Annotated in this window: 48 protein-coding genes and 1 riboswitch (2 of these 49 only partly in view); of the genes, 29 read left to right on the top strand and 19 right to left on the bottom strand. The window is 70.2% G+C overall.

Translation table 11 applies throughout. From position 1 onward, the window contains the following. On the top strand, positions 1–473 hold the 3' portion of the coding sequence (locus JAV51_RS08315; protein WP_197320071.1) for an FKBP-type peptidyl-prolyl cis-trans isomerase. Its footprint begins 136 nt before the window's first position; 473 of the gene's 609 nt are visible here — the last part of the coding sequence; the start codon falls outside the window, past its left edge; it ends in the stop codon at positions 471–473. Between the two features lie 56 nt (positions 474–529). Here JAV51_RS08315 and JAV51_RS08310 read toward each other — a convergent pair whose 3' ends face one another. Further along, a complete protein-coding gene (locus JAV51_RS08310) occupies positions 530–1,501 on the bottom strand; it encodes a quinone oxidoreductase (protein WP_197320070.1) in 972 nt (323 codons plus the stop codon). A gap of 160 nt (positions 1,502–1,661) precedes the next feature. Here JAV51_RS08310 and JAV51_RS08305 point away from each other — a divergent pair, with 160 nt between their 5' ends. The 4 genes from JAV51_RS08305 to JAV51_RS08290 all read left to right on the top strand — a co-directional run bounded on the left by JAV51_RS08305 (position 1,662) and on the right by JAV51_RS08290 (position 5,506). Next, a complete protein-coding gene (locus JAV51_RS08305) occupies positions 1,662–2,588 on the top strand; it encodes a DMT family transporter (protein ID WP_307845775.1) in 927 nt (308 codons plus the stop codon). A gap of 100 nt (positions 2,589–2,688) precedes the next feature. Beyond that, the gene (locus tag JAV51_RS08300; RefSeq protein WP_197320069.1) at positions 2,689–3,390 is read left to right on the top strand and encodes a hypothetical protein; all 702 of its coding nucleotides are present in this window, start codon (positions 2,689–2,691) and stop codon (positions 3,388–3,390) included. A gap of 86 nt (positions 3,391–3,476) precedes the next feature. Next, positions 3,477–4,646 (top strand): phosphatase PAP2 family protein, encoded by a 1,170-nt coding sequence (locus tag JAV51_RS08295; RefSeq protein ID WP_197320068.1) that lies wholly within the window; start codon positions 3,477–3,479, stop codon positions 4,644–4,646. Further along, positions 4,643–5,506 carry a hypothetical protein gene (locus tag JAV51_RS08290; RefSeq protein WP_197320067.1) on the top strand — a complete coding sequence of 288 codons (864 nt, stop codon included), beginning with the start codon at positions 4,643–4,645 and terminating at the stop codon, positions 5,504–5,506. Before JAV51_RS08295 ends, JAV51_RS08290 begins: the two co-directional genes overlap by 4 nt. 12 nt (positions 5,507–5,518) lie before the next feature. On the opposite strand, the gene JAV51_RS08285 is transcribed toward JAV51_RS08290, so the two are convergent. The 5 genes from JAV51_RS08285 to mptB form a co-directional block, all read right to left on the bottom strand. After that, positions 5,519–6,466 (bottom strand): acyl-CoA desaturase, encoded by a 948-nt coding sequence (locus JAV51_RS08285; RefSeq protein ID WP_197320066.1) that lies wholly within the window; start codon positions 6,464–6,466, stop codon positions 5,519–5,521. 146 nt (positions 6,467–6,612) lie between these two features. Continuing rightward, the gene (locus JAV51_RS08280; RefSeq protein WP_197320065.1) at positions 6,613–7,584 is read right to left on the bottom strand and encodes a heme A synthase; all 972 of its coding nucleotides are present in this window, start codon (positions 7,582–7,584) and stop codon (positions 6,613–6,615) included. A 216-nt stretch (positions 7,585–7,800) separates the two neighbouring features. Next, the gene (locus JAV51_RS08275) at positions 7,801–8,607 is read right to left on the bottom strand and encodes an ABC transporter permease (RefSeq protein ID WP_197320064.1); all 807 of its coding nucleotides are present in this window, start codon (positions 8,605–8,607) and stop codon (positions 7,801–7,803) included. Further along, entirely contained in the window at positions 8,604–9,530 is a 927-nt protein-coding gene (locus tag JAV51_RS08270; RefSeq protein ID WP_197320063.1) for an ABC transporter ATP-binding protein, read from the bottom strand. The genes JAV51_RS08275 and JAV51_RS08270 overlap by 4 nt, the downstream gene beginning before the upstream one ends. 25 nt (positions 9,531–9,555) lie before the next feature. Beyond that, entirely contained in the window at positions 9,556–11,172 is a 1,617-nt protein-coding gene (gene mptB / locus JAV51_RS08265; protein ID WP_197320130.1) for a polyprenol phosphomannose-dependent alpha 1,6 mannosyltransferase MptB, read from the bottom strand. 119 nt (positions 11,173–11,291) lie between these two features. Here mptB and JAV51_RS08260 point away from each other — a divergent pair, with 119 nt between their 5' ends. The 11 genes from JAV51_RS08260 to JAV51_RS08210 all read left to right on the top strand — a co-directional run bounded on the left by JAV51_RS08260 (position 11,292) and on the right by JAV51_RS08210 (position 22,586). Beyond that, positions 11,292–12,128 (top strand): metalloregulator ArsR/SmtB family transcription factor, encoded by an 837-nt coding sequence (locus JAV51_RS08260; RefSeq protein WP_197320062.1) that lies wholly within the window; start codon positions 11,292–11,294, stop codon positions 12,126–12,128. Then, positions 12,125–13,573, top strand: coding sequence for a Fe-S cluster assembly protein SufB (gene sufB, locus JAV51_RS08255; protein ID WP_197320061.1), 1,449 nt, complete (start codon positions 12,125–12,127; stop codon positions 13,571–13,573). Before JAV51_RS08260 ends, sufB begins: the two co-directional genes overlap by 4 nt. Before the next feature lies 1 nt (position 13,574). Next, positions 13,575–14,753 (top strand): Fe-S cluster assembly protein SufD, encoded by a 1,179-nt coding sequence (gene sufD, locus JAV51_RS08250; RefSeq protein ID WP_197320060.1) that lies wholly within the window; start codon positions 13,575–13,577, stop codon positions 14,751–14,753. A gap of 61 nt (positions 14,754–14,814) precedes the next feature. Beyond that, positions 14,815–15,579 carry a Fe-S cluster assembly ATPase SufC gene (gene sufC, locus JAV51_RS08245; RefSeq protein WP_197320059.1) on the top strand — a complete coding sequence of 255 codons (765 nt, stop codon included), beginning with the start codon at positions 14,815–14,817 and terminating at the stop codon, positions 15,577–15,579. A gap of 37 nt (positions 15,580–15,616) precedes the next feature. Beyond that, positions 15,617–16,906: a cysteine desulfurase gene (locus JAV51_RS08240; RefSeq protein ID WP_197320058.1), complete on the top strand. Its 1,290-nt coding sequence runs from the start codon at positions 15,617–15,619 to the stop codon at positions 16,904–16,906. Continuing rightward, the gene (gene sufU, locus JAV51_RS08235; protein ID WP_197320057.1) at positions 16,906–17,355 is read left to right on the top strand and encodes a Fe-S cluster assembly sulfur transfer protein SufU; all 450 of its coding nucleotides are present in this window, start codon (positions 16,906–16,908) and stop codon (positions 17,353–17,355) included. The genes JAV51_RS08240 and sufU overlap by 1 nt, the downstream gene beginning before the upstream one ends. Continuing rightward, positions 17,352–17,756 (top strand): metal-sulfur cluster assembly factor, encoded by a 405-nt coding sequence (locus tag JAV51_RS08230; protein ID WP_197320056.1) that lies wholly within the window; start codon positions 17,352–17,354, stop codon positions 17,754–17,756. Before sufU ends, JAV51_RS08230 begins: the two co-directional genes overlap by 4 nt. A gap of 159 nt (positions 17,757–17,915) precedes the next feature. Continuing rightward, positions 17,916–19,490 (top strand): deoxyguanosinetriphosphate triphosphohydrolase family protein, encoded by a 1,575-nt coding sequence (locus JAV51_RS08225; protein WP_197320055.1) that lies wholly within the window; start codon positions 17,916–17,918, stop codon positions 19,488–19,490. Positions 19,491–19,572: 82 nt separating this feature from the next. Continuing rightward, positions 19,573–20,241: an acVLRF1 family peptidyl-tRNA hydrolase gene (locus JAV51_RS08220; protein WP_197320054.1), complete on the top strand. Its 669-nt coding sequence runs from the start codon at positions 19,573–19,575 to the stop codon at positions 20,239–20,241. 137 nt (positions 20,242–20,378) lie between these two features. Further along, positions 20,379–22,007: an ABC-F family ATP-binding cassette domain-containing protein gene (locus JAV51_RS08215; RefSeq protein ID WP_197320053.1), complete on the top strand. Its 1,629-nt coding sequence runs from the start codon at positions 20,379–20,381 to the stop codon at positions 22,005–22,007. 369 nt (positions 22,008–22,376) lie between these two features. Beyond that, entirely contained in the window at positions 22,377–22,586 is a 210-nt protein-coding gene (locus JAV51_RS08210) for a helix-turn-helix domain-containing protein (protein WP_005437638.1), read from the top strand. Here JAV51_RS08210 and JAV51_RS08205 read toward each other — a convergent pair. Further along, the gene (locus tag JAV51_RS08205; protein ID WP_197320052.1) at positions 22,573–23,928 is read right to left on the bottom strand and encodes a glycosyltransferase 87 family protein; all 1,356 of its coding nucleotides are present in this window, start codon (positions 23,926–23,928) and stop codon (positions 22,573–22,575) included. The two genes, JAV51_RS08210 and JAV51_RS08205, sit on opposite strands and share 14 nt — an antisense overlap. A 123-nt stretch (positions 23,929–24,051) precedes the next feature. On the opposite strand from JAV51_RS08205, the gene JAV51_RS08200 reads away from it, so the two are divergent. The 3 genes from JAV51_RS08200 to JAV51_RS08190 all read left to right on the top strand — a co-directional run bounded on the left by JAV51_RS08200 (position 24,052) and on the right by JAV51_RS08190 (position 27,944). Further along, complete coding sequence (locus JAV51_RS08200) at positions 24,052–25,920, top strand: ABC transporter ATP-binding protein (protein ID WP_197320051.1); 1,869 nt, start codon at positions 24,052–24,054, stop codon at positions 25,918–25,920. Then, positions 25,917–26,624: an alpha/beta family hydrolase gene (locus tag JAV51_RS08195; RefSeq protein ID WP_197320050.1), complete on the top strand. Its 708-nt coding sequence runs from the start codon at positions 25,917–25,919 to the stop codon at positions 26,622–26,624. The genes JAV51_RS08200 and JAV51_RS08195 overlap by 4 nt, the downstream gene beginning before the upstream one ends. Before the next feature lie 135 nt (positions 26,625–26,759). Beyond that, the gene (locus tag JAV51_RS08190; RefSeq protein ID WP_231641585.1) at positions 26,760–27,944 is read left to right on the top strand and encodes an LCP family protein; all 1,185 of its coding nucleotides are present in this window, start codon (positions 26,760–26,762) and stop codon (positions 27,942–27,944) included. A gap of 14 nt (positions 27,945–27,958) precedes the next feature. Here the strand turns inward: JAV51_RS08190 and JAV51_RS08185 are convergent, their stop codons facing one another. The 8 genes from JAV51_RS08185 to JAV51_RS08150 form a co-directional block, all read right to left on the bottom strand. Next, positions 27,959–28,387, bottom strand: a complete 429-nt coding sequence (locus JAV51_RS08185; RefSeq protein ID WP_197320049.1) for an acyl-CoA thioesterase — start codon at positions 28,385–28,387, stop codon at positions 27,959–27,961. 39 nt (positions 28,388–28,426) lie between these two features. Then, positions 28,427–28,652, bottom strand: a riboswitch (cobalamin riboswitch). Between the two features lie 23 nt (positions 28,653–28,675). Continuing rightward, positions 28,676–31,576, bottom strand: a complete 2,901-nt coding sequence (locus tag JAV51_RS08180) for a BTAD domain-containing putative transcriptional regulator (protein ID WP_197320048.1) — start codon at positions 31,574–31,576, stop codon at positions 28,676–28,678. 18 nt (positions 31,577–31,594) lie between these two features. Continuing rightward, positions 31,595–32,053 carry a peroxiredoxin gene (locus JAV51_RS08175; protein ID WP_197320047.1) on the bottom strand — a complete coding sequence of 153 codons (459 nt, stop codon included), beginning with the start codon at positions 32,051–32,053 and terminating at the stop codon, positions 31,595–31,597. A gap of 5 nt (positions 32,054–32,058) precedes the next feature. Continuing rightward, a complete protein-coding gene (locus tag JAV51_RS08170) occupies positions 32,059–33,954 on the bottom strand; it encodes a diguanylate cyclase domain-containing protein (protein ID WP_197320046.1) in 1,896 nt (631 codons plus the stop codon). A gap of 306 nt (positions 33,955–34,260) precedes the next feature. Further along, entirely contained in the window at positions 34,261–35,379 is a 1,119-nt protein-coding gene (locus JAV51_RS08165) for a ribonucleotide-diphosphate reductase subunit beta (protein ID WP_374058997.1), read from the bottom strand. Further along, on the bottom strand, positions 35,340–37,802 hold the full coding sequence (locus tag JAV51_RS08160; protein WP_197320044.1) for a ribonucleoside-diphosphate reductase subunit alpha: 2,463 nt from the start codon (positions 37,800–37,802) through the stop codon (positions 35,340–35,342). Before JAV51_RS08160 ends, JAV51_RS08165 begins: the two co-directional genes overlap by 40 nt. A 550-nt stretch (positions 37,803–38,352) precedes the next feature. Further along, entirely contained in the window at positions 38,353–39,855 is a 1,503-nt protein-coding gene (lysX, locus tag JAV51_RS08155; RefSeq protein ID WP_197320043.1) for a bifunctional lysylphosphatidylglycerol synthetase/lysine--tRNA ligase LysX, read from the bottom strand. Between the two features lie 71 nt (positions 39,856–39,926). After that, positions 39,927–41,012 carry a BTAD domain-containing putative transcriptional regulator gene (locus JAV51_RS08150; RefSeq protein WP_197320042.1) on the bottom strand — a complete coding sequence of 362 codons (1,086 nt, stop codon included), beginning with the start codon at positions 41,010–41,012 and terminating at the stop codon, positions 39,927–39,929. A gap of 138 nt (positions 41,013–41,150) precedes the next feature. Between JAV51_RS08150 and JAV51_RS08145 the strand changes: the two genes are divergently transcribed. Continuing rightward, on the top strand, positions 41,151–43,646 hold the full coding sequence (locus JAV51_RS08145) for a helix-turn-helix domain-containing protein (RefSeq protein ID WP_197320041.1): 2,496 nt from the start codon (positions 41,151–41,153) through the stop codon (positions 43,644–43,646). Between the two features lie 264 nt (positions 43,647–43,910). Continuing rightward, the gene (locus JAV51_RS08140; protein ID WP_197320040.1) at positions 43,911–44,177 is read left to right on the top strand and encodes a hypothetical protein; all 267 of its coding nucleotides are present in this window, start codon (positions 43,911–43,913) and stop codon (positions 44,175–44,177) included. Positions 44,178–44,184: 7 nt separating this feature from the next. Here the strand turns inward: JAV51_RS08140 and JAV51_RS08135 are convergent, their stop codons facing one another. Then, positions 44,185–44,799: an acetoacetate decarboxylase family protein gene (locus JAV51_RS08135; protein WP_197320039.1), complete on the bottom strand. Its 615-nt coding sequence runs from the start codon at positions 44,797–44,799 to the stop codon at positions 44,185–44,187. Further along, positions 44,796–45,650 (bottom strand): enoyl-CoA hydratase-related protein, encoded by an 855-nt coding sequence (locus JAV51_RS08130; RefSeq protein WP_197320038.1) that lies wholly within the window; start codon positions 45,648–45,650, stop codon positions 44,796–44,798. Before JAV51_RS08130 ends, JAV51_RS08135 begins: the two co-directional genes overlap by 4 nt. Before the next feature lie 166 nt (positions 45,651–45,816). On the opposite strand from JAV51_RS08130, the gene JAV51_RS08125 reads away from it, so the two are divergent. From JAV51_RS08125 to JAV51_RS08090, 8 genes are read left to right on the top strand one after another with little or no spacing between them, the layout of a single operon-like run. After that, positions 45,817–46,617 (top strand): TIGR03084 family metal-binding protein, encoded by an 801-nt coding sequence (locus tag JAV51_RS08125; RefSeq protein ID WP_197320037.1) that lies wholly within the window; start codon positions 45,817–45,819, stop codon positions 46,615–46,617. Beyond that, entirely contained in the window at positions 46,614–48,299 is a 1,686-nt protein-coding gene (locus JAV51_RS08120) for an acyclic terpene utilization AtuA family protein (RefSeq protein ID WP_197320036.1), read from the top strand. The genes JAV51_RS08125 and JAV51_RS08120 overlap by 4 nt, the downstream gene beginning before the upstream one ends. Continuing rightward, positions 48,296–49,444 carry an acyl-CoA dehydrogenase family protein gene (locus JAV51_RS08115; protein WP_197320035.1) on the top strand — a complete coding sequence of 383 codons (1,149 nt, stop codon included), beginning with the start codon at positions 48,296–48,298 and terminating at the stop codon, positions 49,442–49,444. Before JAV51_RS08120 ends, JAV51_RS08115 begins: the two co-directional genes overlap by 4 nt. Then, complete coding sequence (locus JAV51_RS08110) at positions 49,441–51,048, top strand: acyl-CoA carboxylase subunit beta (protein WP_197320034.1); 1,608 nt, start codon at positions 49,441–49,443, stop codon at positions 51,046–51,048. Before JAV51_RS08115 ends, JAV51_RS08110 begins: the two co-directional genes overlap by 4 nt. 7 nt (positions 51,049–51,055) lie before the next feature. Then, a complete protein-coding gene (locus JAV51_RS08105; protein WP_197320033.1) occupies positions 51,056–53,044 on the top strand; it encodes a biotin carboxylase N-terminal domain-containing protein in 1,989 nt (662 codons plus the stop codon). Further along, entirely contained in the window at positions 53,041–54,198 is a 1,158-nt protein-coding gene (locus JAV51_RS08100; RefSeq protein WP_197320032.1) for an acyl-CoA dehydrogenase family protein, read from the top strand. The genes JAV51_RS08105 and JAV51_RS08100 overlap by 4 nt, the downstream gene beginning before the upstream one ends. 20 nt (positions 54,199–54,218) lie before the next feature. Next, the gene (locus JAV51_RS08095; protein WP_197320031.1) at positions 54,219–55,061 is read left to right on the top strand and encodes an NAD(P)-dependent oxidoreductase; all 843 of its coding nucleotides are present in this window, start codon (positions 54,219–54,221) and stop codon (positions 55,059–55,061) included. Further along, positions 55,051–55,644 (top strand): TetR/AcrR family transcriptional regulator, encoded by a 594-nt coding sequence (locus JAV51_RS08090; protein ID WP_197320030.1) that lies wholly within the window; start codon positions 55,051–55,053, stop codon positions 55,642–55,644. Before JAV51_RS08095 ends, JAV51_RS08090 begins: the two co-directional genes overlap by 11 nt. 114 nt (positions 55,645–55,758) lie before the next feature. On the opposite strand, the gene JAV51_RS08085 is transcribed toward JAV51_RS08090, so the two are convergent. Both JAV51_RS08085 and JAV51_RS08080 read right to left on the bottom strand, forming a co-directional pair. Beyond that, positions 55,759–57,117, bottom strand: a complete 1,359-nt coding sequence (locus JAV51_RS08085; protein ID WP_197320029.1) for an LLM class flavin-dependent oxidoreductase — start codon at positions 57,115–57,117, stop codon at positions 55,759–55,761. Next, positions 57,117–57,671 carry the 3' portion of an ABC transporter ATP-binding protein gene (locus JAV51_RS08080; RefSeq protein WP_231641582.1) on the bottom strand. It continues 276 nt past the right edge of the window, so the window shows 555 of its 831 coding nt (coding positions 277–831); its start codon lies off the right edge, out of view — the gene reads right to left on this strand; its stop codon occupies positions 57,117–57,119. Before JAV51_RS08080 ends, JAV51_RS08085 begins: the two co-directional genes overlap by 1 nt.

Below are 57,671 nucleotides of genomic sequence, written 5' to 3'. Positions count from 1 at the left end.
CGCAGGGCACGCAGCAGCCCCCGACGCAGGGTGAGCAGGACGGTCAGGGTGAGCCCTGCACGGCCGAGGACATCGAGGTCACGCAGTCCGCCGAGGGCGAGGGCTACGAGGTCACCATCCCGAAGGACTGCGCCGAGCCGACCGAGCTGCTGACCCGCGACCTGCAGCCCGGCTCCGGTCCGGCCGCCGCCGAGGGCGACCAGCTCGACCTCGACTACTCGATCGTCGCGTGGTCCGACGGCGAGGTGAAGGAGAGCTCCTTCGGCACGCTCGGCACGCTGAGCGTCCAGCTCGGCGAGCAGCAGGCGGGCTTCGAGGGCTGGAACGAGGCGTTGCAGGGAGCCAAGCAGGGCACGCAACGGTTGATCGTCGTGCCCGAGACCATGGGCTTCGCCCAGGACAGCGACAACCCGCTCAACGGCGAGACCCTCGTGGTGGTCGCCGAGGTCGTGGACATCGCACCGCAGCAGTGACGAGCCGGCGTCGTGAGTGGACGTGGCGCGACGCCCGTCCACTCACGACCCGGGTGTCAGGGGAGCAGCAGTAGCTTGCCCGCGGTGCGCCGGCCCTGGAGGTCCTCGTGCGCCGCGCGCACGTCCGACAGCGCGTACCGGCCGCCGACCCGGACCGTCAGCGTGCCCTTGGCCAACCCGTCGAGCAGCTCACCGACCCGCCATTCCAGCTCCTGACGCGTCCGCGTGTAGTCCCCGCTCGTCGGCCGGGTGAGGAACAGCGACCCACCTCGGTTGAGCCGCTGCGGGTCGATCGGCGGAACGGGTCCGCTCGCCGCGCCGAACAGGGCCAGCAGCCCCCGCGGACGCAGACACGTCAGACTTCCCTCGTACGTCGAGGCGCCGACGCCGTCGTAGACCACGTCCACGCCCTCACCGTCGGTGAGTTCGCGCACGGCTTCCACGAAGTCCTGCTCGGTGTAGCGGATCACCTCGTCGGCGCCCGTTTCACGGGCGAGCGCCTCCTTCTCCGGCGTGGACACGGTCCCGATCACCCGCGCGCCACGCGCCTTCGCCAGTTGGATGAGCAGCAGCCCGACGCCTCCGGCCGCCGCGTGCACCAGCACGGTCTCGCCCTCGCGCACCGCGTGCGTCGACGACGTGAGGTAGTGCGCGGTGATGCCCTGCAGCATGACCGCGGCGGCCGTCTCGTCGCTGACCGCCTCGGGAACCCGCACGGCGACGTCCGCGGGCACCACGGCCCGCTCGGCGTAGGCACCCGGCGAACCCTGCCAGGCCACCCGGTCACCCACGGAGAACTCGGTCACGCCGGGGCCCACCGCGGTGACCCGGCCCGCGCCCTCCAGCCCGGGCGTGTAGGGCAGCGGTACCGGGTAGATCCCGCTGCGCTGATAGGTGTCGATGTAGTTCACCCCGGCGGCGGCCACCTCGACCAGCAGCTCTCCCTGGCCCGGCTCGGACTCCTCGACGTCGACGACGTCGAGCACCTCGGGGCCTCCCGTCCGCTCCATGCGGATCGCTCGCACCATGCGTGTCCTCCCTCAGTCGGTGAGCTTCCTCGACTCCACTCAACACGATGCCGTCGAGCGGGTCCGGAGGGCGGTGCGGCCGGACTACCCTGAAGCGTGCGTCGTGTCTCATCCGCTCCGATCGGGAATCCCGCGCGGCGCCGTGACGCTGACTTCCACCGTGGTACTGCCTGTCCTTCTCGGCTTCGTGGCGGCGTTCCTCTTCGCCGCCTCGGCGGCTCTGCAACGCCGTGCGGTGTTGCGGGCGGCCGATTCCGACGCCGAGCACCGGGCGAGCACCCACCGGATCCCCGTGCTGTGGTTGTTCCGGAGGCTGCTGCGGCAGCGGGTGTGGCTCGCGGGGTGGACGACGAACCTCTTGGGGTTCGCGTCGCAGGCGGCGGCCCTGTACTTCGGTTCGGTCGCCCTGGTGCAGCCGTTGCTGGTCACCCAGCTACTGTTCGCGCTGCCCATGGCGTCCGCGGCGATGCGGCAGTGGCCTCCGTTCCGGGACTGGCTGGCCGCGCTCGCCATCAGTGGTGGCGTGGCGTTGTTCCTCTCGGTGGAGGGTGCCGCGCCGCTGGAGGGCGAGGCCGACCGCAGTCGCCTCGTCGTCGCGATCATCGTGGCCGTGCTCACGATCGCGACTCTGTTGCAGATTGCCCAGCGTCGGGGGCCGATGGTGTACAGCGCGTTGGTCGCCGCCTCGGCCGGGATCTGCTACGCGATGAGCGCCGCGATGATGAAACTGACGGCCGACAGCCTCGTCGACGACGGCGTGCTCGCCACCGCCTTGGACTGGCCGGGCTACCTGCTGGCCCTCACCACGTTCTCGGGCCTCGTCCTGGGGCACCAGGCCTACGGCTCGGGCTCGTTGTCGATCGCGGTGGCCGTGATGTCGACCGTGAACCCGGTGGTGAGCTTCACGATCGGACTGCTGGTGTTCGACGCGGTGCCCTCCACCGAAGCCGGCCCGCTCGCCGCCGTCGCGCTGTCGGGCGTCCTGCTGGTCGCCGGTGCCTTCGGCCTGTCGCACTCACCGGCGGTGCGGACGGAGACGCGCAGCACGGCAACACATGGCGTTTACCCCCTTCGAGGTAACGTTTAGGACACGACGCCGTGGTGAGTCATCCTGATGGAGGACGCGCTCGCCCGGCGTGGAGCCGCTCCCCCCGGCCCTTGGACCCGACCCGAAAGACTTCCCCATCGTGCACACACCCGTATCCGTGCCGTCCCTCGAACGGCACCTGTGCATCGAGATCCCCCATCTGCGGGCCACGATCACCCGCGCCGTCGTCCTGGCACTCGAGACCGCGGTCGTGCCCACGCTGCTGTTCATGCTCCTGCTGAACGTGGCGGGCCTCGTCCCCGGCCTGGTGGCCGTCCTCGGTTGGAGTGCCTTCGTCGTGGGCCTGCGCCGGGCCATGCGAAGGCAGGTGCCTCACACGCTCGTGCTGGCCACGGGCATGCTCGTCGCGAGAGCCCTCGTCGCGCTGATCACGTCGAGTGCCGTGGTGTACGTCCTCCAACCGGTCGTCGGCTCGGTGCTCATGTGTCTGCTGTTCGTCGGCAGCGCCGTGCTCGGCAAACCCATCACCGAACGCCTGGCACGGGACTTCGTCCACCTGCCAGCCGAGTTGTTCGCTCATCGGCGGGTGAAGAAGGTGTTCGTCAACGTCGCGCTCATGTGGGGTGGCTCGCGCCTGCTCGACGCGGCCATGACGCTGGGCTTCCTGCAGTGGGGCGTCGACGCGGGCCTGTTCTCGCGCGGCGTGCTGAGCGGCCTGTTGACGGCGCTCACCATCGCGGTGTGCGCGGCCCACGGATGGCGCAGACTCCGCTCGGTCCCGGGTGTCACGTTGCGCCTGGGACGTAAACCGGAGCCCGCCGCCGAGCCCGTCCCCGTCTGACGGACGCCGCGTCACTCTCCTGTTCGCGCGTCGACGCACCGGCCCTGACCACGTGGTATACGGAATGTGTGCTCACGGCAGGGTCGGTGTCGAGCACCACCCGGCAAGCGACCGGTCGGCGATCACGCCGGCGCCCGAGGTGGTGGCTCGAACTCCTGCTCGGACTCGCGCTCTTCGGTGTCTACTCGGCGCTGGGCTCGCTGCCGTTGCCCGAGCACGAACGACGCGCCCTCGGCCACGGTGAGAGCCTCCTCGACATCGAAGGCGCCCTCCACCTCGACGTCGAGCGGGTCGTCAACCACTGGCTGGCCGACCAGGGCTGGCTCATGGTCGCGGCGAACTACGAGTACGCGTTCAGCTACCTCGCCGTCACGCTCGTGACGCTGGTGTGGCTGTATCGGCGCAGGCCCGCGCACTATTCGTGGGCGCGGGACGCGTTCGTGGTGCTCAATCTGGTCGCGATTCTGTGTTTCTGGCTCTATCCCGTCGCGCCGCCACGATTGCTGCCGGACGCGGGTTTCGTGGACACGGTCCGGGTCGGCGGCACCTGGGGGTCGTGGGGTTCGCCCATGGTGGAGGGCGCCAATCAGCTCGCGGCGATGCCGTCGCTGCACATCGGCTGGGCCTTCTGGGCGTCGGTGGCTCTCACGCGAGCCTCTGCGCCGCAGTGGGCCCAACTCGCCAGCGCGGTGCACGTGGCCGTGACGTTCGCGGTCGTCGTCGCCACGGGCAACCACTACTGGCTCGATGCCGTCGGTGGCGTGGCCGTGGTGTGGTTCGGGGCGTGGGTGGCGACGCGCCGGCCGTCCGACAGGACCGAGGGCGCTTGGGTACGGCATCACCGAGCGCCGTCGCCAGGTGGCGCCGCGGTGACGTGGACCGCTTCCGGCGGCCGAGGACTGTGGCCTACTCGTCAGTATCTCTACACTGGCGGCGTGACTGAGACCGCAGCCGACGCCGCTCCCGCCCCCGTGAAGTCCGCGCAGCTGGCCGCCGCCCGCGCGTTCGTCGCCCAGCACGGCAAGCCCGTGAAGGCCGTCGTCGAACGCATCGGGCGCATCGGCGCGAGGGTCGTCCTCGTGGGCGACGATGGTGCTCTCGGGGACGTCGTGGTGCCGAGCGTCGAGACGGGTGAGGCTCTGATCGAGGCCGTCGACGGTGTCGAGGCCGCCGAGTGGGACTCCGACACGGTGGGTGCCACCGTGATCGGTGCCGAACACCGCAGGCGGATGGCGGGGCCGCACGCTCGTCGATGACCGTCGGCGTTCTGTTCGCCGGGTGTCGGCGACTGCCCGAGGGCACCGGTGACGAGCACGCGGTCGTCCAGGCCCTCGTCGACGCCGGGACACCGACGCGCTGGGCCGTGTGGGACGACCCGGACGTCGACTTCGCCGCCGCCGAGCTGGTGGTCCTGCGAGCCACGTGGGACTACTCGCCACGGCGGGAGGAGTTCCTCGCCTGGTGCGAGACCGTGCCGAGGCTGAGCAACACCGCGTCCGTCGTGCGGTGGAACACCGACAAGCGCTACCTGCTCGACCTGGCCGCCGCCGGACTGCCGATCGTGCCCACCACCGTGGTGGACGTCGGTGACAGCCCGCAGTGGCCCGACGGCGAGTTCGTCGTCAAGCCGGCAGTCGGAGCCGGGGCGGCGGGAGCACGTCGGTTCGCGCCGGGGGAGCAGGACCTCGCTGCTGATCATCTCGCGGCCTTGCACGCCGACGGCCGCGCGGCACTCGTGCAGCCGTACCAGGACCACGTCGACGCTCACGGGGAGACCGCGCTCGTCTTCGTCGGGGGACGGTACTCGCACAGCTTCGCCAAGGCCGCCCTGCTGCCCAGGACCGGCGACCGCGCTCCCGGCGACGAGAAGCTCACCGCGGCGACGCCGCGACCCGCCGACCGGGAGCTGGCCGAGAACGCCTTGGACGTCGGCGCCGGGCTGTTGGGCGTGTCGCGTGCCGACCTGCTGTACGCGCGGGTGGACGTGGTGACCGGCGCCGACGGCCGTCCCGTGCTGCTCGAACTGGAGCTGACGGAGCCGTACCTGGGTTTCGCCCACGCCGACTCCGCCGCTCCGGCCCGATTCGCCTCGGCGATCCGGGGGCAGCTGCGCTGACCGCCCGGCTCGTTACGCGATCCGCTTGGCGGCGAGCCGTTCCGGCTTCGGCCACCGGACGTTGGTCGCCCAACCCAGCTTCTCGAACAGCCAGATCAGCCGCGCGGAGATGTCGACCTGCCCGCGCAGCACGCCGTGTCGGGCGCAGGTCGGGTCGGCGTGGTGGCTGTTGTGCCACGACTCGCCCATCGACAGGATCGCCAACGGCCAGAAGTTGGCGGCCTTGTCACGGCTGGCGAACGGCCGCTCGCCCACCATGTGGCAGATCGAGTTCACCGACCACGTCACGTGGTGGGAGAAGGCGATGCGCACGAGGCCCGCCCAGAAGAACGCCGTCACCGCACCCCACCACGACCACGTGATGAGGCCGCCGAGCAGCGCGGGCAGAGCCAGACTCGCGACGATCCACAACCAGAAGTACTTGTTGACGACCTTGAGGTCCTTGTCCGAGAGCAGGTCCGGTGCGAACCGCTCGTAGTTCGTCACCTCACGCTTGAACATCCAGCCCATGTGCGCGTGCCAGAAACCCCGCAGCAGAGCCATGGGGGAGGTGCCGAACAGCCAGGGGGAGTGCGGGTCACCTTCCTTGTCGGCGAAGGCGTGGTGTCGGCGGTGACTCGCCACCCAGAAGATGACCGAACCCTGCACCGCCATGCTGCCGGCGATCGCGAGGGCGATCCGCAGTGGTCGGTTGGTCTTGAAGGCGCCGTGGGTGAAGTAGCGGTGGTAGCCGACCGTCACCCCGAGCGTGCCGATCGTGTAGAAGATCGCGGCCAGGATGAGATCCAGCCAGGTGACTCCCCACCCCCAGGCGAAGGGAATCGCGACGACGAGGGCCACGAACGGAATCAGGAGGAACGCCTTGAGCACGATCATCTGTGCCGTGGTGCGTTCCGCCCCGACGAGGGGCTTCGGTCCGGGCCGACGTTCGTCGTGCGCTTGTACGGTGCTGCTGCTCATCGTGTGCTCGTGACCTCGCATCGCAAAAGAAGGGAGAACGGGCAAAAAGGGATCCCGAACTCAGTGCAGCACAGCGTAGCGGCGATCGCATGCGGGCCGACGACGGCGCTGAGGCGCCCCGGAACGACGCCTCGGACCAGCGAAAATCAGCTCACGCCGACGGCGCTTGCCTTGGGTGCGGGAACCGCGCTCACGACGGGACCACGGTCCCTGGTCGCACACCACAGAGCGGCGGTCGCCGCGATCACCAGCATCGAGCCGAGGACGTGCAGCGAGACGAGCGGCTCGGGGATGCCGAGTCGGTACTGGACGATGCCCAGCACGCCCTGGCCGACCGCGACGGCCCATACCGCGGCGTAGCGCGTCCACAGTGTCCGGTCGGCGTGGGCGCGCCGGAACTGGATACCCAGCACGACGAGCAGGGCGAGGAAGCTGTAGAGGAACGCCGCGTGGATCGTCGCCAACGTCGCGATGGGAGCGTCGAAGCGTTCCACGTCGGGGTCGCCACCGTGCGGGCCCGCGCCGGTGACCATCGTCCCCACGACGATGAGCCCGGCCAACGCCATCACCAGTGCTCCGAGCACGGGACGGCTGGCCTGGGGGATCAGTGGCCGAGGCGGTTCGTCACCCTCGTTGAACGCTCGTAGGAGAACGACCGCCATCCACACCAGGATGGTGGAGGGCAGGAAGTGCAGTGCGACGACCCACCAGAGCAGATCGGCGAGCACCGTGATCCCGCCGATCACGGCCTGTGCGACGACACCGGCGGGCATGACCCACGCGAGGCGGAGCAGTCGCTTGCGGTTCGGGTGGTCGAGGTAGACCCGCCAGGCCGCGAGGACGCACAGGGCCGCGACGATCACGACCGCGATGGTGAGCAGGCGGTTGCCGTACTCGATCCACTGGTTGAGCGTCGCGTACTCGGGGTGTTCGACCGGGACCATGCTGCCGGGGAAGCACTGCGGCCAGGTGGGGCAGCCGAGCCCGGAGCCCGTGACGCGCACGATGGAGCCCGTGACGCCGATGCCTGCCTGGGCGACGATGGCGGCGACGGCGAGAGCTCGCTGGAGCCGGTGCGACGGATACGGCAGGCGGCCGACGAGCGAAGACAACTGCACGGCCCCCAGAGTATTACTACCGCGCGTAGCGCGGCCTCGAGGGTGGCGGTGGTGTGCCTGACGTGGGTCGTGTGACGACGAACGGGTCCGGTGGCTCACCGCGCGTGTACGGGACATGCGGACACGGGTGCGCGACGCGACGACACGGGTGCGCGACGCGAGGACACGGGTGCGCAGCGTGCGGACACGCGTGCGGGAGTCGAGGACACGCCGGGGTCAGGTGAGTTTCGTGGTGCGGGAGGCCAGGGCGGTGGCCGCGATCGCCCAGCCGACGAGGACCGCTACGGGCTGCCAGACGAGCACACCGTCGGTGAACGCCGAGCGCAATCCCTCGGCCAGAGCGCCCGAGGGCAGGTAGGTCACCACGGTGCCGAGTGGTCCGGGGAGCGTGTCGGGACCGATCACGATGCCGCCCGCGAGCAGCAGCACGAACCACACGATGTTGGCCAGTGCCAGCACCGCCTCGGCGCGCAGCGCGCCGCCGAGCAGCACGCCGAGCGCACCGAACGCGACCGTGCCGGTCACGACCAGCAGCAGCGCACCGGCGAGACCGGAGCCGGTGGGCGACCAGCCGAGCGCGAACGCGGTGCCGCCCAGCACGAGAAGCTGCACGGCCACGACGACCAGCGCCGCGACCAGTTTCCCCGCCACGAGCAACCACCGAGGCAGGACGGTCGCGGCGAGCCGCTTCAGCACCCCGTAGCGGCGATCGAACCCGAGCGCGATGGCCTGGCCGGTGAACGCCGACGACATCACGGCGAGCGCGAGGATGCGGGGAGCGACCCAGTCGACTCGGTGGGTCACGTCGTCGGGCACCGGGACGACGTCCAGCACGCTCATGCCGACCAGCAGCGCCAGCGGGATGAGCAGCGTGAGCAGGATCTGCTCACCGTGGCGGAGGGTGAGGCCGATCTCGGTGCGGGCGTGTGTGAACAGCATCGTGACGATGCGCCCGCGTCCCGGAGCGGGGGTGAAGGTGCCGGGCTCGAAGCGCGGTCGGCCCGTGGCGCTCGTGGTGCTCAAGCCCGTAGCTCCCGTCCGGTGAGTTCGAGGAAGACCTCTTCGAGATCCCGCTTGCCGACGTGCAGCTCCTCGGCGAGCACGCCCTGTTGAGCGCACCACGACGTCACGGTCGACACCACCTGCGGGTCGACCGGACCGCAGATGCGGTAGGAACCCGGGGTCGACTCCGCGACGACGTAGCCCTCGGGCAGTGCCTCGGCGAGCAGCTCGGTGTCGAGGCCGGGGCGGGCCTTGAACCGGAGCTGGGCGTCGTCGGCGTGTTCGGCCGTGAGGGTGGTGGGCGAGCCCGACGCGATGACCCGGCCGCCGTCGACGATCACCACGGTGTCGGCCAGCGTCTCGGCCTCCTCCATGAAGTGGGTGGTGAGCAGCACGCTCACGCCGTCGTCGCGGAGGGCGCGGAGCAGGTCCCACACGAGGCGCCGCGCCTGCGGGTCCATGCCCGCGGTCGGTTCGTCGAGGAAGACGAGTTCGGGTCGGCCGACCAACGCGCACGCGAGCGACAGCCGTTGTTGCTGACCTCCGGAGAGCCGCTTGAACGGGGTGCGCCGCACCGGCCCGAGGCCGAGCACGTCGAGCAGCCAGTCGGTGTCCAGCGGGTTCGCCGCGCACGAGGCCACCAGCCGCACCATCTCCGCGGCGCGCACGCCAGGGTAGGCACCGCCGCCCTGCGGCATGACGCCGATGCGCGGGCGCAGCGCGGCACCGTCGCGGACGGGATCGAGGCCCAGGACTCGCACGGTGCCCTCGTCGGGGCGTTGGAAGCCCTCGCAGATCTCGACCGTGGTGGTCTTGCCTGCCCCGTTGGGGCCGAGCAGGGCGAGCACGCTGGCCCGGGGCATCGTCAGGTCAAGGCCGGAGACGGCAGTGACGGGACCGAACCGCTTCACCAGTCCGGTGATGTCGACGGCCGTTTCGTTCACGACTGACAAGGGTAGAGCCGGTCGGTCACGAGTCGGCCGTCGGGCGACCGCCGGTGTGAGGAGCGTCCGATTGCGGGGACCGTCCGGGACGGCTGAGCAACATCGGCGAGAGCCGCCACGCGACGAGCACCATGAGGCCGACGACGATCACCGCCGCCGCGAATGCCTGGTGCAGCAGGAACGACCGGTTGTCGAAGGGGCTGCCCGTCGGCGGGATGAGCAGGGCGAGAGCCGCGCTCACCGCGGTGGCGGCGTTGCGGAAGCGCGACGTGCCCGCCGCGGCCGCGAGAGGGACGACGGCCCACAGCAGCCACCACGGCTGCATCGACACGTGCAGCATCATGAAGGCGCCCAGCGAGACGCCGAGGCCGATGATCGGCCGGTAACGCCAGTGGAAGCTGTCCCACAGGAACTTCAACGTCACCGCGCCGGCCACGCCGTAGCCGAGCAGGCCGAGGATCGAGATCACCGAGCCGGTGTGGTTGCCGAGGCCCAGCACGATGCCGAGCACACCGCCGAGCTGGCCGAGTTCGGCCACCGGCGACAGCCAGCTCCACACCTTCGACGGAGTCTCCAACGCGCCGACCCAGCCCAGGCCGAGGCCCGTTCCGAAGCTGACGGCCAGCGTGACGGCCACGAAGACGACGAGCATGAGCGCCGCTGCGGCGGCCAGGTCGGTGAACCGTCCCCGGGCGCGTCGCGCGATCATGACGCCGAAGAACCCGAGTGCCACGATCGCGTGGATCTTCACCATCGCCGCGAGTGAGATCACCACGGCGCCCAGCACGATGAACGTGAACTCGCCCTTGACCCACGGGGGCGGTGGCTCGCCCTTGACCCGGACGGCGAGTCGCCGCATGCCCAGTTCCAGGCCCGCCAGCATGAGCCCGATGCCGAGCGCCTCGTTGTGCGCGCCCGCCACCAGGTGGAACAGCACGAGCGGGTTCGCGGCTCCCAACCACAGCGCCGTGCCGGGCGCGACGCCGTAGCGGCGCGCGAGCCGGGGCAGCGCCCACACGATGAGTCCGAAGCCGACGAGCGCGACGAGACGTTGCAGCAGCACGCCGACGGCGACGTTCGTGCCCGCGATTCCGGTGAGCCAGCTTCCGATCTCCAGGAACGCCGGTCCGTACGGCGCGGGGGTGTCGCGCCACATGTTCGACACACCCGCGGTGAACGGGTCGCCGACGCCGAGCGCTTCGGCCGGGCCGAGCGCGTACGGATCGAAGCCGCGGCGCACGATCTCGCTCTGCGCGAGGTAGCTGTAGACGTCGCGGGAGAACAGCGGCGGGATGACCAGCAGCGGCAACGTCCAGGTGACGAGCGTGCGCAGCACTTGGCCCTGGCTCGCGATCCGGTTCCGCCCCGGTCGGGCGAACCGTCCCAGCCACAGCCAGGCGATGACCATCATCCCCATGCCCGTGAAGGCGATCGCGACCGACACGGTCGGGATGCGCGTGAACAGCCGCAGGACGGGAATCTCCAGAACCGGGTTGAGTACCGGTGCCGCGCCCGAGCCGAGAGAACCGAACGCCAGCAGCAGCGCCCCGATGATGCCGAAGCGCCGGGTCACTTCCAGGGCTCGGGTCTCGTCGGCGTCGAGCGGGTCCGTCCGTCCCGGAGTCACCGGTGATCGCGTCATCAGCCCGCCCTTGCCCGAATTCACGGGGTGAGGGTATCGACTCCCTTCCGCGCGTGAGTCCGGTCACTCGCCTCAGGGGCCGCTTTGCCCCGTCTCTCGAAATACGACACACTTATGTTGTGAAAAAGCAGGGTGCGCTCGACCGACAGCGAGGCGGCATGCCGTCGTCCGCTGCGTCAGAGCACTCTGCGCAGGGTGCGGAAGGCCGCACCCGCAACGAGGTCGCGAGGCTCCTGCTGGAACAGGGGCCGTTGTCGGCGGCCGCCGTCGCCGAGCAGTTGGGCATCAGCGCCACTGCGGTGCGCCGACACCTCGACGCGTTGGTGGCCGACAACGAGGCGCGGACGCGCCAGGCGCCTCGCCGCGGCCGTCGTGGCCGAGGCAGGCCCGCCAAGCTCTTCCTGCTCACCGAGCAGGGTAGAGCCCGCTTCGGCCACGCCTACGACGACCTCGCCGTCTCGGCGATCCGGTTCCTGGCCGAGCACGCCGGGGAACAGGCTGTCAAGGCTTTCGCCGAACGTCGGGTGGCGGCCCTCGTGGGCCCGTACCGCGAGGCGGTGACCCGTCACGCCGACGCCGAGTCGAGGGCCGAGGCCCTTGCCGGTGCCCTCAGCAGGGAGGGCTACGCTGCGTCGACCCGCAAGGTGGCGACACCGGGTTCGACCGCGGCGACACACGGTGCGCAACTGTGCCAGCACCACTGCCCGGTCGCGCACGTCGCAGCTGAGTTCCCGCAGCTGTGCGAGGCGGAGACCGAGGCGTTCGCCGAGCTGCTCGGCACACACGTGCAGCGGCTGGCGACGATCGCGCGCGGCGACGCCGCGTGCACCACGCACGTACCCGCCGATCCGGTGGGTAGCGAAGGGAGACGTCGACATCCGCCCCCCTCGGCCGACAGTGCCGAGGAGCACCAGGACATCGACAGTGCAACTCCGAACGGAGGGACTACCGCATGACTGCCGCTGCCGAGCAGCGCAATCCCACCACCGAGCCGCTCAGCCAGGAAGAGACCATCGAGGCTCTCGGCAAGTACCAGTTCGGTTGGGCCGACCCGGACACGGCGGGCGCGAGCGCTCGCCGCGGGCTGAACGAGGAGGTCGTCGCCGACATCTCCGCGAAGAAGTCCGAGCCGGAGTGGATGCGCGAGACGCGCCTCAAGGCGCTCAAGTTGTTCGAGCGCAAGCCGATGCCGAACTGGGGCGCGGACCTGTCGGGGATCGACTTCGACAACATCAAGTACTTCGTCCGCTCCACCGAGAAGCAGGCCACGAGCTGGGACGACCTGCCCGCCGACATCAAGAACACCTACGACAAGCTCGGCATCCCGGAGGCGGAGAAGCAGCGCCTCATCGCCGGTGTGGCCGCGCAGTACGAGTCGGAGGTCGTCTACCACCAGATCCGTGAGGACCTGGAGAAGCAGGGCGTCATCTTCCTCGACACCGACACCGGTCTCAAGGAGCACCCCGAGCTGTTCAAGGAGTACTTCGGCTCCGTCATCCCCGCGGGTGACAACAAGTTCTCCGCGCTGAACACGGCCGTCTGGTCCGGTGGCTCGTTCATCTACGTCCCGCCGGGTGTGCACGTCGACATCCCGCTGCAGGCCTACTTCCGGATCAACACCGAGAACATGGGCCAGTTCGAGCGGACGCTGATCATCGTCGACGAGGGCGCGTACGTGCACTACGTCGAGGGCTGCACGGCGCCGATCTACCAGTCGGACTCGCTGCACTCGGCCGTCGTCGAGATCATCGTGAAGAAGGGTGGCCGCTGCCGCTACACGACGATCCAGAACTGGTCGAACAACGTCTACAACCTGGTCACCAAGCGCGCCAAGGCCGAAGAGGGCGCCACCATGGAGTGGATCGACGGCAACATCGGCTCCAAGGTGACGATGAAGTACCCGTCGGTGTTCCTCATGGGCGAGCACGCCAAGGGTGAGGTGCTGTCCGTGGCGTTCGCGGGCGAGGGCCAGCACCAGGACGCGGGCGCCAAGATGGAGCACCTCGCTCCGAACACGTCCTCGACCATCGTGTCGAAGTCGGTGGCTCGCGGCGGTGGCCGGACCTCGTACCGAGGGCTGGTCAAGGTCGCCAAGCGTGCGCATGGCTCCAAGTCGAGTGTGGTGTGCGACGCGCTGCTGGTGGACACGATCTCGCGGTCGGACACCTACCCGTACGTCGACATCCGCAACGACGACGTGTCGATGGGCCACGAGGCCACCGTCTCGAAGGTCAGCGAGGACCAGCTGTTCTACCTGATGTCGCGCGGCCTCACCGAGGAAGAGGCGATGGCCATGGTGGTTCGCGGGTTCGTCGAGCCGATCGCGCGCGAGCTGCCCATGGAGTACGCGCTCGAGCTGAACCGCCTGATCGAACTGCAGATGGAAGGAGCCGTCGGCTGACATGACGGTCGCCGAGAACACGAACACCGCTAACACCGCTGCCGCGGCGGAGGCTGTCGTGCCCGCCGCCTCTCGCGGCGAGCGGTTCACCTCCTACGACGTCGAGGCGTTCGAGGTGCCGGGCGGTCGTGAGGAGAACTGGCGGTTCACGCCGATGAAGCGGCTGCGGGGCCTGCACGACGGCTCCGCGCCCGCCACGGGCACGGTCACGCTGGAGGCGGAGGCCGCGCCCGAGGTCACGGTCGAGACGGTGTCGCGCGACGACTCCCGGCTCGGCGAGGCCGGGGTGCCCAGCGACCGCGTCGCGGCGCAGGCGTACTCGTCCTTCGAGAAGGCCACGCTGATCACCGTGCCGAAGGAGACCAAGGCGTCGGGTCGCACGCTGGTCCGGTTGACCGGGCCGGGCGAGGGCAAGACCGCCTACGGTCACGTCCAGGTGCGCGCCGAGCGGTTCGCCGAGGCCGCGATCGTGCTCGACCACGTCGGGTCCGGCACCTACGCCGACAACATCGAGTTCGTCATCGGCGACGGGGCGAACCTCACCGTGGTCAGCGTGCAGGACTGGGCCGACGACGCGGTGCACGTGTCCGAGCAGCACCTCAAGCTCGGCCGCGACGCGACGCTGAAGCACATCGTCGTCACCCTCGGCGGTGACCTGGTGCGCGTGAGCCCCACGGCCACGTTCTCCGGCCCCGGAGGCAGTGTCGAGATGCTCGGCCTGAACTTTGCGGACGCGGGACAGCACCAGGAGCACCGGCTCTTCGTCGACCACGCGGTGCCGCACTGCAAGTCCAACGTGCTCTACAAGGGCGCGCTGCAGGGCGACGACGCGCACTCGGTGTGGATCGGCGACGTGCTGATCCGCGCCGCCGCGGAGGGCACCGAGACGTTCGAGCTGAACCGCAACCTCGTCCTCACCCAGGGCGCTCGCGCCGACTCGGTGCCGAACCTGGAGATCGAGACGGGTGAGATCGAGGGCGCGGGCCACGCCAGCGCCACCGGCCGGTTCGACGACGAGCAGCTGTTCTACCTGCAGTCGCGGGGCATCGCGGAGGAGCAGGCGCGCAGGCTGGTGGTGCGCGGGTTCTTCCACGAGATCCTCATGAAGATCGACATCCCCGAGGTGCGCGAGCGCCTCGAGGCCGCGATCGAGGAGGAGCTCAAGGCCATCGGCGCCTGAGCGGCCCGACCACCACGCTGATCACGCTCACGAAGACTCACGGAAAGATCGAAGAGAAGGCATGGCCACACTGGAAATCAAGGATCTGCGGGCCGACGTCGTCACCGACGAGGGCAACAAGGAGATCCTCAAGGGCGTCAACCTGACGATCCGCTCGGGTGAGACCCACGCGATCATGGGCCCGAACGGCTCGGGCAAGTCGACCCTCTCCTACGCCATCGCCGGGCACCCCAAGTACGAGGTGACCTCGGGCGAGGTGCTGCTGGACGGCGAGAACGTGCTGGACATGAGCGTCGACGAGCGCGCCCGCGCCGGTCTGTTCCTGGCGATGCAGTACCCGGTCGAGGTGCCCGGCGTCTCGATGTCCAACTTCCTGCGCTCGGCCGCCACCGCGGTGCGGGGCGAGGCGCCGAAGCTGCGCCACTGGGTGAAGGAAGTCAAGGACGAGATGGCGAAGCTCGACATCGCGCCCGAGTTCGCCGAGCGCAGCGTCAACGAGGGCTTCTCCGGTGGTGAGAAGAAGCGCCACGAGATCCTGCAGCTCGCGCTGCTCAAGCCGAAGATCGCCGTCCTCGACGAGACCGACTCGGGCCTCGACGTCGACGCCCTGCGCGTGGTGTCGGAAGCCGTCAACGAGTACAAGGCGAACAACGAGGTCGGCGTCATGCTGATCACGCACTACACGCGCATCCTGAAGCACATCCAGCCGGACTTCGTGCACGTCTTCGCGGGCGGCAAGGTCGTCGAGTCGGGCGGCAAGGAGTTGGCGGACGAGCTGGAGGAGAACGGGTACGTCAAGTACACCGGCGACAAGGCCGCCGTCTGACGCGGGTGGACAGGGAACGTCGAAAGGAGTTGGCGCGATGACCAGCACGGACTCGCGACCACTGGAGATCACGGCGGTGCGCGCCGACTTCCCGATCCTGTCCCGCACCGTTCGCGACGGCAAACCCCTGGTGTACCTCGACTCGGGTGCCACCTCGCAGCGCCCGACCTCGGTGCTCGATGCGGAACGGCGTTTCGTGGAGACGTCCAACGCGGCCGTGCACCGTGGGGCTCACCAGTTGTCGGAGGAGGCGACCGACGCCTACGAGGGTGCGCGCGCGAAGATCGCGGCCTTCGTGGGCGTCTCGCCCGGCGAGGTGGTGTTCACGAAGAACGCCACCGAGGGCATCAACCTCGTCGCCTACGCCATGAGCAACGCGGCGACGGCGGGGCCCGAGGCGGAGCGCTTCACACTGAAGCCCGGTGACGAGATCGTCGTCACCGAGATGGAGCACCACGCCAACCTGGTGCCCTGGCAGCAGCTCTGCCGCCGTACCGGGGCGACGCTGCGGTGGTTCGGGGTCACCCCCGACGGCAGGCTCGATCTGTCGCAGCTCGACGAGCTGATCACCGAGCGCACCAAGGTGGTGGCGTTCGCCCACCAGTCGAACGTGCTCGGCACCGTGAACCCCGTCGAGACGCTCGTGCGCAAGGCTCACGACGTGGGTGCGCTGGTGGTGCTCGACGCGTGCCAGTCGGTGCCTCACTTCGCGGTGGACCTCGCCGAGCTGGGCGTGGACTTCGCCGTGTTCTCGGGGCACAAGATGCTCGGCCCGTCCGGCATCGGGGTGCTCTACGGCCGTCGTGAGCTGCTGGAGGCCATGCCTCCGTTCCTCACCGGCGGCTCGATGATCGAGCTGGTGCGGATGGAGGAGTCGACCTTCGCACCGCCGCCGCAGCGGTTCGAGGCGGGCGTGCCGATGACCTCTCAGGCCGTCGCGCTGGGAGCGGCCGTCGACTATCTCAACGCCGTCGGCATGGATCGCATCGCCGCACACGAGCACCTGCTCGCGGCCCGGGCGTTGGAGAAGCTGTCCGCCCTGCCGGGCGTGCGGATCGTCGGTCCGCCCGACACCGTCGACCGGGGCGCCACCGTGGCGTTCGTGGTGGACGAGGTGCATCCTCACGACGTGGGACAGGTGCTCGACAGCCTCGGGATCGCCGTGCGGGTCGGCCACCACTGCGCGTGGCCGCTGCACCGGTCCTGTGGTGTCCCGGCCACCGTGCGGGCCTCGTTCTACCTCTACAACGAGGAGTCCGAGGTGGACGCGCTGGTCGAGGGTGTGCGTGAGGCACAACGATTCTTCGGCGTGGGGGGAGCCGCCTGATGGATCTCGAATCCATGTACCAGGAGATCATCCTGGACCACTACAAGAACCCGCACGCCCGTGGCCTGCGGGAGCCCTACGACGCCGAGTCGTTCCAGGTCAACCCGACCTGCGGCGACGAGGTGACCCTGCGCGTGCGACTCGAGGGCGACCTGGTGGCCGACGTGTCGTACGAGGGGCAGGGCTGCTCGATCAGTCAGGCGTCCACGTCGGTGCTGACCGACCTCGTGATCGGGCGTCCGCTCGACGAGGCGCTCGCGAAGTTGGAGGCGTTCACCGAGCTCATGCAGAGCCGCGGTGAGGCCGAGCCCGACGAGGACGTGCTGGAGGACGGCGTCGCGTTCGTCGGCGTCGCGAAGTACCCCGCGCGCGTCAAGTGCGCCTTGCTCGGCTGGATGGCCTTCAAGGACGCTGTGGGTAGGACGTCGACCAGTGAGGTGAAGGCATGAGCGAGACCGAGACGGCCGACCCCCGCGAGGGGCGCACCGCGGCCGACCTGCCGGAGCAGACCGAGCCCGGTCCCGGCGGCGACGTGGCCAAGATCGAGGACGTCGAGGAGGCCATGCGCGACGTCGTCGACCCCGAGCTGGGGATCAACGTGGTCGACCTGGGCCTCGTCTACGACATCCGGGTGGACGAGGAGAACACGGCCACCATCGACATGACGTTGACCTCGGCGGCGTGCCCGCTGACCGACGTCATCGAGGACCAGACGGCGTCGGTGCTCACCGGGGCCAATCCCGTGGTGAAGGACTTCCGGATCAACTGGGTCTGGATGCCGCCGTGGGGTCCCGAGAAGATCACCGAGGAAGGCCGGGAGCAGCTCAGGGCGTTGGGCTTCACCGTCTGACCAGTCCCGGAAGCGCCAACACGCGTTGGTGAAGCGAGGACACGCCGGTGGGGAGACCCCCTCACCGGCATGTCCTCGTTCTACGTACGGGTGTTCGCGCTTGGCGGGCGCCTGTCGTGACGTGACGGAACCGGGAACGTTCTCACGTACCGTGTGTGCATGGTGAGCGAGGTGAACAGCCCCGACCCTCGTGCGAGGCGAGGGGACGAGGCCGCGGAGACCGGTGGATTCGCGGAGTTGTCGTCGAGCCCGTTCCGCGCCGATCGGGACCGGCTGGTGGCGTCGCCGTTCTTCGCCCGACTGGCCGGGGTGACGCAGGTGGTGAGCGCGGGCGGCTCCGCCCTGCTCCACAACCGCCTGACCCACAGTCTCAAGGTCGCCCAGGTGGCGCGGGCGATCGCCGAACGCATCTCCTCCGCCGAGGACTCGGCCGCGCTCGTCGCCAAGCTCGGCGGGTGCGACCCGGACGTCGCGGAGGCCGCCGCGCTCGGCCACGACCTCGGGCACCCGCCGTTCGGGCACCTCGGGGAGCAGGTGCTCGACCGCATCGCCCGACACCGTTACGGCCTGGCCGACGGCTTCGAGGGCAACGCGCAGACGTTCCGCATCGTCACGACGACGGAGGTGGGCGGCCCGGTCCCGCGGGGTCTCAACCTGACGGCCGCCACCCGCGCCTCGTTGTTGAAGTACCCGTGGGCGCGGCTGCACCATCCGCAGCCACATCCCTCGCAGCTTCCCGTGCCCCCGCGTGGTGCTTCCGAACCGTCGCAGGCACCGGGCTCGGGTTCGGCGAAGTTCTCCGTGTACTCCACCGAGTTGGCCGAGCTGGAGTCCAGCCGGGCACCGTTCTCCGACAAGATCGAGTACTGGCAGCAGACGGTGGAGGCGTCGGTGATGGACCTCGCCGACGACATCGCCTACGCGATCCACGACCTCCAGGACTTCCACCGCATCGGCGTGCTGCAACACGCGGAGGTGGCGACCGAACTGGGGCACTGGCTGTCACGGCAGTCCGAACTCGCCGCGCTGCCCGAGAACGAGCTGCGGCAGACGCATCGCAGGCCCGGCCGGTCACTCGAACAGCTCCGCCGCCATCTGCACACGAAGGACTCCTGGATCACCAACGCGGACGCCTTCGCCGAGGCGGTCGTGCGGGTGCGGGAGCAGCTCGTGGACGAACTGCTCGGCATCCCGTTCGACGGGTCGGTGGAGGCGGAGCAGGCGACGGCGCGCTTCTCGGCGGGCTGGACGGCGCGGCTGGTCGACGGGGTCGTCGTGACGCCGTCGCCGTCGCCGCGCACGGGGCACGTGACGTTGGAACCCGCGCAGTGGCACGAGGTCCAGGTCCTGAAGTTCGTCCACAAGCGATTCGTGTTGCAGCGTCCCGACCTCGCCCTGCACCAGCGAGGCCAGGCGAGTCTCGTGGTCACGCTCGTGGACGCGCTGGATGCGTGGCTGACCGATCGCGAGGAGGTGTCCCGGCTTCCCCGGCGCCTGCACGATCTTGTGGAACTCGCGCAGGCGGAGTACTCCGACCTGGCCAGGGAGGCTCCCGAGCTGTTGGTCGGCGCGACGGGGGAGCCGGTGCACGGTGCGGACGCCGTCCGCGCGCTCGCCCGGGGCCGTGCGGTGATCGACTTCGTGTCCTCGCTCACCGACCGGCAGGCCTCGGCCATGCTCGACGCGATCTCCGGTCGCTCGGCGCAGCCGTGGACGGAGCCGTCGGTGCTCTGAGCGGTCGGCTCGGCAGGTCGGTCGTGCCCTGCTCGGCCGAACGCTAACCTCGGCGCAGCGACGCGGGACGAACGGAGAGGCGATGGCGCGCAAGCGGCAGGCGGCGGGCGGCGGCACGGCCGTCGAGGTGGAGCCCGAACGACTGAGCCGGTGGCTGGAGCGCTTCGCCGAACGCAACGACGGCGTCGCCAGGACCGAGCTCGACCCGCGTCGAGTGCGATACACGGGAGGCAATGGCGTCACCGCGACCGTGGCGATCCCCTTCGAGCCGCTGGCCGTCGAGCCGGGCACCGGCATCGCGGGCGCGGCGTTCGACATCCTGGTCGACCACGTGAGGCGGCCCCGTCGTATCGGCCTGGTTCTCGCCCGCCTCGGCGGCCACAGCGTCGGCGTCGCCGAGGGCGGTCGCGTGACGGTGTCGCGTACGGACCGGCACCTGGTTCACGGCCGCAGCGCTGCCGGTGGCTGGTCGCAGCAGCGCTTCGCGCGGCGCAGGGACGGTCAGGCCCGGCAGGCGTTGCGAGCCGCGGCCGAGGACATCGCCGACGTGGTGGGCTCGCGGATCGCCGAGCTCGACGCCGTGGTGCTCGGGGGTGACCGCCGGGCCCTGGACGAGTTGCGGACCGACCGCAGGCTCGACGCCGTGTTCGCGAAGGCGGAGCCGCGCGTGCTGGACGTGGCGGAACCGCGACGCACGGTCCTCGACGAGGCGGCCCGCCGCGCGTGCGCTGTCGAGATCGTCGTGCGGTGAGGCAGGCCACCACGGGCGAAATTCGCTGGACCCTCGCCCCTACACTGGGTGTCGTGGTCGTTCGACTCGAGTAGGCGCTTCGTCGCGCCCTGTGCATCGCCTGTCCGACCACCTCGTCGACACCACGGAGAGTCTCAGTGATCACGGCTACCGGGCTGGAACTGCGTGCTGGTTCGCGCATTCTGCTGTCCGACACCACCCTGCGCGTGCAGCCGGGCGACCGCATCGGTCTCGTCGGACGCAACGGTGCGGGCAAGACCACCACGATGCGCGTGCTCGCCGGGGAGGGCGACCCGTACGCGGGCGAGGTCCACCACACCGGCGAGGTCGGCTATCTCCCGCAGGACCCGCGCGAGGGTGACCTGTCGGTCACGGCCAAGGACCGGGTGCTTTCCGCCCGGGGGCTCGACGTGCTGCTGCGCGACATGGAGAAGGCGCAGACCGCCATGGCGGAGCTCGTCGACGACACCGCGCGCGACAAGGCGGTGCGTCGCTACGGGCGATTGGAGGAACGCTTCTCGGCACTGGGCGGTTACGCCGCCGAGAGCGAGGCCGCGCGCATCTGCGCCAACCTGGGCCTGGAGGATCGCGTCCTGCCGCAGCCGCTGCGCACGCTGTCCGGTGGGCAGCGGCGTCGCGTCGAGCTGGCCCGCATCCTCTTCGCCGCGTCCGAGGCGGGCGCGGGCGGTCGTTCGGGCACCATCCTGCTGCTCGACGAGCCGACGAACCACCTCGACGCCGACTCGATCACGTGGCTGCGCGGCTTCCTCAAGTCCCACAGCGGTGGCCTCGTCGTCATCAGCCACGACGTCGACCTGCTCGACGAGGTCGTCAACAAGGTGTGGTTCCTCGACGCCACCCGGGGCGAGCTGGACAACTACAACATGACCTGGAAGCGCTACCTCGACGCGCGGGCCACGGACGAGAAGCGCCGCCGTCGGGAGCGCGCCAACGCGGAGAAGAAGGCCGCGGCGCTGCAACAGCAGGCGGCGAAGCTGGGTGCGAAGGCGACGAAGGCCGTGGCGGCGAAGAACATGGCCCGCCGCGCGGAACAGTTGCTCGCCAACCTCGACGAGGAGCGTCAGGCCGACAAGGTCGCCCACATCCGGTTCCCCGCCCCGGCTCCGTGCGGACGTACGCCGCTGACCGCGGAGAACCTGTCGAAGTCCTACGGCTCCCTGGAGATCTTCACCGGCGTCGACCTGGCCATCGACCGCGGCTCCCGGGTCGTGGTGCTCGGGCTCAACGGTGCGGGCAAGACCACGCTGTTGCGGCTGCTGGCAGGCCTGGAGACGCCCGACACCGGACAGGTGGTGGCGGGCCACGGCCTTCGGCTCGGGTACTACGCCCAGGAGCACGAGACGCTGGACCACGAGGCGACCGTGTGGGAGAACATCCGGCATCTCGCCCCGGACACCGGCGCACAGGAGCTGCGCAACCTGCTGGGCTCGTTCCTCTTCAGTGGCGAGCAGCTCGACCAGCCCGCCAAGACGCTGTCGGGCGGGGAGAAGACCCGGCTGGCGCTCGCGGGGCTGGTGTCGAGCGCGGCGAACGTCCTCCTGCTGGACGAGCCCACCAACAACCTCGACCCGGCGAGCCGGGAACAGGTCCTCGACGCTTTGCGCCGATACGAGGGCTCGGTCGTTCTCGTGACCCACGATCCGGGCGCTGTGGAAGCACTCGAACCCGAACGGGTGATCCTTCTGCCGGACGGCACCGAAGATCTGTGGTCCGACGATTATCGGGAACTCGTCGAACTCGCCTGATCGGGTGTTTAGTCGGCGAAATGTGTCGACCACTTCACATCTGAGGTCGACACGCGAGTCCGATGTGCTCATTGCGTGATCGAAAGATCACGGACGGCGTTCTGACCAGTGAGATTGGTGTGTGGCCGGGGCGTCGTCCACACGGCCCCCTATCGGGTGGAGTGTGGCGCACCACTGGTCACGAGAACGAAGTGGTTTAGCGCGTTCTGTCATTGTTCCGTCTACAGCAAGTACCGTATCGGACGTTTTCGGCGCCATTCGAGCATGTTTTTCCGTTGTCGTCTGGCATTCGGCCGCGTCGTGTTCGATCATTGCCACGGCAGGGGCTGAAAGTGGCCCGAAACATCAACGGGCGGAAGGTGGATTGACGTGGCAGACCTGAAGAAGGGTGCGCGCATCACCGGAAACACGCGCGACAAGCTGGCCGCTGACCTGAAGAAGAAGTACGAGAAGGGAGCGAGCATCCGCGCTCTGGCCGAGTCGACGGGACGCTCCTACGGCTTCGTGCACCGGGTCCTGTCGGAGTCCGGTGTCCAGCTTCGGGGCAGGGGCGGCGCCACCCGCGTCAAGAAGAAGTAAGAGGGGCCCGATCTCCGTGGGTTCCGGAGCCGGGTTCACCGGTGCCGAGGGGAGCCGTGGCCCGGCTCCGGAACGCCAACGCGGCGCCCAGTAACACCGTCACGTAGACGAGGTAGCCGAAGCGGGTGGCCGTCGTCAGCATCGTGAAGGCGAAGAGTCCGACCGCGATGCGGAAGGCCGCGTCGGCTGCCGTCGTCGGCGGACGGCGAATCAACCACAGCAACACGGCGAGCGCCGCCGTGAGCAGGAGCACCAGCGCGAGCACGGTGCCGACGGCTCCGGTGCTCGCGAGCAACCTGCCGGGCAGCGGGCTCGCGGCGGGTGAGGCGACCTCCCCCAGACCTGCGGGGAAGAGCAGGACGTGTTCGGTGAACGCCCTCGGGTTCACCAACACCACGGGCACCGTCACCGCGGCCGTGACACCGACGAACACCGCGCCCGACCGCAACAGGGCGCGCACGCCCAGCCTGCTCAGCACGAGGAAGCCCACGACCACGGCGGCCGGGGCGGCGATCAGTTTGGCGCTCGTCACGAGCGCGCAGATCAGGGCCGCCCATGCGGGCCGGTCCGCGGCCGCGAGAGCGACCGCCACCAGAACCAACCCCACGACCGCCAGGTCGGGGCCCGCGGTCGCCCAGGTCAGCGCGGTCAGGGGAAACACGACGGCGAGTTGTGCGGCTCGAATCGACGGTGTCGGCACCCGCAGCAGCCGCAGGCTCGCGAGCACGCACGCCACCGCGGTGACGGTGAACAACACGCGGGCGTCGGTGAACGCGTCCGCGACGGGCGTGCCGCCGAGCAGCGCTCGCGGCAGCCCGAAGATCGCCATCACCGGGCCGTACGGCGTGTAGTCGTGCACGTGCGGCGCCCGGTCGAGCGCGGCGATGTCGAGATACGGACTCCCGGTGTCCAGCAGCGTGCTCGCCGCCCGCTCGATGACCCAGACCTCCGGCTGTGCGCTCCACAGCCCTTCGGCGTCGGTCCAGTCGGCGTACGCGACCTGGCGACGCACGAGCAACGTCACCAGCGGGGCGAGCATCCCGACGAGACCCACCGCCGCGAGGCCGAGCCAGCGGGACCGCGCGCGGGACGGGCCTGCCTTCGGGGTGAGGAGCAGCCAGGTGGTGTGCAGCAGCGCGAGTCCGTACCCCGCCGTGGCGAAGGCACCCCACACCCGGAATCCGAGGTGCTTGTCCGTGAACGCCATCACGAGGGCGTAGCAGGCGCAGCCGAGGTAGAGCAGTGCGTCGACCACGAGCGGCCGCCGGTTCAGCGCCGCCCGTAGGCGTGCGACGGTGCCCGTCGGCACGCGCGCCCCCCGTTCGTCGGCCTGGGTCCCCATGGCGGTCGAGACTACCGGCGGGTCCCCGTCGTCGGTGGTACCGGGCAGAATCGGCGCGCGGAGGTCGGGAAGAAGGGCGGCCCCACCGCTGTTGTGTCGAACGCGTGGAGAGGAGTCGGCGGCGTGGACCATACGTGGGGGCTGTTGCGGGGGGCGATGCAGTCGGCTGATGCGCCCCGAGGACTGCGCAAGGGCACGGTCCGTCGGGTGGCGTCGTTCGCGAAACCGCACTGGCGCAGGCTGGCCGTCTTCCTGCTGCTGACCGTCGTGTCGGCCGTCCTCGCCGTCACCACGCCGCTGCTGGCCGGGCGGGTGGTCGACGCCATCGTCGAGGGCAAGTCCGCGTCCACCGTGGTCTGGCTCGCGGTGATCATCGCGGGTATCGCCGTGGCCGACGCCGCGCTGGGACTCGCCGAACGGTGGCAGTCCGCCCACATCGGCGAGGGCCTGATCTTCGACCTGCGACGTGCCGTGTTCGAACACGTGCAGCGCATGCCCGTCGCGTTCTTCATGCGCAGCCGCACCGGCGCGTTGGTGAGCAGGCTCAACAACGACGTCATCGGGGCGCAGCGCACGTTCACCGCCACGCTGTCCGGGCTCGTCACCAACGTCATCCAGCTCGTGCTTTCGCTGGCCGTGATGGTGACGTTGTCGTGGCAGGTGACGCTTCTGGTCCTGGCGCTGCTGCCGATCTTCGTCCTGCCTGCTCGACGGATCGGGCGCCGCATGGCTGATCTCCAGCACCAGGCGGCGGAACTCAACGCCGGGATGACGACGCAGATGACCGAGCGGTTCTCGGCGGCCGGCGCCACGCTCGTCAAGTTGTTCGGCAGGCCGAAGGTCGAGGCCGAGGAGTTCGGCGTGCGGGCGGGCCGGGTCCGCGACATCGGGGTGCGCACGGCCATGCTCACACGGTGGTTCATGACGAGCCTCACGCTCGTGTCGGCGTTGGCCCAGGCTCTCGTCTACGGCCTCGGCGGGTGGCTCGCGCTCACCGGCCGCCTCGACCCGGGCACGGTCGTGGCGCTGGCGCTGTTGCTCACCCGGCTGTACACGCCGTTGACGGCGTTGGCGAACGTGCGCGTGGACATCATGACGGCCCTCGTGTCGTTCGAGCGGGTCTTCGAGGTGCTCGACCTCAAGCCCTCGATCACCGAGAAGCCGGATGCGAGGGCGGTTCCGTCCGGGCCGGTGTCGGTGGAGTTCGACGACGTGCGGTTCGCCTATCCCTCGCCGTCCACCCATTCGCTCGCCTCGCTCGAAGAGGTGTCCACTGTGGATACCCGAGGCGGTGAGGAGGTGGTGCACGGAGTCAGCTTCCGTGCCGAGCCCGGGCAGATGGTGGCGCTCGTGGGTCCGTCGGGAGCCGGGAAGTCGACCATCGCGTCCCTGGTGGCACGCCTCTACGACGTCGACTCCGGTGCCGTGCGGCTGGGCGGTGTGGACGTGCGGGACCTGACCTTCGAGTCGCTGCGCACCACGGTGGGTTTCGTCACGCAGGACGGGCACCTCTTCCACGACACCATCCGGGCCAATCTCACCTACGCCAGGCCGGACGCCGACGACGAGGAGATCTGGGCGGCCCTGCGACGTGCCCGGCTGGAGGAGCTGATGCGGTCGCTGCCCGATGGTCTGGACACCGTGGTGGGCGAACGGGGCTACCGACTCTCCGGCGGCGAGCGGCAACGGCTGACCATCGCTCGGTTGTTGCTCGCCCAGCCACGGGTGGTGGTGCTCGACGAGGCCACCGCTCACCTGGACTCCGAGTCGGAGGTCGCGGTGAGCGAGGCGCTGGGTGACGCGTTGAACGGCCGGACCGCCATCGTCATCGCCCATCGCCTCTCCACGGTCAGGGCGGCCGACGAGATCCTCGTCGTCGACGACGGGCGGGTCGCCGAACGCGGCACCCACGCCGAGCTGCTCGCGGCCGGCGGTCGGTACGCCGACCTCTACCGCACGCAGTTCGCGACGGACGAACGGTCGGTCGCATGACCGCTGCCGAAGGCCCCCGACCGTCGTTGTTCACTTTCCCGGCCCGCACCTCACGGCCCCGGGCGGTGGCGCTCGTCCTGCACGGCGGCGCCGAGTACGGAGCCGAGGTCGTGCGGCCGTGGCGATTGGCGTACCTGCGGATGGTGCCGGTGGCGCGTGCCGTGTCCGCGGCCGGAGCACGACACGGGTTGGAGGTGCGGCTCCTGCGTAACCGGCTGCGGGGCTGGAACGAGCCCGACCGGCATCCGGTGCAGGACGCGTGGTGGGCGTTGGAGACCATCCGCGCCGAGCATCCCGAGCTGCCCGTCGTGGTCGTGGGGCACTCCATGGGTGGGCGCGTGGCGCTGAGGGTGTGTGGCGACGAGGCGGTCGTCGGTGCCTGCGCGTTCGCGCCGTGGACGCCCGAGGACGAGCCGGTCGAGCACGTCGCGGGACGCACCGTCGTCATCGCCCACGGCGTGCACGACACGGTGACCGGGCCCGGGGACTCCTATCGCTACGCGCGACGGGCCGACGCCCACGCCGCGCGGCTGGCCCGGTTCGAGGTCGTGGCGGAGAGTCACGCCCTGATGCGCCGACCACTGGTCTGGAACAGGCTCGCGGCGGACTTCGCGACGCAGGTCACGGGACTCGTGCCCGAGGAGGGGATTCTGCCGCGTGCCTTTGCTCACGATGCTCCCTCCCGGTGGCGGCGAATGCTCTGACCGGGGATTTTCTGGTCTCGACCATGATTAATCCTGATCTCGACACAACCTGTTCGGGGGATGCCGCGTCTAGGTGACGAAGCATGCGGTTAGGTATGCGTGCAGCACAGCAGCCGCACCAGATCAGGAGTGGTCATGACCTACGGCGGGCAGACGGGTGGACAAGGTGGTGGGCACCGGCCACCCCCTCCGGGCCGGAGACCGCCACAAGGGCGACACCAACAGGCGCAGATGATGCGCGTCCCAGGCGGCGCGGGAGCCCGGCAGGCTCCGCGGCAACCTCAGCGGACCCGGGTCGCACCGGCTCCGCAGCAGCCCCCGCCGCGCGGGCGTGCGCCGCAGGCACCGCCGTCGCAGCCACGAGGCCCGCGCAAGAAGCGGTTGTCCTTCGGCAAGGTGCTGTTGGCGCTGTTCCTGGTGTTGGTCCTGGCACTCGGCGCGGTGTGGTTCTACCTCGACAGCTCCATCAACCGCATCGACGCGCTGCCCGACTACGAGGGCAGGCCCGCGGCGGCGGAAGGCACGAACTGGTTGCTCGTCGGCTCGGACTCCCGTGAGGGGCTCGACGAGGACCAGCGGGCCAAGCTGTCCGCCGGTGACGCGGGTGGCCAGCGCACCGACACCATCATGCTCGTCCACATCCCGGACAACGACACGCCGCCCACCGTGCTGAGCCTGCCCCGTGACTCGCGGGTGGAGATTCCCGGCCACGGCGTGAACAAGATCAACGCGGCGTTCGCCTTCGGCGGCGCTCCGCTGCTGGCGCAGACGGTGGAACAGGCCACCGGCCTGCGCATCGACCACTACGCCGAGATCGGCTTCGGCGGGTTCGCCAACGTGGTCGACGCCATCGGCGGGGTCGAAATGGACATCCCGAAGGAGATGCGGGACACGAAGACCGGGATCGTGATCCCGGCGGGCACGCAGACCCTCGACGGCGCGCAGGCACTCGGCTTCGTCCGCATGCGGTACAGCGACGCCACGCCGCGCTCGGACCTCGACCGCGTGGCGAACCAGCGCAAGTTCATCGGCGCGCTCGCCTCCGAGATCGCGAGCCCGGCCACCTTGCTGAACCCGTTCGACGTCTTCCCGTTGTTGGGCGCGGTGCCCGACGCGTTGGCGCTCGACACCGACGACGGCTTGTCCGACCTGGTGGGCCTCGCGTGGGCGTTGCGGGGGATCGGCGACGGCGGCGTGGTCACCACCACCGTGCCGGTCACCTCGTCCTCCGCCGAGTCGTGGGACCCGGCGAAGTCGGAGGCCCTGTTCGAGGCACTGCGCACCGACTCGCCGATCCCCGAGGACGCCCTCATGGAGTGAGAGGTCTCGACCGCCTACGTCGTGATCAGGGCGGGCACGGGCCGGGGACGTCCGTGTGCGTCGATGGCGACGAACGTCAGCCGGGCTGTCGCGACGTCGGTGGTGGGACCCGAGGCGTTCCAGCGTTCGGAGGTCACCCGGACCACCGTGGCCATCGAGGTCCGTCCGGCGCTCTCCAGCTCCGCATGGACGCTGAGCAGGTCGCCGGCCCGCACGGGAGCCAGGAAGGTCATGCGGTCGACGGACGCGGTCACTGCCGGTCCGTCGGCGTGGCGGGCCGCCGCTGCCGCGGCCGCGTCGTCGATCAGTTTCATCACCACCCCGCCGTGGATGGTGCCGTAGAGGTTGGTGTCGTGCTCGCTCATGATGTGGGCGAGCGTCACCCGGGAGTCGGCCGGTGCCTTGCGCCCGGGTGCGGAACGGACGGTGCTGCGGTGTGCCACGTGAGCTCTCCTTCGCGAGTCGCGGCGGACGGCCGTGCGCGGGCGCGCACGGGCAGCGGCAGGTCTTCGGACTCGCGGGCACACCGCCGGTTCCTGACCGGAAGGCGGTTCCTACTGGCCGTCGCTTCCCAGGCCGGGTCGGCCCAGTGCTCGATGACGGCGGTCGTTCCCACTCACCGCTGCGGGGCAGTCCCGGATTCGCACCGGGTTCCCTCTTGCGACGCCCCACCGGAGAGCGGGGCGAACCGCTGCGCTTCCCACCCTACGACGTGGTGGAGCGGGGTTCGGTCAGGCTTCGTCGACCGGTCGTAGCCTGCGTTCGACGGCGGAGCGTTGGGGTTCGGCCGACAACTCCCGCCACAGCGCCAACGCCCGGTGGAAGTAGTCCCGGGAGGTCTGCTCCTGGCCGAGGGATTCGTGGAGCTCGCCGAGCCGTTGGCTGACGACCGCCTCGGAGCGGCGATCCCCGGTGTCGCGGTGCACGGCGAGGGAGTTGGCCAGGAGCAGTTGGGCGTGGGCCAACTCGCCGCTGCGCAGGCACAACTCGCCGAGGCTCTGCTGCGCGTACCCGGCGCAGTGGTCGTCGTCGAGGTCGTCGAACACGGCGATGGCCTCGTCGAGTCGTTGCCGCGCGAGCCCGAGCTGCCCGCGCCGCTGGTGGAGGAGGGCCTGGCGGTGGACGGCGTGTGCGGCGCGGTGGCGGTCGCCGATCGCGCACGCGAGCGCGTAGGCGTCGGTGAACCACGTCTCGGCGTCGTCGAACGCGCCGTCGTCCATGCGGACCGTGCCGATCGCGATGCGCGCCACCGCTTCGCCGTGGAGGTCGCCGATGCGGGAGAACAACTCCAGCGCCCTACGGCAGCAGTCGAGCGCCCGGGTGCGCTCTCCTCGGATGCGATGCACCGTGCCCCGGCTGGCGACGGTGACGGCTTCGCCCTGCTCGTCCCCGAGCACGACGAACAGCTCGGTCGAGCGGTCGAACAGGGCCAGGGCCTCCTCGTAGCGGTCCTGGTAGACGCGCACCTGACCCAGGTCACGCAGCACGATCGCCTCGCCGTGCCGTTGGTTCGCCCTGCGGGCCGCGCCGAGGGCGTGTTCGTCCGCGCGCCACCAGTCCTCCCAGCGGTTGCGCAGGTCGTAGTAGGGCGTCAGCACGGTGGCGAGCCGCCACGCGGGTTCGTCGGCGGCGAAGTCGATGGCGTGTTCGAGCAGAGCGGCAGCGGTGGCGTGTTCGGAGTCGAACCACGCGACCGGGTCACGCACGAGCCGCTCGCGGTCCGGGGGAGTCCAGTACGCCGCGGGGACCGACGGCGGGGTGACGCCGAAGAACCGCACGGGCATGCGTTCCACTGCGCTGCTGGCGGTGGCGTAGTAGCCCTCGACGACCCTCCGGATGCGATGCCGGTCGGTCTCGTCGGCGCGTTCGGCGGCGTAGCAGCGGAGCAGGTCGTGCAAGCGGTAGCGGGGAGCGCCGGTCGCGTCCTCGCCGACGAGGTCCACCAGGTGCGCGTCGACGAGCAGGTCGAGCACGGGGCTCGCGTCGTCGGTCTCGCCCAGGATCGCGCCCACCGTCCACCCGGGAAACGTGATGGGACCGAGTGTCCCGAGTGCGCGGAAGACTGTGGCGGCCTCCTGGGGCAGCCGCGCGTAGCTCAACTCCAGGCTCGCCCGCACCGCGAGGTCGCCGACGCGGAGTTCGTCGAGCCGACGCCGTTCGTCGGTGAGCAGGTCGGCGAAGTACGACAGCGACAGGCGACGGCGTCCGGCTATCCGCGCGCCCGCCACCCGCAGGGCCAACGGCAGCCGACCACAGGAGTCGACGATGCGTGCGACGTCGTCGGGCTCGGCGTCGATCCGCGCCTGACCGACGATGCCCGCCAATAACCGCACCGCGGACGCGTGGTCGAGTACGTCCAGATCGAGGTGGACGGCGGCGGTGAGTTCGGGCATGCGGGTGCGGGAGGTCACCAGCACCACCGAGGTGCCCGCACCGGGCAGTAGAGGACGCACCTGGGCGGCCGATGCGGCGTCGTCGAGGACCAGACACGCACAGCGGTGGGCCAGAGCCGACCGCAGAGCCGCGGCACGTTCGGCCTCACCGGCAGGCAGGGTCTTGTCGGACGCACCGAGCGAGCGGAGCACCTCACCGAGGACGTCGGAGGGCTCGCGAGGGGCCGGCGTGGTTCCCGCGAGCCCGACGTGCAGGTGGTCGTCGTCGACGTTCCGCCGCAGTCGGTGAGCGATGTGGATCGCCAAACTGGACTTGCCGACGCCTGGTGGTCCCGATAGGACGATCACCGTCGGGTCGCCGGAGGCCTGGCGGCGGCGGACGAGCGCGATCACCTCGGCCACGTGCTCCTCGCGACCGGTGAGGTCCGGAACGTCGAGCGGGAGCTGACACACCGCTCGGGCACGGCGTGGCGGACGCTGCGGGGTGCGGGGCGCGGCCGTCACCACCGGGGTCGCGAGCCGCGCCCGAAGACCCCGGAGCTGCGGTCCCGGCGCTGCGTTCATCTCCTCGCGGAGCAGTCGTTCGACCTCGTCGTAGGCCTCCCGGGCCTCCGCGCGGCGGCCACATCGGTCGAGCGCGACGATGAGGTGCGCCCACAGTTCCTCGCGCAACGGGTCGCGTCCGAGCATCTCCCGCAGTTCCGGCACGACGTCGCGATGCTCGCCACACGCCAGCCGAGCCCGGACACGCAGTTCGTCGGCGGCCAGGCGCAGTTCGTCGAGGCGGGCGAGCACCGGACCCCAGGAGTGATGGTGGGGGACGTCGGCCAGCGGGGCACCCCGCCAGTGTGGTTCCGCGGCTGCCAACTCGGCCAACGCGTCGGCGGGGCGATCCTCGGCCATGGCTCGTCGAGCGGCCGTCACGTGGTCGGCGAAGGCCGTGGTGTCGAGTTCCTCCCGGGCCACCGCGATCCGGTAACCCGCCGGTCCCCGGTGGATCCGCTCTTCGGTGAGCACGCGCCGCAGCGAGTGGACGTACGTGCGGAGATTGGCCGCCGCGGAGCGGGGCGGGTCCTCGGGCCACACGACGTCGATCAGCGAGTCCGTCGAGACCAGGGTGCCGGATTCGAGAAGGAGTGCCGCGAGCAGCAGGCGGGGTTTCCGACCGCCCAGCGACACTTCTCTGCCGTCGATCTCGACGGCGAGCGGACCCAGGAGGTGAAAGCGGATCTCGGCCACTCGGCACCTCCGCGGTGGTCAGCTTGTGCGGTGAGCGCGCAGGGCCTCGAGTGCTCTGTCGGCGTGAACCGACATGCGGAGTTCGCTTCTGATGACGGCGAGCACCGTGCTGTCGGTGCCGATCACGAAGGTGTGGCGTTTGGTCGCCAGGGGGCCGAGGTTGCGCCGGACGCCGAACAGCTCGGCGACCGTGCCGTCGGTGTCCGACAGCAGCGGGAACCCGAGCCGGTTGGCCTCGGAGAACTGCTTCTGCTTCTCGACGCTGTCCCGGCTCACCCCGATCGGCTGAGCGCCCAGCTCGGCGAACTCGGCGGAGAGGTCGCGGAAGTGGCAGCTCTCGGCCGTGCACCCCGGGCTCATCGCCGCGGGGTAGAAGAACAACACGACGGGCCCCTTGGCGAGGAACTCGGTCAGCCGCCGGGGAGTGCCCGTCTCGTCGGGCAACGTGAAGTCCGGCACGCGCTCTGCCTGTTTCATGGCGGCTATGGTTGCACGCGCTCCGCCGACTTCGCGAGCATCGTTCGGACTTCGTCCGCGTCGATTTCCTCACCGAAGAGCGCGCCGCGCCCCGCGACGACACCGAGTTCGGCGAGCCGCTCGGCGTGGGCGGCGTCGCGCACCCCGTCGACGCCGATGCGCTTGATGCCGAGTTCCCGGGCCCGGTGCATCAGCATCTCGAAGTGTCGGTGGGCGCCCTGGGCCTGGGCGTCGTCGTCCCCGGCGAGGGCCTCGACGAGCGGGCCGGACACGATCACGAACCCGACGGGCAAGCGGTGCCGGTGGACCAGCTCCAGGTCGGCGACCCCGGACACGGCCAGCGTGATCTTGACGTTCAACTCGGCGAGGATCGCCAGGTTCTCCAGGACCTCGCCACGAGGATCGGTCAACGCGGTGGAGTCGCTGCAGATGCGCAGCTTCTGCGGAGGCAGGCCGGTGCGTGCGAGTTCGGTGCGCACGAGTCGGACGAGATTGGAGTCGACGGCGAGCCGGGTCGGGATCCGCACGCACAGATCCGGTGCGTGGTCGAACTCCCGCTGCCACGCGGCGGCGTCGAGCATGGACTGGGCGAGCAGTTGCTCGCCCAACGCGGGCGTCATGCCCGTGGCGTCGGCGAGTGGGAAGAAGTCGGGGGCACGCAGGACACCGTGCTCGGGGTGGTCCCAGCGGAGCTGGGCGTTCACCACGGCGACCCGCCGCGCGTCGTCGAGGGTCACGGTGGGTTCGTAGTCGACGCTGAACTGGCCGTTCTCCAGCCCGCCGCCGAGGGCCGCGCCGATGTGGAAGCGTCGCCGGTCCTCCCCGTGGAGGTCCCGCTCGAACAGCATCCACTGCGCCTTGCCGTTCTCCTTGGCCCGGTGCAGCGTGATCTCGGCGGCGCGGTGCAGTTCCTCGCGGGTCTGACCGGTGGCACCCGCGACGACGATGCCGACGCTGACGTTGGTGGCCACACCGACACCGTCGACGTACACGGGTTCGGCGAGGTCGCGCATCGCCTCCTCGACGAGGTCGACCACGACCGTGGTGTCGATGTCGCCGTCGTGGGCGTCGCGCAGCAGCACGGCGAAGCCGTCACCGGACAACCGCGCCACCACCGCGTCGTAGGACGGTTGGGTGGTGAAGTGCAGTTCGAGCCGACGCGCGACCTGACGCAGCACCTCGTCGCCCGCGCCCGGACCGAGCCCGTCGTTGACGACCCGGAAGCCGTCGATGTCCAGGTAGATGAGCGCGAGTTGACCGCCGGAGGCCGATGCCGCGGCGAGCGCCGTGTCCAACTGGTTCTCGAAGTGATACGAGTTCGGCAGTCCCGTGAGGGAGTCCTGGACGTTCTGCCTGCGCAACTGCTCGCTCAGCAGGGCCAGCTCCTGCACATCCTCGACCAGCAGGAGCGGGTGGGGGAAGCCGGGCCCGTCCGCGGTGATCGTGGCGGCGGTGACGCGGGTCCGGAGCGTGCCGTCCCTGCCGTGCGTGAGGGTGATCTGCTCCTGCCTGGGTCTTCGGGCGGGCAGCAAGGCGCTCTCGACGACGGCGGCCAGGACCTTCGCGTCGTGGGGCGTGGCGGCGAGTGTCGTGAGCGGTTGCCCGAGCAGGTCTTCGCGGGAGAGGTGCAGCAGTTCGACGAACGCCGGGTTGACGTCGTGGATGTTGTTGTCGGCGTCGCCGAGGACCACGCCGACCGGCGCGGCGCTGTAGAGGTCGGTGAAGCGGCGGACTGCGGCGTCTCGGGCCGCCTGCGCCTCCGCCTGAGCTTCCCGCGCGACGGCGAGCAGCGTGGGCTGCAGGCTCTCCGCGGTCACCGACACTCCGTCGACCTCGGCAAGTCGCGCCGCCCAGCGGCGCGCGATGGCCTCCAGGCCTGGTGCGTCACCAGGTTCCGGCACGCTTCACCTCGCACAGCATCGTCGATCAACGAACACTGGAATCCGCCCAGCATAGTGTCCGGACCGTGGTCCGGAACTCTGCAACCGCATCATGCAATAAGCATCTTGTCTACCGCCTGGAAGGGTGGATCGACCACTCCACCGGGTCACTGCGGTGGCACGCCCATGGTGCTCGGTCGCGCACCGTTCGGCTACTCGAAAACACAACGGTCGGTCCTGGCCCCGAGCGAGGGCCGCCGACAGGGGCGAACCGCTCGAACCGGCATGGTGGGGAGCCGCCGCCGACGACGACGGCTCCCCGGCCCGTCAGTCCCACTCCAGGGCCGCGCCGCTGCGGTAGTCGGTGACCCGCGTCTCGAAGAAGTTCTTCTCCTTGCGCAGATCCATGGCCTCCGACATCCAGGGGAACGGGTTCTCCGTCTCCCCGAAGACCGGGTCGAGGCCGAGCTGGGCGGCCCTGCGGTCGGTGATGAAGTGCATGTACTGCTCGCACGACTCCGCCGACAACCCGAGCATCGGCCTCGGCATCGTGTCACGGGCGTAGGCGACCTCCAGCTCGCACGCCTCCGCGAGCATGCCACGCACCTCCTGCTGGAACTCCGGCGTCCACAGGTGCGGGTTCTCCGCCTTGATCTGGTTGATGCAGTCGATACCGAAGTTCAAGTGGATCGACTCGTCACGCAGGATGTACTGGTACTGCTCGGCGATGCCGACCATCTTGTTGCGCCGCCCCAGCGACAGGACCTGCGCGAACCCGGTGTAGAACCACATGCCCTCGAACACGACGTAGAACGCGACGAGGTCCCGCAGGAACTCCTGGTCGGCCTCGACGGTGCCCGTGCGGAAGTTCGGGTCCTCCAGCGCGCGGGTGTACCGAAGCGCCCACGAGTCCTTGTCCGCGATCGACGGCACCTCGCGGTAGGCGTTGAACAACTCGCCCTCGTCGAGGCCGAGGCTCTCGCACACGTACTGGAACGTGTGGGTGTGCACGGCCTCCTCGAACGCCTGGCGGAGCAGGTACTGCCGACACTCCGGGTTCGTGAGGTGCCGGTAGACGGCGAGCACGAGGTTGTTCGCCACCAGCGACTCGGCGGTGGCGAAGAACCCGAGATTGCGAATGAGCATCAAACGCTCGTCGTCGGTCAGGCCGTCCGGCGACTTCCACAGCGCGATGTCGGCCTGCATCGCGACCTCGGTGGGCATCCAGTGGTTGTCACAGCCCGCGAGGTACTTCTCCCACGCCCAGCCGTACTTCATCGGAAGCAACTGGTTCACGTCGGCCCGCGCGTTGATCATGGCCTTGTCGTCCACGTCCACGCGCGCGGCACCGAAGTCGAGGGTGAGGTGTCGGGTCAACGAGTGTCCTTTCGGTCGGAGTCCGGTGCTCACTGGCAGGCTTCGCAGTCGGGGTCGTCGATGCGGCAGGCCGCCGCGGTGGTCTCCGTCGCGGCGACGGGCACGGTGGGAGTCACGGCGTTGAGCCGGCCGTCCGTCCCGCGCAGGGTGCTCTTCTCCACCTGGGTCGCGGCACGCGAGCGCAGGTAGTAGGTCGTCTTGAGACCCCGACGCCACGCGTGCCGGTAGAGCGCGTCCAGTGCCTTCCCGCTCGGCTCGGCGAGGTAGAGGTTGAGTGACTGGGCCTGGTCGATCCACTTCTGCCGCCGCGACGCCGCGTCGACCAGCCACCGGCTGTCGATCTCGAACGCCGTCGCGTACAGCGCCTTGAGGTCGTCGGGGACGCGATCGATCGAGGTGAGCACGCCGTCGTGGCGCTTCAGCTCCGCGACCATGTCGTCGTCCCACAGCCCTCGCTGCTTCAACGCGCGCACGAGGTGCGGGTTCACGACGGTGAACTCCCCGGACATGTTCGACTTGACGAAGAGGTTGGAGAACAGCGGCTCGATCGACTGCCCCACGCCGCAGATGTTGGAGATCGTGGCCGTGGGGGCGATGGCCAGCACGTTGGAGTTGCGCATCCCGACGGTGCGGACGCGTTCGCGCAGCGACTCCCAGTCGAGCGTGGCGCTGGTGTCGACGTCGAGCTCATCTTCACCGCGCGCCTCGGCCAACAGTCGCATCGAGTCGATCGGCAGAATGCCGCGGCTCCACAGCGAGCCGTCGAACGACGAGTACGCGCCGCGTTCGGCGGCGAGATCGGCCGAGGCGCTGATGGCGTGGTAGCTCAGCACCTCCATGCTCCGGTCGGCGAACTCGACGGCCTCCTCGGAGGCCTGCGGAATGCCCAGTGTGAACAGCGCGTCCGCGAATCCCATCAGGCCCAGCCCCACCGGGCGGTGCCGCAGGTTCGATCGTTCGGCCTCCGGCACCGTGTAGAAGTTGATGTCGATGACGTTGTCGAGCATGCGCACGGCCGTGGTCACGGTGCGCCGCAGCAGCTCGACGTCCAGGCCGTCCTCGCCCACGTGCCGGGCGAGGTTGACCGAGCCGAGGTTGCACACGGCGATCTCGTCGGAACTGGTGTTGAGCGTGATCTCCGTGCACAGGTTCGACGAGTGCACCACGCCCGCGTGCTGCTGCGGTGACCGCAGGTTGCACGGGTCCTTGAAGGTGATCCACGGGTGTCCGGTCTCGAACAGCATGGTGAGCATGCGCCGCCACAACTGCTTCGCGGCGACGCGACGGAAGACCCGGATCTCGCCCGCGTCGGCGGCCTTCTCGTACGCGCGGTAGCGCTCGGCGAAGGCCGTGCCGTAGAGGTCGTGCAGGTCGGGCACCTCGTCGGGGGAGAAGAGGGTCCACTCCTCGTCGGCTTCCACGCGGCGCAGGAACTCGTCGGGCACCCAGTTGGCGGTGTTCATGTCGTGGGTGCGCCTGCGGTCGTCACCGGTGTTCTTGCGCAGGTCGAGGAACTCCTCGACGTCGATGTGCCACGTCTCCAGGTACGCGCACGCCGCGCCCTTGCGCTTGCCGCCCTGGTTGACCGCCACCGTGGTGTCGTTGGCGATCTTGAGGAACGGCACCACGCCCTGCGACTTTCCGCCGGTGCCCCGGATGTGCGCGCCCAGGCCGCGCACGGGCGTCCAGTCGTTGCCGAGGCCCCCGGAGTACTTCGCGAGCAACGCGTTGTTGCGGTATCCGCTGAAGATCGAAGCGAGGTTGTCGGACACGGTGGTGAGGAAGCACGACGAGAGCTGCGGCCTGCGGGTGCCTGCGTTGAACAGCGTCGGGGTGGAGGTCATGAACCGCAGCGAGGACAGCAGCTCGTAGAACTCGACGGCCCTGGCCTCCCGGTCGGGCTCGGCGACGGCCAGGCCCATCGCCACCCGCATGAAGAACGCCTGCGGCAGCTCGAACCGGGTCCCGGCGTGGGGATCGCGCAGCAGGTAGCGGTCGTACAGCGTCTGCAGGCCGAGCAGACCGAGGTCGAGATCGCGCTCGGGGCGCAACGCAGCGGCGAGGATGTCGAGGTCGAACCCGGCGAGGTCCTCGGCGAGCAACTGGAGTTCGACGCCGCGACGCACGTAGTCGCGGAAGTAGTCGCCGTAGGCGGCGGCCATCTCGGGGTAGTCCGGGTTGCGCGGCGCTCCGGCGAGGTAGCCGACGGCCTCGCCGCGCAGCGAGTGCAGCAGCAGCCGGGCGGCGACGAAGGAGTAGTCGGGTTCCCGCTCCACGAGGGTGCGGGCGGCCATCACCTGGGCGAGGGCGAGGTCGGCGGCGCTGATGCCGTCGTAGACGTTGCGCTCCAGCTCCGCGAGAACCGCGTCGGCCGAGGTGTCGGGAAGCCCTGCGACGGCTTCGCGTACCACCTTCTCGACTCGCTCCCACGGCACTCCGGCGGCCCGCCGTGAGCGGGCGGACGCGGTCTCCGGGGCAGCTTGCACTGACATGCGGCGACTCCATGAGGGTGTGGTCGACCGCCTCGCGAGCCGGGTTGCCCGCGAGTTCGGTCGATCTTCGGTTGTGTTGAGGTCTTGGTGGCCGAATCCTACATGTGGTGGTGTCAGGCTCCGCAACACCCAATATATGGGCGTGTTGTGGCTGAGGGTGAGAGGGTTCGAACGGTCCGTGATGGGCCGAGGTGAGCGGCCGAGGGGATGTCGAGTGATGTGGGCGGCGCGACAGGGCTGGTCGACGTCTCGGGATGAGGGAGGTGTCGAGGGTGAGCCTCGGCGTGCCGCACGGGTGCGTCGAGGGGCGGACATGAGGTCGATGCTCAAGCGCGGGCGAGCGTCACGGAGTCGATGGCTGCGACAGTCGATCGTGTGTCGTGACAGGACTGTCTACTGTGGTCAAAAGAAGGAAATCTTGCTCAGTGGAACGGAACCTGGCTAGTCCAGGAATGGGCCGTTCGAGATGGGTGGTCCACTGTGGAAATGAGCGGGAACACGAAAAGCCCCCGACGGTGCGGACACCGCCGGGGGTCTTGCGTCGGCTACGTCAGGAGATGGGCTTGACCATCGGGAAGAGGATGGTCTCCCGGATTCCCTTGCCGGTGAAGGCCATGAGGAGCCGGTCGATGCCCATGCCGGCACCGACGGTGGGCGGCATGCCGTACTCCAGCGCCCGCAGGAAGTCCTCGTCGAGCTGCATGGCCTCCGGGTCGCCACCCGCGGCCTTCAGCGACTGCTCGGTGAGCCGCCTGCGCTGCTCCACCGGGTCGGTCAGCTCGGAGAAGCAGGTGCCGAGTTCCATGCCGAAACCGATGAGGTCCCACTTCTCGGTCAGCATCGGGTCGTCGCGGTGCTGTCGGGTGAGCGGGCTGGTCTCCAACGGGAAGTCGCAGACGAACGTGGGCTGGATCAGCGTGTGCTCCACCAGCTCCTCGAACAGGTGCTCCACGAACTTGCCGGGGCCCCACGCCGGGTCCCAGGAAATCTCACGCGCGTCGGCGTGCTTGCGCAGGACGTCGAGGGGCGTGCGCGGGGTGATCTCCGCGTCCAGGGCCTCGGACACCGATCCGTACAGCGTGATGCGGGGCCAATCGCCGCTCAGGTCGACGTCGCCGTACCGCGGGTTGCGCACGATCTGGTCGCCGAACACCGCTTCGGCCGCGCGGCGCACGAGGTCCTGGGTGATGCGCTCGCCGTCGCGGTAGTCGCCGTAGGCGCGGTACCACTCCAGCATCGTGAACTCGGGGTTGTGGGTGGAGTCCGCGCCCTCGTTGCGGAACGAGCGGTTGATCTCGAAGACGGCGTCGAGATCACCGACGATGAGCCGCTTGAGGAAGAGCTCCGGGGCGATGCGCAGGTACAGGTCGAGGTCGTAGGCGTTGATGTGCGTGGTGAACGGGCGGGCCGTGGCGCCGCCGTGCACCTGGTGCAACATCGGGGTCTCGACCTCCAGGAAGCCGAGGTCGAGCAGACCCTGCCGGAGCGCCTGCACGGTGGCGGCGCGCTTGCGCACCATGTCACGGGCCTCGTCGTTGACGATGAGGTCGACGTAACGCTGCCGGACGCGGGCCTCGGGGTCGGTCAGCCCCTTGTGCTTCTCCGGCAGCGGGCGCAGCGCCTTCGACGTGAGGGTCCATTCGTCGACGAGGATCGACAGCTCGCCGCGCTTGGACGTGATGACCTCGCCGGTGACTCCGACGTGGTCGCCGAGGTCGACGTCGCTCTTCCACGAGTTCAGGGAGTCCTCGCCCACCTTGGCGAGCGACAGCATGATCTGGATCTGCGCCGAGGGGTCCTTGATCGTGGCGAAGCAGAGCTTGCCACCCGTGCGGTACAGCATCACGCGGCCGGCCACCGAGACGCGCTCGCCCGTGTAGTGGTCGGGTTCGAGGTCGGCATGCGCGGCGCGGACGTCCGCGATCGTGGAGGTCACGGGAAAACCGACGGGGTAGGGCTCCACTCCCGACTCACGCAACCGGTCGAGCTTGGCTCGCCGAATGCGCATCTGCTCGGGTAGGTCCTCGTGGAAGTCGTCCAGCGCGTCACTCACAGCGACGAGTGTATCGGCCCAGCTAGGCCGGGTTCCGACAGGCCGGGACGGCCACCTCGGGCGTGGTCGGGTCAGGCGGAACGCAGGGCCAACGTCGGCCTCGGCCGTTCGTCGCGGAGGACGGCGTAGTGCAGGCGGCGGAGCCGTTCGCTCGGCTCCACACCGAGATCGTCGACCAACAGCCTGCGGACTCGGGTGAACACCGCCAGCGCGTCGGCGCGGCGTCCTGACTCGTGCAGGGCACGCATCAGGAGGGCGGCCACGGCCTCGCTGTGCGGGTGGACCACCGAGGCAGTCCACAACTCGTCGATGGCCTGTGCGTGGCGGCTCAACCGGAGCAGTCCCTCCGCGCGGCGAGTGGTCAGGGAGAGGCGACGCTCCGTGAGGCGGACCCGCTCCATCTCGGCGAACGGGCCGGGCAGCCCTGCCAGTGGCTCACCGTCGAACAGCTCCAGTGCGCGCCGGTGCGCCTCGACCGCCGACGCCAGGTCCCCGTCGTGCCACGCGGTCTCGGCCTCCACGCCGAGTGCGTCGAGCCGGGTCACGTCCAGCTCTGCGCTCTGGCCGACGAAGCGGTAGCCGAGTCGGTCCCGGCTGATCACGGTCTCGCCGCCGCCCGACTGCAGGCACTTGCGCAGCCGATACACGTAGACCTGCACCACGTTGCCCTGCGGAGCCTCCAGACCCCACCCGTCGTGCAACAGCTCCTGTCGGCTCACGGTGACGTCCGGCCGCAGGGCGAGCGCGGCGAGCACCGCCTGCTGCTGCACCGGGCCCAGGTTGAGGAGCGTGCCGTCGGACCAGGCGCGCAGCGGACCGAGTGCCGCGATCCGCAGGCGGGGCCGGACACGTTCGGTGACCGTCCGGGTTCGACGACGCGCGGACGCCGGCGTGGCGGGGGACACGACGCCGTGATCGAACGCGTACACGATGAGAGCGCATCGGTCACGCTGGCCCAACCCGCTCTGCAGCCGCGTCACACAGCTCCGGACGGCGGGGAGGGGCAGGCCCAGCTTCGCGGCGATCTCGGTGTCGTTCAGACCACGACCGACGGCGCGGAGCACGGCGCGTTCCTCGACGCTCAGATCCTCGACGGTGAGGCGCGGCGCCACGGGGTCCGGGGCGGCGAGCGGCGGCTCCGGAACGGTGGTCGCCATGTCTGTCCCTTCTTCGGCGTTCGACGCTTCGCATGGTGCTGTCTGCACCGGCCGAAGGAACAGGCCAGCAACCGGCCATTTGTTGCCGGTGCCACGGTAAGCTTTTCGATCTCCAGGTGCTTCGGACGAAAGGCGGCCGTGACCAGCGAGTTCGGTGCTCAGCTTCGACGGCGGCGACGCGAGGCGGGGCTGACCCAGGATCAGTTGGCGGAACGGTCGGGTGTGGGTGTTCGCACCATCCGAGGGTTCGAGACCGGGGAGCGGGCCGCGCCGCGAATGGCCACGGTCAGGCTGCTGGCCGAGGCTCTGCAGCTCTCACCCGACGAGCGTGACGCTCTGGTGGCGGCGGCCGTGGGCACGAGCACTCCGACGCCGAAGGTCGAGCCTGTGACGGACGCGCAGCCGACGTCCGTGTCGAGTCCGGACACCGGGAACGGGGCGAGCACGTCGGCCACGACGGCATCGGCCGGGCAGCCGGACGGCGTGGGCGAAACCGTGGCCACGGCCGAAGCGCCCGCCGACGTTTCCGACACCGCATCACGCGCCGAGCCGACGCAGGCGGCCGAGCCGGCCCCCGACGACGCGCCGGAACGTCCGAGCTATCCCGACTACCTGCTCGACGCCGCGGAGCAGCTCGCCCAGGCGGCCCGCAGCCGCTGGCTGCGGGAGGAGGAACAGCGACAGGTCCACGACCCCTTCCCGCTGCCCGTGAGCTGGCGGCCGGCTCACGACGACATGGCCGACCACGACGCCAACGTCTACGGTCTCGACCCGGACCAGGACTCACCGCCGTCGACTCGCGAGCTGCGGGGCAGCCTCGACGACGTCGTGGACACCTATCGACAGCTCCCCTCCGGCCGACTCGTCGTGTTGGGGCGTGCGGGCTCGGGCAAGACGGTGCTCACGCTGCGGTTCGCATTGGACCAACTGCGGCGGCGACGCGACGACCCGGTGCCGGTGATCGTCGACCTCGGCCCCTGGAACCCCGCGGACGTGTCGTTGCGCGACTGGCTGGCCGGACAGCTCGAACGGGACTTCCCGGGGCTGGCGGCGGTCGCCTACGACACGGTCTCGCTCGCCACGGCCCTGGTGGAGTCCGGTCTGGTCCTGCCCGTGCTCGACGGGTTCGACGAGATCGCCGACGGGCTGCGCCAGGCCGCTCTGCGGGAATTGAATGGCACTGCCCTGCCTTTGGTGCTCACCAGCCGTCCGGCCGAGTACCGGGCTGCTGTCGAGGCGATCGACGTGCTCACCTCCGCTGCCGTCATCGAACTGTGCGATCTCACGGTCGAGGACCTGGCCCGGTACCTCCCGCGTACGGCGCGCAGGACGAGGTCCGGGGGACGACAGACGACCGTGTGGGACCCGGTGTTGGCGAAGGTGGCCGCCGAACCGGAGGACCCGGCCTGCGCGAATCTCGCCACCGTGCTGGCCAACCCGCTGATGGTCGGGCTGGCCAGGGCCGTCTACAGCGACCGGCCGGGCCGTGATCCCGGCGAGCTGCTCGACGGCGAGCGGTTCCCGACCGCCGAGGCCGTGGAGGCGCACCTCTTCGACAACTTCGTCCCCACCGCGTACGAGGACCGGCCCGGGGCCTCCCGCAGCCGGTGGGACGTCCGGCGGGTCCCGTACTGGCTCGGGTACCTGGCTCGTCACCTGAATCGGCTCGGCACCCGCGATCTCGCCTGGTGGCAACTGGGCGACACGATCGGCATGTCGATCCGGATGCTCGTCGTCGGGGTGGTGACGGGCGTGATCATCGGATTCGTGCAGTGGCTGGGCTACTCCGTGGTGCGCGCGTCGATGTTCGGTGAGGAGCAGGCGCTCGACGTGATGTTCGGCTTGGGGCTGCTCGACATGATGCACGTCGCGCTCGCCTCGGGAGTCGCGTTCGCGCTCGTCCACGGGCTCGTCCTGATGTTCGGGCGAGCCACGTTGGAGCCGTCACGGGCTCGCATCGGACTACGGCGAAGACGGGTCGAACTACCCCGCACGTTCGCGTCACGGTTTCGGATCGGGCTGCTCGGCGGCGTGGTGTTCGGCCTGTTGAGCGGCATCATCTGGGGCGCGGTGTCCTGGCTGTTGACCGGCGACGTGAGCGTGTGGATTCCGAACCTCATCAATGCGTGTGTCTTGGTGACCGTGTTCGGCCCGGCGGCTGGTCTCTCGTACGGCCTCGTGGGCGTCTTCGAGACGTCCCTGGACATTCGCTCGATCAGCCGGCCCGGCGACCTGCTGCGGCTGAACCGGAGAACGGTGCTCGCCCAGGTCGGCATGTTCGCCCCGATGTTCGGCCTCGTCGTCGGCTTCGCGAGCGGCCCGTTGGTGCTGCTGTTGCAGAACTTCCTCGGCCCCATGCTGTTCGGGGTGGGCGACGCGGTGTTGTGGGGTGCCGTCGGCATGGTCGGCGGTGGCCTCGGCTACACGTTGTGCATGACGGCCTGGGGACAGTGGGTCGTCTTCGCGCGGTTCTGGTTGCCCCTGACCGGTCGGCTGCCGTGGTCGGTGGCCGACTTCCTGGAGGACGCCTACCGGCGGGGTGTCCTGCGGCAGGCGGGTGCCGTCTACCAGTTCCGGCACGCGCGGCTGCACGACCACCTCGCACGGGTCTTCGAGGAGCGCGACAAGGGCTGAAAGGGCTGTTCATCCGGATTTCACGGCTCCTCTCTACTGTCCCATCAGGACGAATGGGCTCGCGCCCACCGCAGTGGGTGCGGGGCGACTCCGGGGAGGGCAGCACGATGCCGACGTTCCGGCATGTCCCGAGCCTGTCGTGGTTCGACCCTCGCTGAGGCGACCGGCAGGAACACCCACCGACTCGCCCGGACGGGGGCGTGCGCCGAGTGGCACGGCCTCGTCCGACCCGATCCGATCGACTCACACAGAGGGGATGCCACCGTGGGTGCGCTCTGGGGACTCGCTCTCTTCTTCGGCGTGGTGTTCGCCGTGAGGTTCTTCCACCACGGCAACGTGGCTCTGGGAGTCCTCGCCATGGTGGTCGCCGCGACCCCGGTGGGCGTTCTCGTCTACGGCGCGGTGCGCAACCGGCGGCGGTCGTTGCCTCGGGCCGACGAGGCCACGCAAGCCCGTCGCAGGACACTGCTGGTGCTGGGGGCCGGGGTCGTGGTCGTGCTCGCCGCCGCCCTGCTCGTACTGACGTGGTGACGGCGGCTCACTGCGTGTGCCCGAAGATCAGGCGGACGTCGGTGAGCTGGACGGTCAGCCACGGGCGTCGTCCCGCGAGGTAGCCGAGGGGCCCGCGTGGGTTCACCTCCCACGTCGCCGAGGCCGGTCGAGGGCGGAGCCGGGCTCGGATCGGGCTGGATTTCTGCCGACCGTCGACCGACTGGACGACGCGGAACCGCACGCGGGTGGTAGGGCCCGACGGTCCGCAGGGGGAGAACGTCGTGGTGGCGATCCAGTCCCGGTCGGTGGCGGCCGAGGCCGTGAGCCGATCCGCGCGGTCGAACGTCGCGAAATCCTTCGGAATGCCCCACAGTTCGCGGCCTCCGACCAGGGCAGTCTCGTTGTCGACCCAGATCTCGGTGATGCTGCTTCCGACACCCCGCCCCGACCGCACGGCCACTGTGGCGAGCAGTTCGTGGTAGCTCAACTGGCCGGGTGGCGTGTAGTCGATCCACGCGGTGACGACCACGGCTCGACCGCCGACGGTGAGCGGAGTGACGACGTCGTCGACTCTCGGCAGGTCCCGCAGCGGGACGGACCAGACCGACAGGAACGCCTCGCCCGTCAGGCGCCACGGCTCGTCGGGATAGTCGGTGCTCACGGGTTGCCTTTCCGATTCGAAGGCAGGAAGTCCGGCACGTCGTCGGGGACGATGCCGACGAACTCGGGTGGCCGCTTCTGTAGGAACGACAGCACTCCCTCGACCGTGTCCGGGTTGTCGGCCACGCTGGCGATCAGCCGGGAGTCGAGGCGGTGCACGGGGTCCGGTGAGTCGACTCCGGACATGCGGTAGAGCATCCGCCGGGTGACGGCCACGGACACGGGAGCCGTCGTGGCGACGAGTTCCCTGGCCAGGGCGTAGGCGGCGGGGAGCACGTCGTCGGGTGCGTGCACGCTGTGCACGAGCCCCGACCGCAGTGCCTCGTCGGCGTCGAACACCCGGCCACTGATCATCCAGTCGAGCGCACGGCCCAGGCCGACGAGGCGCGGTAGGAACCACACCGACGCGCCCTCGGGGTAGATGCCGCGACGGGTGAACACGAAACCGAACCGCGAGTCGGTGGCTGCGAGCCGGTAGTCGGCCGCGAGGGTGATCGTGAGTCCCGCGCCGACGGCGGCCCCGCGGAGCGCGGCGACGACGGGCTTGTCGGCCGCGAAGATGCGGCGCGACACCCGGCCCGCGGGCTCCTGCCAGTCGTCCCCGATCACACCGTCGGCCTCGAACCCGCCCCCCGACAGATCCGCCCCGACGCAGAAGTCGCGGCCCCGGCCGGTGAGTACGACGACCCGCACGTCACGGTCGGCGTCCGCCCGGGCGACCGCGTCGGCCAGTTCGTCGGCCATGGTGATCGTGTAGCCGTTGCGGGCGTGCGGGCGGTCGAGGGTGATGGTCGCGATGCGCTCGGCGACCGTGTACGCGATCTGGGTGTAGTCGGCTGCGGCCTCCGTCATGGGCGCCCCCATCTGCCGTCCGCGTCGTCGTCGGTGACCGCTATTGCAGCACACACCGGCATGCCTCCGACAGAGGGAAACAATCAAGCGTGCTTGCTTTTTCTGGTCGGGAGCTGTCAGCCTGATGCCGCCGGGCGGCGTCGAGGCCGCCCCGAGGAGGTGGCACGTGGCGGACGTGAGTGCGATCGTGCGGGACCTTGAGGCGGAGAGTCAGGAGGTCGACGACCTGGTCGCGGACCTCGACCCCGCGCGCTGGGCACTGCCCACTCCCGCGGAGGGGTGGACGATCGCCCACCAGATCGCGCATCTCGCGTGGACCGACGACAAGGCGCTCGTCGCCGCGCGAACCCCGGAGCGGTTCGACGCCGAGATCGCCTCCGCACTGGAGGGCGGCCTGGACTACGTCGACCGGGGCGCGGCCGACGGCGCGACACTGCCGCCCTCGCGGCTGCTCGCGTTGTGGCGGCGCGGCCGCGACGACCTCGCCACGGCACTGCGCGCGGTGCCGGACGGCACGCGATTGCCCTGGTACGGGCCGCCGATGAGCGCGGCGTCGATGGCCTCGGCCCGCCTGATGGAGACGTGGGCGCACGGGCAGGACATCGCCGACACGCTCGGGGTCGTGCGACGTCCGACCAGCCGACTGTGGCACGTCGCGCGCCTCGGAGTCCGTACCCGGGATTTCGCCTTCGTCGTGCACGGGCTCACGCCACCCACCGTGGAGTTCCGCGTCGAGCTGACCGCGCCCGACGGCACGGTGTGGGCCTTCGGACCGGAGGACGCCCCCGAGCGGGTGACCGGCGACGCGCACGACTTCTGCCTGCTCGTCACACAACGCCGACACCCGGACGACGCGGACGTGCGCGCCGACGGCGAACAGGCCGCACGGTGGCTGGAGGTGGCGCAGGCGTTCGCGGGACCACCGGGCCCCGGCAGGCCCCCACAAGCGGAGAGGAGCTGTTCGTGATCCGCATCGGCAATGCCTCCGGCTTCTACGGCGACCGGTTCTCCGCCGTGCGCGAGATGCTCACCGGCGGTCCGCTCGACGTGTTGACCGGCGACTACCTGGCCGAACTCACGATGCTCATCCTCGGGCGGGACCGGCTGAAGGACCCGTCCCGCGGCTACGCCACCACCTTCCTGCGGCAGTTCGAGGAGTGCCTCGGGCTCATCGCCGACCGGGGAGTGCGCGTGGTGACCAACGCGGGCGGCCTCAATCCCGCCGGTCTGGCGGACGCGCTGCGGGCACTGGCCCGGCGGGTCGGTGTGGACGTGACTGTGGCGCACGTCGAAGGCGACGACCTCTCCTCGCGCGCCGACGAGCTGGGGCTGGGCACACCCGTGACGGCCAACGCGTACCTGGGCGCCTTCGGGATCGCCGAGTGCCTGAACGCCGGGGCCGACGTGGTGGTGACGGGACGCGTCACCGACGCCTCGCTGGTCGTCGGTCCGGCCGCCGCCCACTTCGGCTGGACTCCCGACGATCACGACGCCCTCGCCGGGGCGGTGGTGGCGGGCCACGTCCTGGAGTGCGGCGCGCAGGCCACGGGCGGCAACTACGCCTTCTTCACCGAGCACGAGCTGGGACTGCCGGGTTTTCCCGTGGCCGAGGTTCGCGCCGACGGGTCGAGTGTGATCACCAAGCACGACGGCACGGGCGGTGCGGTGACCGTCGGGACGGTGACCGCACAACTGCTCTACGAGATCGCCGACCCCCGTTACGTCGGTCCGGACGTGACGGCCCGGTTCGACACCATCCACCTGGAACAGGAGGGACCCGACCGGGTGCGCGTGAGCGGTGTGCGGGGCGAGCCGCCACCGTCACGATTGAAGGTGGGCTGCACGACGCTCGGCGGGTTCCGCAACGAGGTGACGTTCGTCCTCACGGGACTCGACATCGAGGCGAAGGCGGACTGGGTGCGGCGGCAGCTCACCGAGGCACTGGAGCGCCGTCCACCGAGATCGGTGCGATGGACGTTGGCGCGCACCGACCACGCCGACGCCGACGAGCAGGAGGCGGCGAGCGCGTTGCTGCACTGCGCGGTGAGCGATCCGGACCCGGACACGGTCGGGCGCGCGTTCAGCGGTGCCGCGGTCGAGCTGGGACTGGCCAGCTATCCCGGTTTCCACCTGACGGCTCCGCCCCAGAAGGGCGCGCCGTACGGGGTGTTCCACGACGCGTTCGTACCCGCGACGACCGTGCCGCACGTCGCCGTCCTGCCCGACGGCACCCGGGTCGACGTGGCCGCGCCCGAGACCACTCGCGAGCCGGTCGACCTCCCGGAGCCCCCGCTTCCCCCGGCGCTGCCGGAGGGGCCGACGCGCCGGGTGCCGCTGGGCACGGTGGTGGGCGCACGCAGCGGTGACAAGGGCGGCAGCGCCAACATCGGGTTGTGGGTGCGTTCCGAACCGGCGTGGCGGTGGCTCGCGCACACCCTCACCGTCGACGCCGTCCGCGCGTTGTTGCCCGAGGTGGCCGACCTGCCTGTGCGCCGATACCTGCTGCCCAATTTGTGGGCGGTGAACGTCGTCGTCGACGGCGTGCTCGGGGAGGGCGTGGCGTCGCAGGCGCGGTTCGATCCGCAGGGCAAAGCGCTCGGTGAGTGGTTGCGCAGCCGGGTCGTGGACGTTCCGGAGGTGCTGCTGTGACCGACCCGTTCGAGACCCCCGAGCGGCGACTGCTGCGGCGCACCGTGCGCGACTTCGTGACGAGCGAGATCCTGCCGCACCTGGACGAGTGGGAACGCCAGGGCGCGCTGCCTCGGGACCTGCACGCGAAGGCGGCGGAACTGGGCCTGCTCGGGGTCTCGTTCCCGGAGAGTGCGGGCGGGTCCGGCGGCGACGTGCTCGACGTCGTCACGGTGATCGAGGAGACCCACTACGCGGGCGCGTCGGGTGGCGTCGTCGCGTCGTTGTTCACCGGAGGCATCGCCCTGCCCCACATCGTCGCCGCGGGGGACCGGTGGCAGATCGACCGTTGGGTGAGGCCGACGCTCGCCGGTCGGGCCATCGGTGCACTCGCGATCACCGAGCCCGACGGCGGATCGGACGTCGCGGGCCTGCGCACCACCGCGGTGCGCGACGGCGACCACTACGTCGTCAACGGCGCGAAGACGTTCATCACCTCGGGGTGTCGCGCCGACTTCGTCACCACCGCCGTGCGCACCGGCGAGCCCGGCGCGGGCGGGCTGTCCCTGCTCGTGATCGAGAAGGGCACACCGGGGTTCACCGTGAGCCGGGCGCTGGAGAAGATGGGCTGGCACTGCTCCGACACCGCCGAGCTGTCGTTCTCCGACGTCCGAGTGCCTGTCTCGCATCGGGTCGGCCCCGAGAACAGCGCATTCGCCCAGATCGCGACGCAGTTCGTCACCGAGCGGCTCACCCTGGCGGTGCAGGCGTACGCGACGGCGGCGCGGGCCTTGGAGCGCACGGTCGAGTGGTGCCGACTGCGGCACACGTTCGGCCGACCGCTGATCTCGCGACAGACCGTGCAGCACACGCTCGCCGAGATGGCGAGGAAGGTCGACGTCGCCCGCACCTACGTCCGGCAGGTGGCCGTGCGACACGCCGCGGGCGAGGACGTGCTGGCGCAGACCTGCTTCGCGAAGAACTCGGCCGTCGAGGCCGGGATGTGGGTGGTCGACAAGGCCGTGCAACTGCACGGCGGACTCGGCTACCTCCGAGAGTCCGAAGTGGAACGTCACTACCGGGACATGCGCATCCTCGGCATCGGGGGCGGCACGTCCGAGATCATGACCCAACTCGCGGCGAAACGACTGGGGTACACCTCATGACGATCCTCACCTCGGCCGTCGACGTCACGGCACCCGACCACGTCGCCAACCGGGACGCGATGCTCGCCAAACTCGCCGAGATCGAGGCCGAGCACGCCAAGGCCGTCGCCGGTGGGGGACAGAAATATGTCGACCGGCACCGCCGCCGGGGCAAGCTCCTCGTGCGCGAACGCATCGAACTGCTGCTCGACGAGGACTCGCCGTTCCTGGAACTCTCGCCGCTCGCGGGCTGGGGCAGCGACTACCCGGTCGGGGCGAGCGTCGTCACCGGCATCGGGGTCGTCGAGGGCGTGGAGTGCCTGATCGTCGGCAACGACCCCACCGTGCGCGGCGGGGCGAGCAACCCGTGGACGGTCCGCAAGATCTTCCGGGCCTGCGACATCGCGCTGGAGAACCGACTCCCCGTGATCAACCTCGTGGAGTCCGGCGGCGCGGACCTGCCGAGCCAGAAGGAAATCTTCATCCCGGGCGGGCGACTGTTCCGCGACCTGACGCGCTTGTCCGCAGCGGGAATCCCGACGATCGCGCTCGTTTTCGGCAACTCCACGGCCGGTGGCGCGTACGTGCCCGGCCTGTCCGACCACGTGGTGATGATCGAGGAGCGGTCGAAGGTGTTCCTCGGTGGTCCACCGCTGGTGAAGATGGCCACCGGGGAGGAGTCCGACGACGAGTCGCTCGGCGGTGCGGCCATGCACGCGCGCACCTCCGGCCTGGCCGATCACCTCGCCCGAGACGAGTACGACGCGCTGCGGATCGGGCGTGACATCGTCAAACGGCTGAACTGGCGCAAACGCGGACCCGAGCCTCGCGAATCCGTCCCACCGCGCTACGACCCCGAGGACCTGCTGGGCATCGTGCCCTCGGACCTGAAGGTGCCGTTCGACCCGAGGGACGTGCTCGCCCGCATCGTGGACGACTCGGACTTCGACGAGGTCAAACCGCTCTACGGCAGCAGTCTCGTGACGGGTTGGGCGCGCATCCACGGCTATCCCGTCGGCATCCTCGCCAACGCCAGGGGTGTGCTGTTCAGCGAGGAGTCCCAGAAGGCGGCGCAGTTCATCCAGCTTGCGAACCAGACCGACACGCCACTGGTGTTCCTGCACAACACCACCGGCTACATGGTCGGCAAGGACTACGAGCAGGGCGGCATCATCAAGCACGGCGCGATGATGATCAACGCGGTGTCCAACAGTCGCGTGCCGCATCTGTCCGTCCTCATGGGAGCGTCGTACGGCGCCGGGCACTACGGCATGTGCGGGCGGGCGTACGACCCGAGGTTCCTGTTCGCGTGGCCGAGCGCGAAGTCGGCGGTGATGGGGCCGCAACAGCTCGCCGGGGTGCTGTCCATCGTGGCCCGTAACGCCGCGAAGGCGCGGGGGCAGGACTACGACGACGAGGCCGACGCGGCACTGCGCGCGGCGGTCGAGGCGCAGGTCGAGGCCGAGTCGCTGCCGCTGTTTTTGTCGGGGCGGCTCTACGACGACGGCGTGATCGACCCGCGTGACACGCGCACCGTGCTCGGGCTGTGCCTGTCGGCCGTGCACTCCCAGACCGTGGCCGGGAGTTCCTTCGACGGCACCGGTTTCGGTGTCTTCCGGATGTGAGGTCACTGTGATCACGAATCTGCTGGTCGCCAATCGAGGCGAGATCGCGTTGCGGATCTTCCGGACGTGCCGGGAACTCGGCGTGCGCACGGTCGCGGTGCACTCCGACGCCGACACGCACGCCGTGCACACCCAGGCGGCCGACGCGGCGGTGCGGCTGCCGGGCGATGCGCCCTCCGACACCTACCTTCGCGGTGACGCGGTGATCGCGGCGGCGTCGGCCGCCGGTGCGGACGCCGTGCACCCCGGATACGGCTTCCTGTCCGAGAGCGCGGAGTTCGCCCGCGCGGTGCTCGATGCGGGACTGACGTGGGTGGGGCCGTCACCGGAGAGCATCGCCGTCATGGGCTCGAAGGTCGAGTCCAAACGCATCGTGGCCGAGGCCGGTGTGCCCGTGCTGTCCGAACTCGACCCCGACCACCTCACCGACGACGAGCTGCCCGTGCTCGTGAAGGCCTCGGCCGGTGGCGGAGGACGCGGGATGCGGGTGGTCCGCCACCTCGACGAGCTGCTCGACGCGGTGGCGGCGGCTCGGGCCGAGGCCGCCTCCGCGTTCGGTGACCCTACGGTGTTCTGCGAACGCTATGTCGAACGCGGTCGGCACATCGAGGTGCAGGTGCTCGCCGACGGCACCGGCACCGTGTGGGCGGTCGGCGAGCGGGAGTGCTCCATCCAGCGTCGGCACCAGAAGGTGATCGAGGAATCACCGTCCGGTGTGGACGACGAACTGCGGCAGGCCCTCTTCTCCGCGGCGAGGGCGGTGTGCGCCGCCGTGGACTACGTGGGCGCGGGCACGGTCGAGTTCCTCGTCACCGACGACGGCGAGTTCTTCTTCCTGGAGATGAACACCCGGTTGCAGGTCGAGCACCCGGTCACCGAGTGCGTCACCGGCCTCGACCTGGTGGCGTGGCAACTGCGCATCGCCGAGGGGGAGGCGCTGCCGCCCGAGCCGCCCGCGGTGCGCGGCCATGCGATCGAGGCCCGCCTCTACGCGGAGGACCCACGCGCCGACTGGCGACCCGGAAGCGGCATCCTGCACCGCGTCGCGATCCGTGACGTACGGGCGGAGTTCACGGTTCCCGACCGTCACGGCATCCGGCTCGACAGCGGTGTGGTGGACGGCTCCACGGTGAGCGTGCACTACGACCCGATGCTCGCGAAGGTCGTCGCCTGGGCACCCGACCGGTCGGCCGCCGCCCGCATGCTGGCCGGTGCGCTGTCCACGGCCCGGCTGCACGGCCTGGTCACCAACCGCGACCTGCTCGCGGCCGTCCTGCGCCATCCCGCGTTCCTCGCGGGCGACACCCACACCGACTTCCTCACTCGTCACGCCGAACTGCTCGACGCGGGGCCGGACGACGACACCGTGCGCCTGTCCCTCGCGGCGGCAGCGCTTGCCGACGCCGCCCACAATTGGGCGCGGGCCCGCGTGCTCGCGTCCCTGCCGTCGGGCTGGCGCAACGTGCCGTCGGCCCCGCACGTCAAGACGTACCGGCACGGGGAGGCCGAACACGTCGTCCGCTACCACAGCACCCGCTCGGGGCCGATGCTGTCCGATCACCCGGACGTCACCGTCGAGTCCGTCACGCCGGAGCGCGTGGCGTTGTCCGTGGCAGGAGTGCGTCGGCACTTCGACGTGTGTCGTTATCCCGGGTCGGTCACAGTGGATTCCCCGCTCGGGTCGGTGAGTCTGACTCCCGTACCGCGGTTCGGCGACAGCACCACCGAGTTGGCCGAGGGGTCGTTGGTGGCTCCCATGCCCGGCGCCGTCACGCGCGTGGCCGTGGCGGTCGGCGACGTGGTCAGCGCCGGTCAGCCCCTGCTGTCGCTGGAGGCGATGAAGATGGAGCACCGCGTGGCCGCGCCCGCCGACGGCGTGGTGACCGAGCTTCCCGTGACCGAGGGCGCCCAGGTGGAACAGGGCGCCGTTCTCGCCGTGATCACCCCGACACCGAGCACCGACGACGCCGTCGACCCAGCGAAGGAGTCAGCGTGACCTTCACCGAATCGCCCGAACGCCGCCAGCTACGCGACGCCGTGGCCGAACTCGCGGCCAAGTACGGCCATGAGTACTACCTCGACAAGGCCCGAGGAGGCGGCCACACCAGCGAGCTGTGGGACGAGGCGGGCAGGCTCGGTTACCTCGGCGTCGCGGTGCCCGAGGCCTACGGGGGCGGCGGCGCGGGCATCGGCGACCTGGCCGCGGTGTGCGAGGAGTTCTGCGCGGCGGGGACCCCGATGCTGCTCATGGTGGTGTCTCCCGCGATCTGTGCCACGGTGATCGCACGCTTCGGCACCGACGACCAGAAGGCACGGTGGTTGCCCGGTTTCGCGAGCGGCCAGGTGCGGATGTCGTTCGCGATCACCGAACCCGACGCCGGGTCGAATTCCCATCGCATCACCACCACCGCGCGCCGCGACGGTGGCGACTGGGTGCTGAGCGGACGCAAGGTCTTCATCTCGGGCGTCGACGAGGCCGACGCGGTGCTCGTGGTCGGCCGCACCTCCGACGCCCGCACCGGGCGGCTCAAGCCCGCGCTGTTCGTGGTGCCCACCGACACGCCGGGCCTGGAGTACCGCGCGATCCCCATGGACCTCGTGTCGGCGGACAAGCAGTTCGAGCTGCTGCTCGACGACGTGCGGCTGCCCGCCGACGCGCTGGTGGGGGACGAGGACGCGGCCATCGCGCAGTTGTTCGCGGGACTGAACCCCGAGCGGATCATGGGGGCGTCGTTCTCCCTCGGCATCGCCCGGTACGCGTTGGACAAGGCGGTGCGGTACGCGCGCGAGCGCAGCGTGTTCGGCAGTCCGATCGGCGCTCATCAGGGGCTCGCCCACCCGCTCGCGGAGATCAAGATCGAGCTGGAGCTGGCGAAGCTCATGACGCAGAAAGCCGCCGCGATCTACGACTCGGGCGACGACGCCGCCGCGGGGGAGGCCGCCAACATGGCGAAGTACGCGGCCGCGGAGGTCGCGGTGCGCGCGGTGGACCAGGCCGTCCAGGTGCACGGCGGCAACGGCCTGGCGTCCGAGTACGGTCTGGGAACGATGGTGGCCGCGGTCCGGGTGGGTCGGATCGCCCCGGTGAGCCGGGAGATGATCCTCAACTACGTGGCCCAGCACAGCCTCGGCCTGCCCAAGTCGTACTGACGAGAACCAGGAGTTGTCCGTTGAGCGATCTGTCCGGGAAGACGATCATCATGTCCGGCGGCAGCCGTGGCATCGGCGAGGCCATCGCCGTGCGCGCGGCGCGCGACGGTGCGAACGTGGCGCTGCTCGCCAAGACCGCCGAACCGCACCCGAAGTTGCCCGGCACGATCCACACCGCCGCCAAGGCGATCGAGGACGCGGGCGGCAACGCGCTGCCGATCGTCGGTGACATCCGCGACGACGAGACGGTGCTGCGCGCGGTCGAGCAGACCGTGGAGCAGTTCGGCGGCCTCGACATCGTGGTGAACAACGCGAGCGCGATCGACCTCACGCCGTCCGAGTCGATCCCCATGAAGCGCTACGACCTCATGCAGGACATCAACGCGCGAGGGTCGTTCCTGTTGTCGCGCTCCGCGATTCCCCACCTGCGGCGCTCGGACAACCCGCACATCCTCACGCTCTCCCCGCCGATCCGGTTGGAGGAGAAGTGGTTCACCGGCGGGCACCTCGCCTACAGCATCGCCAAGTACTCGATGAGTCTCGTGACCGTGGGACTGGCCGCGGAGCTGAAGAACGACGGCGTGGCGGTCAACTCGCTGTGGCCGCGCACCACCATCGACACCGCCGCGATCCGCAACGTGGTCGGGGCGGCGCTGGTGAGCAAGTCGCGCACGCCGGAGATCATGGCCGACGCGGCGTACGCGGTGCTGACCAAGCCCAGCCGGGAGCGCACGGGGCAGTTCCTCATCGACGACGAGGTGCTCGCCGCCGAGGGTGTCACCGACTTCTCGCGGTACCGCCTCGCCGAGCGCGAGGAGGACCTCCAACTCGACTTCTGGGTCGAGCCTGCCGATGGTGCGTGAGCCGCGCCAGGAACGCAGCCGCACCACGCGGCTGCGTTTGATGGAGGCCGCCGTCGACTGCCTGGCCGAGTTCGGTTGGACGGGCACCACGGTGGGCGTCGTCGCCGAGCGGGCCGGGGTGTCGCGCGGCGCGGCGCAGCACCACTTCCCGACGCGGGAGGACCTGGTGGTGGCCACCGTGGAGTACCTCGCCGAGCAGCAGATCGCCGAACTGCGGCGGCGGGCCGACACCCTCCCGCCCGGCCGACGCCGGGCCGAGCCGGTGGCGCGGTTGCTGTTGAACACCTACACCGGGCCGAAGTTCCGCGCTGCACTGCACCTGTGGGTGGCCGCGTCCACCGACGACGCCCTGCGCGCGGTGCTCGCTCCGTTGGAGGCGAAGGTGGGTCGGGAGGCCCACCGGGTGGCTGTCGACCTCCTCGACGCGGACGAGTCCCGCCCCGGCGTGCGCGAGACCGTCCAGGCGACCCTCGACCTCGCCCGGGGCCTCGGGTTGGCCGATCTGCTCAGCGACGACTCGAAACGCCGGGAGCGTCTCGTGCGGCAGTGGGCGAGGATGGTGGAACCGATCATCGGCGAGTGACCGGGAGGGCGGGACTCGGCCACGCCCTCCCGGCATCCTCGCCGAGCAGGTCGCGAAGGACCTGCTCCGGGTTCTCGCCTCGCCGGGGCCTGGACCGGCCGAGGCGAGAACGTCTCAGACCGTCGCCGGCTCCCGGGACGGCTCGTTCGCGCCGAAGAACCGGTTCTCCGGGCGGGCGAGGCCGTAGTGTCCGCGCAGCGTGTCGGCCGTGTACTCCCGCCGGAACAGGCCACGCCGCCGCAGCTCGGGCACGACCTGGTCGACGAAGTCCTCCAGCACGGCGGGCAGGATCGGCGGCATGATGTTGAAGCCGTCCGCGGCGCCGTTGCGGAACCAGTCCTCGACGACGTCGGCGATCTGCTCGGGGGTCCCCGCCGTGATGTAGTGGCCGCGACCGCCCGCGAGCGTGTGCAGCAACGACCGCAACGTCGGTCGTTCCCGCCGCACCAGGCCGTGGATCAGTTCGGCGCGGCTCTGCGCCCCCTGCACGGTGGCGGGATCGGGCAGGTCGTCCGGGGAGAGGCGTTCGTCGAGCGGCAGGTGGGAGAAGTCGGCGCCCCCGAACCTCGCTGACAGGTGGGCGAGCCCGACCTCGGGCACGGTCAGTTCGTTCAGCTCGGTCCACAGTCGCTTCGCCTCGGCCTCCGTGGAGCCGATGGCGGGGCTCAGCCCCGGTAGGACGACGAGCTGTTCGGGGTCCCGGCCGAGGGCTTTCGCGCGTCGCCGGAGGTCGGTGCGGAACTCCACGGCCGTGGCCTGCTCCAGGTGCGCGGTGAACACCGCCTCGGCGTAGGTGGCCGCGAACTGCCTGCCTGCGTCCGACGATCCCGCCTGCACCAGGACGGGGTAGCCCTGCGGCGAGCGAGGAACGTTGAGGGCCCCCTCCACGTGGTAGTAGGTGCCGTGGTGTGCGGTGGGCCGAATTCGGTCGAAATCCACGTACACGCCCGAGTCGGGGTCGTCCACGCGGGCGTCGTCGGCCCAGCTGTCCCACAGCTTGGTCACGACGTCGAGGTACTCGAACGCGCGTCGGTAGCGCTCGTCGTGGTCGATCTGCCCGGTGTCACCGTAGTTCGCGGCGGCGCCCTCGAGCCATGACGTGACGATGTTCCAGCCGACGCGGCCGTTGCTGATGTGGTCGAGCGAGGCGAACTGGCGAGCCAGGTTGTACGGCTCGGTGTACGTGCTCGACGCGGTCGCGATGAGTCCGATGTGCTCCGTCCGCTGCGCGAGGGCGGCGAGTGTGGTCAACGGTTCGAGGCCGCCTCGGGCGGAGTGGGCCACGTCCTTGCCGAGGGTGAGGTGGTCGGCGAAGAAGACCGAGTCGAACGTGCCGCGTTCGGCGATCCGGGCGATCTCCTCGTAGTAGCCGATGTCGGTGAGCGAGGCGGAGGTGCCCCGGGGATGCCGCCAGGCCGCTTCATGGTGGCCGCGACCGTGGATGAAGACGTTGAGGTGCAGGGTGCGAGACATCAGTGTTCCTTGTCGGCTTGGTCGTCGGCTTGGTCGTTGGCTTGGTCGTCGTCGTGGGCGGGGTCGTGGGAGCGGTCGTGCGGGTCGTCGTGCGGGTCGTCGTGCGGGTCGTCGTGCGGGGTCGCGCCGGAGTCGACCCCGAGCGCGTGGAGGAGGCGCTGCCGGGCCGTGGCGAAGTCCGGGCGGAGCGGGTCGCGGGGGCGGGGGAGGGGCACCGGGAGGTCGAGCACGAGTCGCCCGGCGTCGAGAACCAGGACGCGGTCGGCGAGTGTCACGGCCTCATCGACGTCGTGCGTCACCAGCAACACGGCGGGCCGGTGCGCCGCGACGAGGTCGAGCAGCAACGTGTGCATCCGCATGCGCGTCAACGCGTCGAGAGCCCCGAAGGGTTCGTCGGCCAGCAGCAGCGCGGGCTGCCGGACGAGCGACCGGGCCAGCGCGACCCGTTGTTGTTCACCGCCCGACAATGCGTTCGGCCAGGCCCGCTCCCGGCCGCCGAGGCCGACGTCCGCGAGTGCCCGCTCGCCTCGTGCCCGGGCGTCGGGACGGCGGAG

Origin of the sequence: Saccharomonospora sp. NB11, from assembly GCF_015910535.1 — a bacterium.
Classification (GTDB): domain Bacteria; phylum Actinomycetota; class Actinomycetes; order Mycobacteriales; family Pseudonocardiaceae; genus Saccharomonospora.
The sequence above is the reverse complement of the archived record's forward strand: the minus strand, read 5'-3'. Positions and strand labels throughout refer to the sequence as shown.

Bases quoted from the DNA above. Each gene is read 5' to 3' on its own strand.
- JAV51_RS08160 (WP_197320044.1), bottom strand. From the start codon at position 37,802: ATGTCAGTGCAAGCTGCCCCGGAGACCGCGTCCGCCCGCTCACGGCGG.
- JAV51_RS08230 (WP_197320056.1), top strand. From the start codon at position 17,352: ATGAGCGAGACCGAGACGGCCGACCCCCGCGAGGGGCGCACCGCGGCC.
- JAV51_RS08205 (WP_197320052.1), bottom strand. From the start codon at position 23,928: ATGGGGACCCAGGCCGACGAACGGGGGGCGCGCGTGCCGACGGGCACC.
- JAV51_RS08130 (WP_197320038.1), bottom strand. From the start codon at position 45,650: ATGACGGAGGCCGCAGCCGACTACACCCAGATCGCGTACACGGTCGCC.
- JAV51_RS08150 (WP_197320042.1), bottom strand. From the start codon at position 41,012: ATGGCGACCACCGTTCCGGAGCCGCCGCTCGCCGCCCCGGACCCCGTG.
- sufD (WP_197320060.1), top strand. From the start codon at position 13,575: ATGACGGTCGCCGAGAACACGAACACCGCTAACACCGCTGCCGCGGCG.
- sufC (WP_197320059.1), top strand. From the start codon at position 14,815: ATGGCCACACTGGAAATCAAGGATCTGCGGGCCGACGTCGTCACCGAC.
- sufU (WP_197320057.1), top strand. From the start codon at position 16,906: ATGGATCTCGAATCCATGTACCAGGAGATCATCCTGGACCACTACAAG.
- mptB (WP_197320130.1), bottom strand. From the start codon at position 11,172: ATGACGCGATCACCGGTGACTCCGGGACGGACGGACCCGCTCGACGCC.
- JAV51_RS08085 (WP_197320029.1), bottom strand. From the start codon at position 57,117: ATGTCTCGCACCCTGCACCTCAACGTCTTCATCCACGGTCGCGGCCAC.
- JAV51_RS08175 (WP_197320047.1), bottom strand. From the start codon at position 32,053: ATGAAACAGGCAGAGCGCGTGCCGGACTTCACGTTGCCCGACGAGACG.
- JAV51_RS08240 (WP_197320058.1), top strand. From the start codon at position 15,617: ATGACCAGCACGGACTCGCGACCACTGGAGATCACGGCGGTGCGCGCC.
- sufB (WP_197320061.1), top strand. From the start codon at position 12,125: ATGACTGCCGCTGCCGAGCAGCGCAATCCCACCACCGAGCCGCTCAGC.
- JAV51_RS08110 (WP_197320034.1), top strand. From the start codon at position 49,441: ATGACGATCCTCACCTCGGCCGTCGACGTCACGGCACCCGACCACGTC.
- JAV51_RS08225 (WP_197320055.1), top strand. From the start codon at position 17,916: ATGGTGAGCGAGGTGAACAGCCCCGACCCTCGTGCGAGGCGAGGGGAC.
- JAV51_RS08195 (WP_197320050.1), top strand. From the start codon at position 25,917: ATGACCGCTGCCGAAGGCCCCCGACCGTCGTTGTTCACTTTCCCGGCC.
- JAV51_RS08190 (WP_231641585.1), top strand. From the start codon at position 26,760: ATGACCTACGGCGGGCAGACGGGTGGACAAGGTGGTGGGCACCGGCCA.
- JAV51_RS08290 (WP_197320067.1), top strand. From the start codon at position 4,643: ATGACCGTCGGCGTTCTGTTCGCCGGGTGTCGGCGACTGCCCGAGGGC.
- JAV51_RS08090 (WP_197320030.1), top strand. From the start codon at position 55,051: ATGGTGCGTGAGCCGCGCCAGGAACGCAGCCGCACCACGCGGCTGCGT.
- JAV51_RS08285 (WP_197320066.1), bottom strand. From the start codon at position 6,466: ATGAGCAGCAGCACCGTACAAGCGCACGACGAACGTCGGCCCGGACCG.
- JAV51_RS08310 (WP_197320070.1), bottom strand. From the start codon at position 1,501: ATGGTGCGAGCGATCCGCATGGAGCGGACGGGAGGCCCCGAGGTGCTC.
- JAV51_RS08220 (WP_197320054.1), top strand. From the start codon at position 19,573: ATGGCGCGCAAGCGGCAGGCGGCGGGCGGCGGCACGGCCGTCGAGGTG.